General features: G+C 69.4%; 55 protein-coding genes and 1 pseudogene (2 of these 56 running past the window's edge). 25 read left to right on the top strand and 31 right to left on the bottom strand.

The annotated features are described in order from the left end of the window. Positions 1-545, top strand: partial view of a sensor histidine kinase gene (locus AC52GN_RS15175; RefSeq protein ID WP_496527624.1) — the end only. 1,780 nt of this gene lie to the left of the window's left edge; 545 of the gene's 2,325 nt are visible here — the last part of the coding sequence; the start codon falls outside the window, past its left edge; it ends in the stop codon at positions 543-545. A gap of 54 nt (positions 546-599) precedes the next feature. Next, entirely contained in the window at positions 600-1,454 is an 855-nt protein-coding gene (locus AC52GN_RS15170) for an HAD family hydrolase (RefSeq protein ID WP_003166504.1), read from the top strand. Between the two features lie 15 nt (positions 1,455-1,469). Here AC52GN_RS15170 and AC52GN_RS15165 read toward each other — a convergent pair whose 3' ends face one another. The 8 genes from AC52GN_RS15165 to AC52GN_RS15130 all read right to left on the bottom strand — a co-directional run bounded on the left by AC52GN_RS15165 (position 1,470) and on the right by AC52GN_RS15130 (position 7,454). Next, on the bottom strand, positions 1,470-2,261 hold the full coding sequence (locus tag AC52GN_RS15165) for a kinase (RefSeq protein WP_496527623.1): 792 nt from the start codon (positions 2,259-2,261) through the stop codon (positions 1,470-1,472). A 1-nt stretch (position 2,262) separates the two neighbouring features. After that, positions 2,263-2,583: a 2Fe-2S iron-sulfur cluster-binding protein gene (locus tag AC52GN_RS15160; protein WP_496527622.1), complete on the bottom strand. Its 321-nt coding sequence runs from the start codon at positions 2,581-2,583 to the stop codon at positions 2,263-2,265. A 115-nt stretch (positions 2,584-2,698) separates the two neighbouring features. Continuing rightward, entirely contained in the window at positions 2,699-3,496 is a 798-nt protein-coding gene (locus AC52GN_RS15155; protein ID WP_346519322.1) for a succinate dehydrogenase iron-sulfur subunit, read from the bottom strand. 12 nt (positions 3,497-3,508) lie between these two features. Next, positions 3,509-5,293, bottom strand: coding sequence for a succinate dehydrogenase flavoprotein subunit (gene sdhA, locus AC52GN_RS15150; protein ID WP_338577429.1), 1,785 nt, complete (start codon positions 5,291-5,293; stop codon positions 3,509-3,511). A 7-nt stretch (positions 5,294-5,300) separates the two neighbouring features. Further along, positions 5,301-5,696 (bottom strand): succinate dehydrogenase, hydrophobic membrane anchor protein, encoded by a 396-nt coding sequence (locus AC52GN_RS15145; RefSeq protein ID WP_291780615.1) that lies wholly within the window; start codon positions 5,694-5,696, stop codon positions 5,301-5,303. Beyond that, positions 5,693-6,154, bottom strand: coding sequence for a succinate dehydrogenase, cytochrome b556 subunit (gene sdhC, locus AC52GN_RS15140; RefSeq protein WP_409450055.1), 462 nt, complete (start codon positions 6,152-6,154; stop codon positions 5,693-5,695). The genes AC52GN_RS15145 and sdhC overlap by 4 nt, the downstream gene beginning before the upstream one ends. Positions 6,155-6,282: 128 nt before the next feature. Further along, on the bottom strand, positions 6,283-6,696 hold the full coding sequence (locus tag AC52GN_RS15135) for an HIT domain-containing protein (RefSeq protein WP_496527621.1): 414 nt from the start codon (positions 6,694-6,696) through the stop codon (positions 6,283-6,285). Further along, positions 6,693-7,454, bottom strand: a complete 762-nt coding sequence (locus AC52GN_RS15130) for an EcsC family protein (RefSeq protein ID WP_496527620.1) — start codon at positions 7,452-7,454, stop codon at positions 6,693-6,695. Before AC52GN_RS15130 ends, AC52GN_RS15135 begins: the two co-directional genes overlap by 4 nt. 127 nt (positions 7,455-7,581) lie before the next feature. Here AC52GN_RS15130 and mdh point away from each other — a divergent pair, with 127 nt between their 5' ends. After that, complete coding sequence (gene mdh / locus AC52GN_RS15125) at positions 7,582-8,544, top strand: malate dehydrogenase (RefSeq protein WP_496527619.1); 963 nt, start codon at positions 7,582-7,584, stop codon at positions 8,542-8,544. Between the two features lie 154 nt (positions 8,545-8,698). Here mdh and zapE read toward each other — a convergent pair whose 3' ends face one another. After that, entirely contained in the window at positions 8,699-9,811 is a 1,113-nt protein-coding gene (zapE, locus tag AC52GN_RS15120; RefSeq protein ID WP_496527618.1) for a cell division protein ZapE, read from the bottom strand. Between the two features lie 149 nt (positions 9,812-9,960). Here zapE and AC52GN_RS15115 point away from each other — a divergent pair, with 149 nt between their 5' ends. From AC52GN_RS15115 to AC52GN_RS15105, 3 genes are all read left to right on the top strand, one after another. After that, positions 9,961-11,007 (top strand): aspartate-semialdehyde dehydrogenase, encoded by a 1,047-nt coding sequence (locus AC52GN_RS15115; protein ID WP_496527617.1) that lies wholly within the window; start codon positions 9,961-9,963, stop codon positions 11,005-11,007. 107 nt (positions 11,008-11,114) lie between these two features. Further along, a complete protein-coding gene (gene rarD, locus AC52GN_RS15110) occupies positions 11,115-12,116 on the top strand; it encodes an EamA family transporter RarD (protein WP_346485300.1) in 1,002 nt (333 codons plus the stop codon). A gap of 122 nt (positions 12,117-12,238) precedes the next feature. Next, a complete protein-coding gene (locus tag AC52GN_RS15105; RefSeq protein ID WP_496527616.1) occupies positions 12,239-12,730 on the top strand; it encodes a DUF4440 domain-containing protein in 492 nt (163 codons plus the stop codon). A 192-nt stretch (positions 12,731-12,922) separates the two neighbouring features. Here the strand turns inward: AC52GN_RS15105 and AC52GN_RS15100 are convergent, their stop codons facing one another. The 3 genes from AC52GN_RS15100 to AC52GN_RS15090 form a co-directional block, all read right to left on the bottom strand. Continuing rightward, the gene (locus tag AC52GN_RS15100; protein ID WP_496527615.1) at positions 12,923-14,068 is read right to left on the bottom strand and encodes a serine hydrolase domain-containing protein; all 1,146 of its coding nucleotides are present in this window, start codon (positions 14,066-14,068) and stop codon (positions 12,923-12,925) included. A 45-nt stretch (positions 14,069-14,113) separates the two neighbouring features. Then, positions 14,114-15,754: a M28 family metallopeptidase gene (locus AC52GN_RS15095; RefSeq protein WP_496527614.1), complete on the bottom strand. Its 1,641-nt coding sequence runs from the start codon at positions 15,752-15,754 to the stop codon at positions 14,114-14,116. A gap of 73 nt (positions 15,755-15,827) precedes the next feature. After that, on the bottom strand, positions 15,828-17,042 hold the full coding sequence (locus tag AC52GN_RS15090; RefSeq protein ID WP_496527613.1) for a BaiN/RdsA family NAD(P)/FAD-dependent oxidoreductase: 1,215 nt from the start codon (positions 17,040-17,042) through the stop codon (positions 15,828-15,830). 47 nt (positions 17,043-17,089) lie between these two features. Here AC52GN_RS15090 and greA point away from each other — a divergent pair, with 47 nt between their 5' ends. Next, positions 17,090-17,572: a transcription elongation factor GreA gene (gene greA, locus AC52GN_RS15085; RefSeq protein ID WP_427790292.1), complete on the top strand. Its 483-nt coding sequence runs from the start codon at positions 17,090-17,092 to the stop codon at positions 17,570-17,572. Positions 17,573-17,596: 24 nt separating this feature from the next. On the opposite strand, the gene AC52GN_RS15080 is transcribed toward greA, so the two are convergent. Beyond that, entirely contained in the window at positions 17,597-19,237 is a 1,641-nt protein-coding gene (locus AC52GN_RS15080; protein ID WP_496527612.1) for a leucyl aminopeptidase family protein, read from the bottom strand. 390 nt (positions 19,238-19,627) lie between these two features. Between AC52GN_RS15080 and AC52GN_RS15075 the strand changes: the two genes are divergently transcribed. After that, positions 19,628-20,572, top strand: coding sequence for a LysR substrate-binding domain-containing protein (locus AC52GN_RS15075; protein ID WP_496527611.1), 945 nt, complete (start codon positions 19,628-19,630; stop codon positions 20,570-20,572). Between the two features lie 244 nt (positions 20,573-20,816). Here the strand turns inward: AC52GN_RS15075 and groL are convergent, their stop codons facing one another. Together groL and groES are read right to left on the bottom strand one after the other, a co-directional pair. Further along, positions 20,817-22,463 (bottom strand): chaperonin GroEL, encoded by a 1,647-nt coding sequence (groL, locus tag AC52GN_RS15070; protein WP_291780652.1) that lies wholly within the window; start codon positions 22,461-22,463, stop codon positions 20,817-20,819. Positions 22,464-22,521: 58 nt separating this feature from the next. Then, positions 22,522-22,809, bottom strand: a complete 288-nt coding sequence (gene groES / locus AC52GN_RS15065; protein WP_003166488.1) for a co-chaperone GroES — start codon at positions 22,807-22,809, stop codon at positions 22,522-22,524. 238 nt (positions 22,810-23,047) lie between these two features. Here groES and AC52GN_RS15060 point away from each other — a divergent pair, with 238 nt between their 5' ends. After that, the gene (locus AC52GN_RS15060; protein WP_291780661.1) at positions 23,048-23,515 is read left to right on the top strand and encodes a YMGG-like glycine zipper-containing protein; all 468 of its coding nucleotides are present in this window, start codon (positions 23,048-23,050) and stop codon (positions 23,513-23,515) included. Positions 23,516-23,573: 58 nt separating this feature from the next. Here the strand turns inward: AC52GN_RS15060 and AC52GN_RS15055 are convergent, their stop codons facing one another. Together AC52GN_RS15055 and pgi are read right to left on the bottom strand one after the other, a co-directional pair. Next, on the bottom strand, positions 23,574-23,966 hold the full coding sequence (locus AC52GN_RS15055) for a DUF4260 domain-containing protein (RefSeq protein ID WP_496527610.1): 393 nt from the start codon (positions 23,964-23,966) through the stop codon (positions 23,574-23,576). Further along, entirely contained in the window at positions 23,963-25,573 is a 1,611-nt protein-coding gene (pgi, locus tag AC52GN_RS15050; RefSeq protein WP_496527609.1) for a glucose-6-phosphate isomerase, read from the bottom strand. Before pgi ends, AC52GN_RS15055 begins: the two co-directional genes overlap by 4 nt. 147 nt (positions 25,574-25,720) lie before the next feature. Here pgi and AC52GN_RS15045 point away from each other — a divergent pair, with 147 nt between their 5' ends. Beyond that, positions 25,721-26,197, top strand: coding sequence for a hypothetical protein (locus AC52GN_RS15045; protein ID WP_338577403.1), 477 nt, complete (start codon positions 25,721-25,723; stop codon positions 26,195-26,197). A gap of 92 nt (positions 26,198-26,289) precedes the next feature. Here AC52GN_RS15045 and AC52GN_RS15040 read toward each other — a convergent pair whose 3' ends face one another. The 4 genes from AC52GN_RS15040 to AC52GN_RS15025 all read right to left on the bottom strand — a co-directional run bounded on the left by AC52GN_RS15040 (position 26,290) and on the right by AC52GN_RS15025 (position 30,246). Beyond that, a complete protein-coding gene (locus tag AC52GN_RS15040; protein WP_496527608.1) occupies positions 26,290-26,964 on the bottom strand; it encodes a thioredoxin family protein in 675 nt (224 codons plus the stop codon). 23 nt (positions 26,965-26,987) lie between these two features. Then, positions 26,988-29,204 carry a protein-disulfide reductase DsbD family protein gene (locus AC52GN_RS15035; protein WP_496527607.1) on the bottom strand — a complete coding sequence of 739 codons (2,217 nt, stop codon included), beginning with the start codon at positions 29,202-29,204 and terminating at the stop codon, positions 26,988-26,990. Between the two features lie 105 nt (positions 29,205-29,309). Then, on the bottom strand, positions 29,310-29,765 hold the full coding sequence (locus tag AC52GN_RS15030; protein ID WP_343830061.1) for an OmpA family protein: 456 nt from the start codon (positions 29,763-29,765) through the stop codon (positions 29,310-29,312). Positions 29,766-29,892: 127 nt separating this feature from the next. Next, positions 29,893-30,246, bottom strand: a complete 354-nt coding sequence (locus AC52GN_RS15025) for a YMGG-like glycine zipper-containing protein (RefSeq protein WP_338577398.1) — start codon at positions 30,244-30,246, stop codon at positions 29,893-29,895. 155 nt (positions 30,247-30,401) lie between these two features. On the opposite strand from AC52GN_RS15025, the gene AC52GN_RS15020 reads away from it, so the two are divergent. Further along, on the top strand, positions 30,402-31,376 hold the full coding sequence (locus tag AC52GN_RS15020; protein WP_496527606.1) for a diacylglycerol/lipid kinase family protein: 975 nt from the start codon (positions 30,402-30,404) through the stop codon (positions 31,374-31,376). Next, complete coding sequence (locus tag AC52GN_RS15015) at positions 31,376-32,164, top strand: metallophosphoesterase family protein (RefSeq protein ID WP_496527605.1); 789 nt, start codon at positions 31,376-31,378, stop codon at positions 32,162-32,164. Before AC52GN_RS15020 ends, AC52GN_RS15015 begins: the two co-directional genes overlap by 1 nt. Before the next feature lie 69 nt (positions 32,165-32,233). On the opposite strand, the gene AC52GN_RS15010 is transcribed toward AC52GN_RS15015, so the two are convergent. The 3 genes from AC52GN_RS15010 to AC52GN_RS15000 form a co-directional block, all read right to left on the bottom strand. After that, a complete protein-coding gene (locus tag AC52GN_RS15010) occupies positions 32,234-32,413 on the bottom strand; it encodes a DUF1328 domain-containing protein (RefSeq protein WP_003166483.1) in 180 nt (59 codons plus the stop codon). Positions 32,414-32,515: 102 nt separating this feature from the next. Continuing rightward, the gene (locus AC52GN_RS15005) at positions 32,516-32,914 is read right to left on the bottom strand and encodes a hypothetical protein (protein ID WP_291780686.1); all 399 of its coding nucleotides are present in this window, start codon (positions 32,912-32,914) and stop codon (positions 32,516-32,518) included. After that, on the bottom strand, positions 32,914-33,258 hold the full coding sequence (locus AC52GN_RS15000; RefSeq protein WP_291780689.1) for a glycine zipper domain-containing protein: 345 nt from the start codon (positions 33,256-33,258) through the stop codon (positions 32,914-32,916). The genes AC52GN_RS15005 and AC52GN_RS15000 overlap by 1 nt, the downstream gene beginning before the upstream one ends. A gap of 158 nt (positions 33,259-33,416) precedes the next feature. Between AC52GN_RS15000 and AC52GN_RS14995 the strand changes: the two genes are divergently transcribed. The 9 genes and pseudogenes from AC52GN_RS14995 to AC52GN_RS14955 all read left to right on the top strand — a co-directional run bounded on the left by AC52GN_RS14995 (position 33,417) and on the right by AC52GN_RS14955 (position 45,476). Then, entirely contained in the window at positions 33,417-34,070 is a 654-nt protein-coding gene (locus tag AC52GN_RS14995) for a fumarylacetoacetate hydrolase family protein (RefSeq protein ID WP_496527604.1), read from the top strand. Beyond that, on the top strand, positions 34,067-34,699 hold the full coding sequence (gene maiA / locus AC52GN_RS14990) for a maleylacetoacetate isomerase (RefSeq protein WP_496527603.1): 633 nt from the start codon (positions 34,067-34,069) through the stop codon (positions 34,697-34,699). Before AC52GN_RS14995 ends, maiA begins: the two co-directional genes overlap by 4 nt. A 106-nt stretch (positions 34,700-34,805) precedes the next feature. Then, positions 34,806-35,669, top strand: a pseudogene (locus tag AC52GN_RS14985) (aldo/keto reductase); the annotation flags it as partial. Between the two features lie 95 nt (positions 35,670-35,764). Beyond that, entirely contained in the window at positions 35,765-38,458 is a 2,694-nt protein-coding gene (mutS, locus tag AC52GN_RS14980; RefSeq protein ID WP_496527602.1) for a DNA mismatch repair protein MutS, read from the top strand. Between the two features lie 161 nt (positions 38,459-38,619). Continuing rightward, positions 38,620-41,310 (top strand): [protein-PII] uridylyltransferase, encoded by a 2,691-nt coding sequence (gene glnD, locus AC52GN_RS14975; protein ID WP_496527601.1) that lies wholly within the window; start codon positions 38,620-38,622, stop codon positions 41,308-41,310. A gap of 29 nt (positions 41,311-41,339) precedes the next feature. Continuing rightward, the gene (gene murJ / locus AC52GN_RS14970; protein ID WP_496527600.1) at positions 41,340-43,037 is read left to right on the top strand and encodes a murein biosynthesis integral membrane protein MurJ; all 1,698 of its coding nucleotides are present in this window, start codon (positions 41,340-41,342) and stop codon (positions 43,035-43,037) included. A 173-nt stretch (positions 43,038-43,210) separates the two neighbouring features. Then, positions 43,211-44,248: a tryptophan--tRNA ligase gene (gene trpS / locus AC52GN_RS14965; RefSeq protein ID WP_496527599.1), complete on the top strand. Its 1,038-nt coding sequence runs from the start codon at positions 43,211-43,213 to the stop codon at positions 44,246-44,248. Positions 44,249-44,253: 5 nt separating this feature from the next. After that, a complete protein-coding gene (locus AC52GN_RS14960; protein WP_496527598.1) occupies positions 44,254-44,979 on the top strand; it encodes a GNAT family N-acetyltransferase in 726 nt (241 codons plus the stop codon). A gap of 32 nt (positions 44,980-45,011) precedes the next feature. Continuing rightward, on the top strand, positions 45,012-45,476 hold the full coding sequence (locus tag AC52GN_RS14955; protein ID WP_496527597.1) for an OsmC family protein: 465 nt from the start codon (positions 45,012-45,014) through the stop codon (positions 45,474-45,476). Positions 45,477-45,481: 5 nt separating this feature from the next. On the opposite strand, the gene AC52GN_RS14950 is transcribed toward AC52GN_RS14955, so the two are convergent. Genes AC52GN_RS14950 through AC52GN_RS14940 form a run of 3 tightly spaced genes read right to left on the bottom strand, consistent with a single transcriptional unit; the run spans position 45,482 to position 47,669 of the window. Beyond that, complete coding sequence (locus tag AC52GN_RS14950; RefSeq protein WP_496527596.1) at positions 45,482-46,405, bottom strand: NAD(P)/FAD-dependent oxidoreductase; 924 nt, start codon at positions 46,403-46,405, stop codon at positions 45,482-45,484. Continuing rightward, positions 46,374-46,862 (bottom strand): Rrf2 family transcriptional regulator, encoded by a 489-nt coding sequence (locus AC52GN_RS14945; protein ID WP_496527595.1) that lies wholly within the window; start codon positions 46,860-46,862, stop codon positions 46,374-46,376. Before AC52GN_RS14945 ends, AC52GN_RS14950 begins: the two co-directional genes overlap by 32 nt. A 57-nt stretch (positions 46,863-46,919) precedes the next feature. After that, positions 46,920-47,669, bottom strand: coding sequence for a dienelactone hydrolase family protein (locus AC52GN_RS14940; RefSeq protein ID WP_496527594.1), 750 nt, complete (start codon positions 47,667-47,669; stop codon positions 46,920-46,922). A 110-nt stretch (positions 47,670-47,779) separates the two neighbouring features. Here AC52GN_RS14940 and AC52GN_RS14935 point away from each other — a divergent pair, with 110 nt between their 5' ends. Further along, a complete protein-coding gene (locus AC52GN_RS14935; RefSeq protein ID WP_496527593.1) occupies positions 47,780-48,385 on the top strand; it encodes a PadR family transcriptional regulator in 606 nt (201 codons plus the stop codon). After that, positions 48,382-49,197 (top strand): siderophore-interacting protein, encoded by an 816-nt coding sequence (locus AC52GN_RS14930; RefSeq protein ID WP_496527592.1) that lies wholly within the window; start codon positions 48,382-48,384, stop codon positions 49,195-49,197. Before AC52GN_RS14935 ends, AC52GN_RS14930 begins: the two co-directional genes overlap by 4 nt. Before the next feature lie 112 nt (positions 49,198-49,309). Here AC52GN_RS14930 and purH read toward each other — a convergent pair whose 3' ends face one another. The 4 genes from purH to rpe form a co-directional block, all read right to left on the bottom strand. Beyond that, a complete protein-coding gene (gene purH / locus AC52GN_RS14925; protein WP_496527591.1) occupies positions 49,310-50,914 on the bottom strand; it encodes a bifunctional phosphoribosylaminoimidazolecarboxamide formyltransferase/IMP cyclohydrolase in 1,605 nt (534 codons plus the stop codon). Between the two features lie 84 nt (positions 50,915-50,998). Continuing rightward, positions 50,999-51,391: a hypothetical protein gene (locus tag AC52GN_RS14920; RefSeq protein WP_312220978.1), complete on the bottom strand. Its 393-nt coding sequence runs from the start codon at positions 51,389-51,391 to the stop codon at positions 50,999-51,001. A gap of 3 nt (positions 51,392-51,394) precedes the next feature. Continuing rightward, positions 51,395-53,209 carry a heparinase II/III family protein gene (locus tag AC52GN_RS14915; protein WP_346485262.1) on the bottom strand — a complete coding sequence of 605 codons (1,815 nt, stop codon included), beginning with the start codon at positions 53,207-53,209 and terminating at the stop codon, positions 51,395-51,397. Beyond that, on the bottom strand, positions 53,206-53,886 hold the full coding sequence (gene rpe / locus AC52GN_RS14910; protein WP_291780743.1) for a ribulose-phosphate 3-epimerase: 681 nt from the start codon (positions 53,884-53,886) through the stop codon (positions 53,206-53,208). Before rpe ends, AC52GN_RS14915 begins: the two co-directional genes overlap by 4 nt. Before the next feature lie 210 nt (positions 53,887-54,096). Between rpe and AC52GN_RS14905 the strand changes: the two genes are divergently transcribed. Both AC52GN_RS14905 and AC52GN_RS14900 read left to right on the top strand, forming a co-directional pair. Beyond that, complete coding sequence (locus AC52GN_RS14905) at positions 54,097-54,516, top strand: DUF2141 domain-containing protein (RefSeq protein WP_496527590.1); 420 nt, start codon at positions 54,097-54,099, stop codon at positions 54,514-54,516. A gap of 25 nt (positions 54,517-54,541) precedes the next feature. Continuing rightward, a protein-coding gene (locus tag AC52GN_RS14900; RefSeq protein ID WP_496527589.1) for a carotenoid oxygenase family protein crosses the window boundary here: on the top strand, positions 54,542-54,758 show its start. 1,259 nt of this gene lie beyond the right edge of the window; 217 of the gene's 1,476 nt are visible here — the first part of the coding sequence; the start codon lies at positions 54,542-54,544; its stop codon lies off the right edge, out of view.

The raw sequence follows: 54,758 nt of genomic DNA, 5'->3' as shown, positions 1-54,758 counted from the left end.
TGGCCCGCTCCATCGACGACGTGCTGGACATGGCCCAGATCGACGCTGGCGAGATGGAGCTGACCCTGGGCGACGTGCGGGTCTGCGACTTGTTGGAGGAGGCGGCGGAAAAGATCCGCGCCAAGGTCGAGGGCCGTGGGGCGACGCTGCACCTGGCCTGTCCGACGGGGCTGAAGCCGATCCGCGCCGACGCCCGCCGCATCGCCCAGGCGGTTGATCATCTGCTCGAGAACGCCTGCCGCGCCGTCTCCGAAGGCGGCGCCGTCAGCCTGACCGCCGAGGCCGGGCCGGGCGAGGTGCGCATCCGCGTCGAGGACACCGGCCGCGGCATCCCCTATCACCTGCAGGCCCACGTCTTCGATCGCTTCGTGCGGCGCGAGCGCGGCGGGCCGGGCGTGGCCCTGGCGCTGGTCAAGGCCCTGGTCGAGCTGCACGGCGGCTGGGCCGAGGTTCAGTCGGAGCCGGGCAAGGGCGCGGCCTTCATCCTGCACCTGCCGGTCGAAGCCACGGCGCCGACCGCCGCGCCGGAATTGCTGCTGGGCTGATCTGAACCGCCCAGTCGTGCTAGAGGGCGTGTCCAAGCCTTCCAGGACGTCCTCATGGCCGACACGACCCGCCCCCTGCTCAAGACCGCCGTCATCTATGATTTCGACGGCACCCTGGCCCGGGGAAACATGCAGGAGGTCAGCTTCATCCCCTCGATCGGGATGACGCCGGCCCAGTTCTGGAACGAGACCGTCCGTCCCCGGACCATCGCCTCGGACGGGGACGGCATCCTGATGTACATGCAGATGATGCTGTTGGCGGCGCGCGAACAGGGCGCCCCGGTGACGCGCCAGACGCTGCGCGACCACGGCCGCGACGTGGCCCTGTTCGAGGGTCTGCGCGACCGCTCCTGGTTCGACCGGATGAACGCCTTCGGCGCCCAGTTCGGGCTGGAGATCGAACACTACATCATCTCGGCGGGCCTGACCGAGATGATCGAGGGCTGCCCCATCGCCGAGGCCTTCACCCACGTCTTCGCCTCGAAATACGCCTATGACGAGGACGACGTGGCGGTCTGGCCCGCCGTGGGCGTCAACTACACGACCAAGACCCAGTATCTGTTCCGCATCAACAAGGGGGTGCACAACCACTGGGAGGACGAGCGCATCAACCGCTTCATCCCGGACGAGGAGCGGCCCATCCCGTTCGACCGGATGATCTTCCTGGGCGACGGCGACACCGATGTGCCGACCATGAAGATGATGCACACCAAGGGCGGCTTCTCCATCGCCGTCTACGACCCCGACAGCACCCCGCGCGACCATGACAAGATCCACCGCCTGATCTCGGAGGACCGGGTCAACTTCGTCGCGGCGGGCGACTATCGCGAAGGCTCGCCCGTCGACCTGATCGTCAAGGGCCTGATCGGCCGCATCGCCGTCAACTACGGCCGGATGCCGGCGGACTGACCGCTTCCTTCTCCCTCAAGGGGAGAAAGGGCGACGCTGACGGTCCAGCGTTATGGTGATGTCCGCGCGAACCCCGCCCGCCAGCATATGGCGGGTGATGCGCTCGAAATGCTGGATGAAGACGGCCAGTTCGACGCGTCTGGCGGGCGGCAGTTCGGCGGGCGGCAGGCCCATCAGCCCCGCCTCCTGCTCGCAGCGCCAGTCCAGCACGGCGTCGAAGGACGGCGCCTTGAGGAACAGCATCGCGTCGAAGCGGGCGAAGACTTCGGCGTAGGGCCCGGCCAGGGCGGCGTTGACGGCGCGCCGCCATCTCCCTTCGCTGTCCTGCTTGGCTTCCAGAGTGTTGATCGGTGCGGCGAGTTCGGCCTCGGCCTGCGGCGTCGCGCCCAGGCACCAGCCGTCGACCAGCACCGCCGAGGGGCGGCCCGCAAACACAGGCCAGTCCGTTCTGGGCGCGCGATCATCGGCCAGTTTGTCGAAGGCGGGAAGCGGCGTACGGCTGTCGGTTTCAGCGGCGCTCAGGGAAGCTAAGGTGCGCTCCAGCAGCCCGAGGTCATGCGTTACCGGCGGGCCGCGCACGGCGAACAGGGGGTGGACGTCGCGGGCGAGGGCCTGGCGCTCGGCCTTTGTCAGATAGACGTCGTCCAGCGACAGATGCGCGGCGCCTAGCCGTTCGGCCGCGGTGCTGGCCAGGGTGGTCTTGCCCGAGCCTTGCGCGCCGGCGATCCCGATCAGGGGAATGTGGTCTGGCTGGGCGTGACGCGCGGCCAGAGACCCGACCGCGTCCAGCAGCCGGGCGTCGATCATCTCAGTGCTGGCTTTCCGGCAGGCGCACGATCAGGCCGTCCAGATCGTCGCTGACGCGGATCTGGCAGGACAGGCGGCTGTTCGGTTCGACGTTCTCGGCGAAGTCCAGCATGGACTCCTCCATGGCCGAGGCGCGGCCCGTCTCGGCGGCGAAGGTCTCGTCGACATAGACATGGCAGGTGGCGCAGGCGCAGGCGCCGCCGCAATCGGCGTCGATGCCCGGCACATTGTTGCGGATCGCGCCTTCCATGACGGACAGGCCTTTCTTGACCTCGACCGTGTGCTCGGTTCCGTCGTGTTCAATGTAGGTGATCTTGGGCATGGAAGCGGTCTTAACTCTGGATGCAGGCTTGGCAAGCCTTGCTACGCGGCGGCCAAGGAAAACCCCCGGAACCAGGCGGTTCCGGGGGCCCTTCTTTTCGTCCTGATCGGCTGGATCAGGCGGCCGTCTTCTTGCGCGACGGCGAAACCATCAGCTTCTTGGTCTCGGCGATCGCCTTGGCCGGGTTCAGCCCCTTGGGGCAGACCTGGGCGCAGTTCATGATCGTGTGGCAGCGATACAGTTTGAACGGGTCTTCCAGATCGTCGAGGCGCTTCTGGGTGGCGTCGTCGCGGCTGTCGGCGATCCAGCGATAGGACTGCAGCAGGGCTGCCGGGCCGAGGTATTCTTCCTGGTTCCACCAGTAGCTCGGGCACGAGGTCGAGCAGCAGGCGCACAGGATGCACTCGTACAGGCCGTCCAGCTTTTCGCGGTCTTCCGGCGACTGCAGGCGCTCCTTCTCCGGGTCCGGCAGGTCGGACTGGAGGTAGGGCTGGATGGAGTCGTACTGGGCGTAGAACAGCGACAGGTCCGTCACCAGATCCTTGACCACCGGCTGGTGGGGCAGGGGGGCGATGGTGATGTTGTGCGACGAGCACTCGGCCCAGCCCTTGGTGCAGGCCAGGGCGTTGCGGCCGTCGATGTTCATCGAGCACGAGCCGCAGATGCCTTCGCGGCACGAGCGACGGAACGACAGGGTCGGGTCGATCTCGTTCTTGATGTGAAGCAGGGCGTCCAGAAGCATCGGGCCGTGATCGTCGGTCGAGACCTCATAGACGTCCCAGCGCGGATCGGCGTCCACTTCGGGATCATAGCGATAGACCTTGTAGGTCTTGACGTTCTTCGCGCCGGCCGGAGCCTTGTGCACCTTGCCGGTGGTCGGCTTGGAGCCGCGCGGGAGGTTGAGCTGAACCATCTGCAATCCTCCTTAGTACACCCGAGCCCGGGGCTCGATGTAGGAGACCTCGTCGGTCATCGTGTATTTGTGCACCGGGCGGTAATCGATCTGGACGCCTTCGCCCGGACGCTTCCACGCCAGGGTGTGCTTCATCCAGTTCTCGTCGTCGCGGTCGGGGAAGTCCTCGCGGGCGTGGGCGCCGCGCGATTCCGTGCGGTTCAACGCGCCTTCGATGGTCACCAGGGCCTGCGAGATCAGGTTGTCGTATTCCAGCGTCTCGACCAGGTCGGTGTTCCAGATCAGGCCGCGATCCGTGGTCTTGATGTCGGCGCCGGCGGCCTCGATCGAGCGCAGCTTCTGCACGCCCTCTTCAAGGGTCTTGCCGGTGCGGAACACGGCGGCGTCGGCCTGCATGGCGCGCTGCATGTCCAGACGCAGGTGCGCCGTGGGCGTCGAACCCGAGGCGTTGCGGAAGCGGTCCAGGCGGGCGATGTGTTCGTCGGTCTGGGCCTTGGAAGCCGACGGGACGGCCGAGTTCTTGTCCACGACCTCGCCGCAGCGCAGGCCGACGGCGCGGCCGAACACCACCAGGTCGGTCAGGGAGTTGGAGCCCAGACGGTTGGCGCCGTGCACCGAGACGCAGCCCGCCTCGCCCACGGCCATCAGGCCCGGCACCACGCTGTCGGGGTTGCCGTCGCGCAGCGTCAGCACCTCGCCGTGATAGTTCGTCGGGATGCCGCCCATGTTGTAGTGGACGGTCGGAATGACCGGGATCGGCTCCTTGGTCACATCGACGCCGGCGAAGATCTTGGCGCTTTCCGAGATGCCCGGCAGGCGCGCGTGCAGCACGGCCGGATCGAGGTGATCCAGGTGCAGGAAGATGTGGTCCTTGTTCGGACCCACGCCGCGGCCTTCGCGGATTTCGATGGTCATGGAGCGGCTGACCATGTCGCGCGGGGCCAGATCCTTCACGGTCGGCGCATAGCGCTCCATGAAGCGCTCGCCTTCGGAGTTGGTCAGGTAGCCGCCTTCACCGCGGGCGCCCTCGGTGATCAGGCAGCCGGCGCCGTAGATGCCGGTCGGGTGGAACTGCACGAACTCCATGTCCTGCAGCGGCAGGCCGGCGCGCAGCACCATGGCGTTGCCGTCGCCGGTGCAGGTGTGGGCCGAGGTGGCCGAGAAGTAGGCGCGGCCGTAACCGCCGGTGGCCAGCACCACCATCTTGGCGCGGAACTGGTGCAGTTGGCCGGTGTCGAGCTGAAGCGCGGTGACGCCGGTACAGGCGCCGTCCTGCATGATCAGGTCCAGCGCGAAATACTCGACGAAGAACTTCACCTCGCGACGGACCGACTGGCCGTACAGGGTGTGCAGGATGGCGTGGCCGGTGCGGTCGGCGGCGGCGCAGGTGCGCTGCACCGGGCCTTCGCCGAAGTTGCGGGTCATGCCGCCGAAGGCGCGCTGGTAGATCTTGCCTTCGTCGGTGCGGCTGAAGGGCACGCCCCAGTGTTCCAGCTCATAGACGGCCTGCGGCGCGTTGCGGACCAGGTATTCGATGGCGTCCTGGTCGCCCAGCCAGTCCGACCCCTTGACGGTGTCGTACATGTGCCACTGCCAGGAGTCCTCGCCCATGTTGCCGAGCGAGGCGGAGATGCCGCCTTGCGCCGCCACGGTGTGGGAGCGGGTCGGGAAGACCTTGGTGACGCAGGCGACCTTCAGGCCCTGCTGGGCGGCGCCGAGGGCGGCGCGCAGGCCCGAACCGCCGGCGCCGACGACGACGACGTCGTATTCGTGATCGATAAGCTCGTATGCAGCCATGGCGGGGTCAGACTCCGGCCGGCAGCGGGGCCGAGCCCAGCGCCAGACGCACGATGAAGAAGACGCTGGCGGCCGCCAGCACGAGGAAGACCAGGTTCGAGACCAGAACCAGTCCAGAGCGGGAAGAGGCGGGGACGTAGTCCTCGATGATCACCTTCCAGGCCAGGCTGGCGAACAGGCAGAAGACCACCGCCGTCACGGCCAGAAGGCCGGCGTTCAGCGTGCTGCCGAACCAGGCGATGACCGCGCCGTAGTCGGCGCCGGCCAGGGTGAAACCCGACGACAGGACCCACAGGCCCAGCGGCATCAGGGCCAGAAGGGCCAGCTTCTCGAGTTTCCATTCCCCGGCGCCGTGACGCTCGGAGATTTTCACATTGTTCTTGAACTTCGGCGCGGCGCTCACAGCGAAACCTTTCCAGCAGCGAACAGCACGACCCAGAACAGGACGGCCAGGACGATCGGGCCCCAGACGGCGATCTGCGCCAGCAGATTGGCCGACTTGATGGTCAGCCCACGACCGGTGTCGTTGATCAGGTGGCGCGCGCCGTTCAGCAGGAAGGAGAACAGCACCCAGGTCAGGCCGAACCAGATGAACAGGCCGAACGGCGAGCCCGAGAAGGCGGCGACCGAGGCGAAGGCGTCCGGGCCGGAAGCCGTGGCGGCGACCCAGCCCAGCAGCAGGATCGCGCCCACGCTGGCCGCGCCGATGGTGACGCGGAACAGGATCGACGCGACCATGGTCATGTGCCAGCGCCAGATATCGGTGAAGGGCGACATCGGTGCGACGTGCCCGTTGGGGTGACGGACGTAGCGGCCCGTCCGGTCGCCAGTTTCGCCCGCAGCCGTGGGAGTGTTCGACATGCGAATGATTCTCAAAAAACCCGAGGAATTTCAGGGCCGGATTGCAGTGCAACAGGCTTTAGTGACGCAGACGGGGGGTGTCAACGAAGGGGGCCGATTCCGACGAAAGTCGGCCCTCCGTCCTAGAGTCAAAAGGCCGCGATGTGCGCCAGGGCGGGATCGCGTGTTTCCGGCGCGCACGGAACCGCCCCCGGGCGTCCCCAGACCGGATCGGGCCACAGGGGGTCGTCGCGCCGACGGCCGACGACATGGACGTGAAGCTGGGCCGTGACATTGCCCAGGGCGGCGACGTTCAGCTTGTCGACTGATGCCCCGCGCAGGGCGCCCAGTTCGCGCACCAGGGCGCCGGCGCGGACGATCTCATCGCTCAGAAGGGCGCGCTGCTCGGGCGACAGGTCTTCCAGTTCGACCGCGTCGGGGACGCGCGGCAGCAGGATCAGCCAGGGAAAGCGGCCGTCGTCCTGGAAACGCACCTGGCACAGGGGCCAGTCGACGGCGAAGACGGAGGCGGCCTCGAAGGCGGGGTCGGCGGTGAAGCTCATGCGGCGTCCTGATCGGCGAGAAGGCGCAGGCGATAGGCGTTCATCGCCGTCTCGGCCAGACGCTGGGTCAGGCGCCAGTTGACCACGGCCCCGATCGGCGCGCCGACCAGGGGCAGCAGCTGGGCCAGCTTGGCCACGTCGATGTAGTCGCGATACTCCAGCTGGAACTTGCGCCAGTCGAAGGCCTTCAGGGCGTCGGGATCGTCCGGTGCGCGCATGGCGGCCTCCAGCGCAGCCAGGGCCTCGGGGCGATGCCGGGCGCTGGAGAAGGCCAGCTGGAAGATGCGCAGGACGATCACCCGCTCCTTCAGGTCGCGGCCGGAATAGCCGTACAGGGCGGCGATCTCGAACAGCATCTTGACCTTGATCGCCATCAGAGCCGGAAAGTCCGCCGCCGCCATCAGGAAGCCTCCGGCGCCCGCCACCCCGCCCTCGACGCTGGCGGTGGTGCGATACAGCTCGACGCGCGTGCGAACCCTGGCCTCGCGCTCCTGCAGGGCGCCTTCTGTCATGGGGCGGGCGGTGGTCCACTCCGATCCGGCCAGCAGGCCGCGCGTCATCTGCTGCACGGCGCCGGTCACGATCTCGTGCACGCGCTCGGGAATGACGCGGTTGATGCGGTCCTGGGTCGCGCGGGTGGTCTTGTCCCACAGGCCAGGCCGTTTCAGCTGGCGATCGCGCCAGGCCAGGGCCTCGGCCAGGGCGCGCGCCTCATAGGCGGCGTCCGTCATCGGTGGAGCGTCCGTGGGTTTGGCCATGGCCGCAGCCTCGCAGGCCCCGACGAAAGGCGCAACGCGGAACGCTTGCCGCGATCCGCCGACAGGTCTAGACCGCCGTTCCAGCGACTACCGTTTCGCACACGCAATATCGACTGGAGAGACCTGAATGGCTCGCGCGAAGATCGCCCTCATCGGCGCCGGAATGATCGGCGGAACCCTGGCCCACGTGGCCGCGCGCGAAGCGCTGGGCGACGTCATCCTGTTCGACATCGCCGAAGGCACCCCCCAGGGCAAGGCTCTGGACATCGCCGAAGCCTCGGCCGTCTTCGGTCAGGACGTGGCCCTGAAGGGCGCCAACGACTACGCCGACATCGCGGGCGCCGACGTCTGCATCGTCACCGCCGGCGTGCCGCGCAAGCCGGGCATGAGCCGCGACGACCTGATCGGCATCAACCTCAAGGTCATGAAGGCCGTCGGCGAGGGCATCAAGCAGCACGCCCCCAACGCCTTCGTCATCTGCATCACCAACCCGCTCGACGCCATGGTCTGGGCCCTGCAGAAGTTCTCAGGGCTCCCCAAGGAGAAGGTCATCGGCATGGCCGGCGTGCTGGACTCGGCGCGCTTCGCCTATTTCCTGGCTGAAAAGACCGGCGTCTCGGTGCAGGACATCCACGCCTGGACCCTGGGCGGTCACGGCGACGACATGGTGCCGATGGTGCGCCACTCGACGGTCGGCGGCCTGCCGCTGCCGGACGCCGTCGCCGCGGGCTTCCTGAGCCAGGCCGATCTGGACGCCATCGTCGAGCGCACCCGCAAGGGCGGCGGCGAGATCGTGGCCCTGCTGAAGACCGGCTCGGCCTTCTACGCCCCGGCCGAGAGCGCGATTACGATGGCCAAGTCCTACCTGCTGGATCAGAAGCGCGTCCTGCCGTGCGCCGTGTGGCTGTCGGGCGAATACGGCCTGTCGGACCTCTACGTCGGCGTCCCGGCCATGATCGGCGCGAACGGCGTCGAGAAGGTCATTGAGTTCACCACCAACGACGACGAAAGGGCGATGTTCGCCAAGTCGGTCGCCTCGGTCCAGGGCCTGATCCAGGCCTGTAAGGACATTGAGCCTTCCTTGGCTTGAGGGCGCTGACGCGAGCCGCGCGGCAGCTCGCTGCTTGAGCGCTTAGGCGTCTAAATTGGAAAGGGCTGCATCTTCGGATGCGGCCCTTTTTCATGCGCCATTCCTAGCAACCGCTCATCCCGGCGGATGGGGGGATGAGCGGGCAGGGGGAGGCTCAGGCCGCCTCGGCTTCCTCACGCTGCTCCAGCCAGGCCTCGCTCTGCATCTCGTTGAAGCGCGACACGGTCCGCTCGAACTCGAAGGCGCCGACGCCCTCGGTGTAGAGCGCCTCGGGCGCGGCCTCAGCCAGGACGACCAGGCGGGTCTTCGCCTCGTAAAGCGCGTCGACCAGCGTCACAAGGCGGCGCGCCTCGTGGTGGTTGGCCGGGCTGAGCAGGGGCACGTCGGCCAGGAACAGGGTGTGGAAGCGCCGCGCGACGGCGAGATAGTCCTGCGGTCCCAGCGGACGGCCGCACAGCTCGTTGAAGGTCGCGCGCGCCATGGCGCCGACCGTGCGCTCCAGCTTCACCTCGCGGCCCAGCACCGGCAGGGCGATGGGCTCCTCCGGCTCGCCGCCCTTGAGGTCGGCCCACAGGGTCTCGAACCCCTGCCGCGCCTCGGCGTCCAGGGGCGAAAACCAGACCTTGGCTCCGCTCATGCGGTCCAGGCGGAAGTCGCGGGCGCCCGCCGTCTCGACCACGTCGCAACGCTGACGGATGATGTCGATGAAGGGCAGGAAGAGCTGGCGGTTGATGCCGTTTTTGTAGAGGTCTTCGGGCGCGCGGTTCGAGGTGACGGCCAGCACCACCTTCTTTTCGAACAGGGCCTCGAACAGCCGACCCAGGATCATGGCGTCGGCGATGTCCGTCACCTGCAGCTCGTCGAAGCACAGCAGACGCGCCTCAGAGGCGATCAGGGCGGCGATCGGCGGGATGGGATCGTCCCCCTTGGCGGTCCCGAACACGGCCTTGCGGCTGCGCGGGGTTCCGTCGCGCCACTGTTTCACCAGGTCGTGGATGCGCGCCATGAAGGCGTGGAAGTGGGCGCGGACCTTCCTCTGCTCGGGCGTCGAGGAATAGAAGAGGTCCATCAGCATGGACTTGCCGCGTCCGGGCGGGCCCCAGATGTAGATGCCCCTGACCTCAGGCAGGGCGCCGAACAGCCCCTTCTTCGACAGGTCGGTCTCCAGCCGCTCAAGCGCGCCGATCAGGGCGGCCTGGGCCGGTTCGGGCGTGATCACGCCCTCTTCCACGCGGATGTCGTAGGCTTTGCGGATGCGGGAGGTCATGGCCAGCAGATAGCTCCCCGATGGGGCCGGGGGAAGGCGTTCGCGGATTCCGGCGCCGAATTGGAGGATTCTGGTTGCTTCGCGGCTGCGAAGGACCCAAATGCAGAAGCGTTTCTCCCAAACGCCCCCGAACAAAGGATGATTTCATCATGGGCTATCGCGTCGCCGTCGTAGGCGCCACAGGCAATGTCGGCCGGGAAATCCTGGCCATCCTCGATGAAGTGAACTTCCCCGTCGAGAAAATGCACGCGATCGCCTCTCGAAAATCCAAAGGCGTCGAGGTCTCCTTCGGCGACAGCACCATCAAGTGCGAGGACATCGAGCAGTTCGACTTCTCGAGCGTCGACCTGGTGCTGATGAGCGCCGGCGGCGGGGTGTCGCGCGAATGGTCCGAGAAGATCGGCAAGGCCGGTCCCATCGTCATCGACAACTCCTCGGCCTTCCGCATGGACCCGGACGTGCCGCTGATCGTGCCGGAAGTGAACCCGGACGCCGCCAAGCTGGCGACCAGGAAGAACATCGTCGCCAACCCCAACTGCTCGACCGCCCAGCTGGTGGTGGCGCTGAAGCCGCTGCATGACGCGGCCAAGATCAAGCGCGTCGTCGTCTCGACCTACCAGTCCGTCTCGGGCGCCGGGAAGGAAGGCATGGACGAGCTGTGGAACCAGACCAAGGCCATCTACGGCCTGGGCGACGCCACGCCGAAGAAATTCCCCAAGCAGATCGCCTTCAACGTCATCCCCTACATCGGCGCCTTCAACGAGGACGGCTACACCGATGAAGAAGCCAAGATGTGGGACGAGACGCACAAGATGATCGACCCGTCGATCAAGCTGACCGTCACCTGCGTGCGCGTGCCGGTCTTCGTCGGCCACTCCGAAGCCGTGACGGTGGAGTTCGACCGTCCGATCGCCCCGGACGAAGCCCGCGAGATCCTGCGCGAGGCGCCGGGGATCCTGGTCGTCGATAAGCAGGAACACGACGGCTACATCACCCCGGTCGACGCCGCGGGCGAACATGCCGTCTATGTCAGCCGCATCCGCAAGGACCCGACGGTCGAGCACGGCCTGTCCTTCTGGGTGGTGTCGGACAACCTGCGCAAGGGCGCGGCCCTGAACGCCGTTCAGATCGCCCAGCTGCTGGACGAGACCGGCGTCATCTCGCCCAAGAGCGGCTATCGCACTTTGACTGTGTAAGCAGAGGTCCCTCACGCCTCGCGCGCGGCGCGAGGCTGCTTGAGGGGCGTCATATGTGTTGAACCCCCGCCGTGTCGGCGATGCGGCGGGGGTCGAAAGGTACCAGAGTGAGCGCCTCCCCTGCTCCCGCCTCCGAAGCCCGCGCCGCCCTGGCGGCGGGCGTGTTCTGCTACCTGATCTGGGGGTTCGTGCCCCTGGTGTTCCAGCAGATGGGCCATCAGGGGGCGGACGCCTGGGAGATCATGGGGCACCGGGCCGTCTGGGGCCTGGTCTGGGCCGCGCTGCTGGTCATGCTGTCGCGCCAGTGGACGCAGGTCATGGCCGTGCTGCGCCAGCCCAAGGTGCTGGGCTGGCTGGCCCTGTCCGCGGTGTTGATCGCGGGGAACTGGACCACCTACATCATCGCCGTGAACGACGGGCGGACCCTCGACGCCTCGCTCGGCTACTACCTCAATCCGCTGCTTAACATGGCGGCGGGGGCGTGGCTGTTCCGTGAGAAGATCGACTGGGCCGGAAAGATCGCCATGGCGCTGGCGGCGGTCGGAGTGCTGCTGCAGACCATAGCCCTCGGACACGCGCCCTGGGTCTCGATCATCCTGGCCCTGACCTTTGCGGCCTACGGCATCATCAGGAAGCGCGTCTCGGTCGACGCTCAGACGGGGCTGTTCCTGGAGTGTCTGCTGTTGGCCCTGCCGGGTCTGATCTGGCTGATCCACATCGAAAGCGCGGGCGCGGGCCATTTCACCGCCTCGCCCTCGGCGACGCTGTGGCTGTTGTTCGCCGGACCGGCCACGGTCATTCCCCTGGCCCTGTTCGCCTGGGCGGCGCGGCGGATGCCGCTGTCCAGCATGGGCTTTCTGCAGTTCCTGGCGCCGACCATCGTCTTCATCATCGGCGCCTTGCAAGGCGAGGCTCTGGGGCCGCTGCGCATCGCCTCCTTCGTCTTCATCTGGGTCGCCGTGGCCGTCTTCGCCGTCGGCGCCGTGCTCAAGGTGCGTCGCGCGGCGCATACGGCCGAGACCATCGTCGCGCCCGAACCAGGCCTGCTGGACGATCCCGCCGAGGATCGAATGGACGCCATCGGCGAGAAACCTTCGACTTCGCGTTGAGGTCGAAGGCCGTCCCGTCCTAAAGAGAAGGCGATGATGATCCGCTCCCGCCTGCTCTCCGCCCTCGCCGTATCCGCCTTGATCGCGGGGGGACTTCGGCCTGCGCTCAAAGCAGCAGCGTCATGGGCGGCGGCGATGAAGTGATCCGCACCGCGCGCGTGGGCGCCTCGCGAGACGCCGCCCCGGCTCCCGTCGAGGGCGCGCCGGCGCCCGTCGCCGCGCCGCCGACCACGGCCGAAACCTTTGATGCGGTCAGCGACGCCCTGGACGCCGCCGCCGCGGCCTGGACCTCGGGTCAGGTGGACGCGGTCATGGCCACCTATGTCCACGACGAGCCGTTGCTGGTCTTCCTGGGCGACACGCCCCTGAAGGGACCGGACAGCGTGCGCGCGGCCCTGGACGCCCGCGCCGCCGAGCCCGGCGGCCTGGGGGCGCTGTCCTATGAATGGTTCGAAACCTTGCAGTTCGACGTCAATACGGCGGTGGTCTCGGGCCGGGCGGTGATGACGCGCGACGGCAAGACCCATCGCGGCCTGTTCACCCGCATCCTGCGTCGCACGGTCGACGGCTGGCTGATCGTCCACGACCAGCTGGCCTGGGGACCGGAGGCCTAGAGGCCTCTTCTTCCTTCTCCCGATGGGAGAAGGTGGCCCGAAGGGCCGGATGAGGGTTCTCGTTTGACGTCGGCGTGAGCCGTGGCGCGACGGCTCACGCCGACTGAAGGGTAAGCCCCTCACCCTTTCGCCTGACCCAATCGCCTTCGGCTCTTGGAGGCTCAAGCCCTCTCCCGCCGGGAGAGGGACAGTTCAGAGCGCGCCGTAAAGCGCCTCGACTAGGCGTAGAGCGCGCGGATCGCCAAGGAGGTGCGGCGACTGACGCGTCATGACATAGGCGGCGGACACGCCTATCGCCTGATCGGCGAACGCCATCGATCCGCCCCAGCCGGTATGGCCCACCGTTGTCGGATTGGGACCGAAGATGTTCAGGCCTTCGTTGCGCATGAACCCAGCCGCCCAGTTCATATGAAACGGCACGACCTTATCTAGCCCATGAATGCGCTCGCGCGTGGCTTGAGCCAGGGTCTCTTCCGACAGCACCGCCAGGTGGTCCAGAGCGCCGCCGGTAGCGACGATGGACATCATCCGCGCCAGATCCTTGGCCGTGGCGTGCAGATTGGCCGACGGAATCTCCGCCATCCGCCATTCAGCCGAGCCGCGCCCGCCGGGGGCCGAGCCGCGATCCAGGAAGGCGGCCTTCTTGATCGCGTCAATGGGGCCGAGGTCCGGCGCGGCGGCGGGTTTGCGCAGTTGGGCGACACGGCCGTGTTCGGCTTCGGGCAGGCCGATCCACAGGTCCAGATCGAACGGCTGGGCGAAGTCCTCGCGCAGGGCCGTTCCCATCGTCCGCCCGTCGACGATGCGGAACAGTTCCCCCGCCAGATAGCCGATGGTGATGGGGTGATAGCCGGACGCCGTGCCCGGCGCCCACATCGGCATCTGCGCCGCCAGCTTGTCCAGCACCGCCTGCCGGTTGAACCAGATGGCCGGTTCGGCGCCGCCGTCAAAGCCGGGCAGGCCGGACTGGTGGCTCATCAACTGGCCGACGGTCAGTTGATCCTTGCCCGCGGCGCCGAAGGCGGGCCAGTGGTCGCAGACCCGGTCCTCATAGGACAACAGTCCCTTGTCCACGCAGCGCGCGATCATCAGGGCCATCACCGCCTTGCCGGTCGAGAAGACCGGGACCAGCGTGTCCTCGGCGAACGGCTTGGTCCCCGCCAGATCGGCCGAGCCGGCCCACAGGTCCGCGACCACCTCGCCGTCGATGGTCACGCTGAAACGCGCGGCCAGTTCGTTCAGCCCCTCGGGCGCGTCGGTGAAGTTGGCGGCGAAGGCGTCCTTCACCGCATTGAAACGCGGCGGGCAGACGCCGTGGAGGTCGGGGAGGCTGGTCATGGATGCGGTCTAGCGCCTTGGCGGCTTCACGTCACTTGCAGCCGATTACTGGCGCGCCGACGCCGAGGCGTTGCGCGCGCCTTCGAACTCGTCGCCCGGCTTCCATGCGGGCCAGTCGCGCGAATTGGCCAGGTCGCGGCCGACTTCATACAGCAGCTGAACGTCGGCGGCGGCGGCGTCCATTGTCCACTCCGGCGTCCATTCGTCTGTCGGCTGATGATAGCGGTTGGCGACATAGTCCCGGCTGGCTTCGTTGTGGCCGGTGAAGCCCGCGGCGGCGAACAGGGCGGGCACGCCCTTCCTCGCCAGCGGGAAGTGGTCCGAGCGATAGAAGGCCCCCGCGTGCGGCGCCGGGTCGGGGATCAGGCGACGTCCCTCGCGTTCGGCCAGCACCGCCAGCCGGTCGTCCAGATCGTTCTTGCCCGCGCCGATGACGACGATGTTGGGGTCGATCTCGGTCCCCGGCAGCAGACTGTCCATATTGATGTTGGCGACCGTCGTTTCCAGCGGCCAGACCGGGTTGGCGGCATAGTATTCGGCGCCCAGCAGGCCGGTTTCTTCGGCCGCCCAGCTGATGAAGACGGTCGAGCGTTCGGGGCGCGGCCCCTCTGCGAACAGGCGGGCGATCTCCATGACGCCGGCGACGCCCGTCGCATTGTCGACGGCGCCGTTATAGATGTCGTCGCCGTTCTTGGGCGTGGCGCGGCCATAGGCGTCCCAGTGGGCGCCGAACATCACCGTCTCGTTCGGGTATTTGGTTCCGGGCAGGCGGCCGATGACGTTGCGCGTCTCGACCCGGTCGGCCTTCTGGCCGAAGTCGATGGACATGGTCACGCCGTCCAGCGCCACGGGGCGGAAGTCGGGGGTCCGCGCCTGATCCTTCAGGGCGGCGAAGTCCAGCCCGGCGTCTTGGAACAGCTGTTCGGCGATCGCGCCCTGAATCCAGCCCTGCGCCGCTACGCGCTCCTTGTCCGGATCGGCGCGGACGATGTCGAACTTGGGCGCGGTCGAGGAATTCTCCAGCGTCGACCATGGATAGCCCGCGCCCGGAGTGTCGTGGATGACCAGAACGCCCGCGGCGCCATGCGCAGCCGCCACCTGGAACTTATAGGTCCAGCGGCCGTAGAAGGTCATGGCCTGGCCGTCGAACTTGCCCGCGACGGGGTGGCCTTCGGGCGCGGCGAAGTCGGGGTCGTTGACCAGCACCAGCATGATCTTGCCGGTCAGATCGACGCCCTTGTAGTCGTCCCACCCACGCTCGGGCGCGTCGACGCCATAGCCGACGAAGACCAGAGGCGCGTCGGTCAGGCTGATGCGCTCCACCGGCCGATCGGACGAGACGATGACGTCCTTGGCCCGCTGAAGCTCGGTCGTGCGGCCGTTGGCGGAAACGCTGATGGCGGCGGGGCCGTCCTGGCTGGTGCGGCTGACCTGGGCGACCTGCACCCACGATCCGTTGGGGCCGCCGGGTTCGAGACCGAGCGCCTGGAACTGCTGCGACAACCACGCGATGGTGCGGTCTTCGCCGGGCGTGACCGGGGCGCGGCCTTCAAACTCATCAGACGCCAGCACGCGGGTCGCTTCATTCAGCCGGGCCGGATCGACGCGGCCGGTTTGAGCGAGCGCGGAGGTCGAACACATCAGGACGGCGATCAGGCCGACGGCGGCGGAACGGGCGAGGGTCATGGGCAAGCTCGGCGTTTGGACGATTTGCGCCACGCTGCCCCCTGAGGCCGCCGCTGTCGACCCCCGAATGGCCTCAGCGCGCCGCCAGCCAGGCGCGTGCGCCCTCAGCCGCGACGACGCCCGAGGCGAAGGCGGCTTGGAGCAGATAGCCGCCGGTCGGCGCCTCCCAGTCCAGCATCTCGCCCGCGGCAAAGACGCCGGGCCGCGCCCTCAGCATCAGCCGTTCGTCGACGGCGTCCAGCGCCACGCCCCCGGCCGAGGAGATGGCGCGGCTCAGGCCCTGCACGCCAGTCAGGGTCAGGGCGACGCCCTTGATCCGGGCGGCCAGCTCGGCGGGTTCTGCGGACAGGGAGCCGCCTTCGCGCAACAGGGCGATGGCGGCGGCGTCCAGCCGGGCGGTCTTGCGCAACCCGTTCGACAGGCTGTCCTTGCCGCGTGGTTTCGACAGGCGCTGGGTCAGGGCCTCGACGCTCAGATCGGGCCGCAGGTCGAGCGTCAGCGTGGTCGATCCGTTGCGCTCCACCGCTTCGCGCAGACCGGCGGACAGGGCGTAGACGCCGCCGCCCTCGATCCCATAGGCGGCGATCATGGCTTCGCCGCGCACGGTGCGGTCGCCGTGCGTCAGGGAGACCCCTTTCAGCGGCGTTCCGGCGAAACGGTCGCGGAAGATCGGCGACCACGCGACATCAAAGCCGACATTAGCGGGACGGAAGGCGGCCACTTCGGCGCCCGCCTCTTTTAGCGCCGGAACCCATGCGGCATCCGAGCCCAGCTTGGCCCAGCTGGCGCCGCCGAGGGCCAGGACCACGGCGTCGGGCCGCTCTGTCCGCTCACCATCAGGGGTCTCGAACGTCAGGGCGCCGTCCCGCCAGCCGGTCCAGCACGAGCGGGTGCGGACCTCGACGCCCAGCCCTTCCAGCCGCGCCAGCCAGGCGCGCAGCAGGGGCGAGGCCTTCATCGCCTTCGGAAACACCCGGCCGGATGAACCGACGAAGGTCGGCTGGCCCAGCCCCTCGACCCATTCGATCAGATCGGCGGGCGAAAAGGCCTCCAGCCACCCCTTGATGCGCGCCTGAGCGGCGGCGTCATAGCGGTTCAGGAACGGCTCGAGCGGCTCCGAATGGGTCAGGTTCAGCCCGCCGCGTCCGGCCATCAGGAATTTGCGCGCGACCGAAGGCATCTGCTCATGCACGACGACGCGCCGGCCCGCCTGGGCCAGGGATTCGGCGGCCATCAGACCGGCGGGACCGGCGCCGATCACGGCGACTGTGGAAGGGGAGAGCGTCATCGACGCCTTCCTAGCCGGAATGGCCGTCACGGCCTATGCTGGCGGACATGAGCGTCGCCTTTACACGGGAAGAAGATCTGGAAGCTACGGCGGCGGACCTGCCGGACCGGCCGATCTCGCCCCATCCCAACCTCGTCACGCCGCAGGGCCTGGCCCAGATCGAGGCCGAGCTGGCGGCCGCGCGCGCGGCTTATACGGCGGCTCAGGCGGCGGGCTCCATCGAGGCCGACCGCACCGCCATGGCGCGGGCGACGCGCGACCTGCGCTACTGGTCGGCGCGTCGGGGCACGGCCCAGCTGGTCGAGGCGCCGCCGGACGGCAAGGTGCGCTTCGGCGACACGGTGACGATCGAGCGCGAGGACGGCCGCACCCAGACCTGGCGCATCGTCGGCGAGGACGAGGCCGACCCGACCCAGGGCAGCGTCAGCCACGTCTCGCCCCTGGCTCGCGCCCTGATGGGCAAGCGCGAGGGGGATGAGGCGACGGTCGCGGGCCAGTCGGTCGAGATCGTCGCCATCAAGGAAGGCTGAGAAGCGTGAAGGCTGGGGGCGGCTTCAGTAGCCGCCCGCGCCCTTCTCCTTCGCCACCGGCTGGAAGTCGCGCACGAAGCGCTCCAGCAGGCGCACGCTGTAGCCCGCCGAACCGGCCGGCTTGACGTCGTTGGCGGCGCCGAAGGCCATGTTGGCGATGTCCAGGTGCGCCCAGGGCGTCTCCGGCCGCGCGAAATAGCCGATGAAGTGAGCGCCGGTGCCCGCGCCGGCGCCGCCTTCGCCCGAGTTCTTGATGTCGGCGATGGTCGAAGAGGTCGCCCGCACATAGTTGGGATGCAACGGCAGACGCCAGAGGGTTTCGCCGGTGGCGTCTCCAGCGGCCTTCAACTGATCGGACAGGGCGTCGTGGCGGCTGAACAGGCCCGCATAGTCGCCGCCCAACGCGCCGCCGACCGCGCCGGTCAGGGTCGCCACGTCGACGATGGCGGCCGGGTTCAGCGTCGTGTCGGCCCAGACCACGGCGTCGGCCAGAACCAGACGGCCTTCGGCGTCGGTCGAGATGATCTCGATGGTCTTGCCGTTCATGGCGGTCAGGACGTCGGCCGGGCGGATGCCGCCGCCGTCGGGCATGTTCTCGGCCAGGGCGGCGACGGCGACCACGTCCACCGGGGCGCCGCCCTTGGCCAGGGCCAGGACCGCGCCGACGACGCTGGCGGCGCCGGACATGTCCATCTTCATATTGCCCATGCCCGAGCCGGGCTTCAGCGAGAGGCCGCCCGAATCGAAGGTGATGCCCTTGCCCAGCAGGGCGATCGGACCGTCGGTCGCAGCGCCCTCGCCGCGATAGCGCACGGCCAGCAGGCGCGGCGGGCGGCTGGAGCCCTGGCCGACGCCCAGCAGGGCGCCCATGCCCAGGCGCTGCATGGCGGGCACGTCCAGTTCGGTGATCTCGACCCCCGGCACGCCGGCGAAGGCGGCGCGGGCGCGCTCGACGAAGCTTTCGGGATAGACGACGTTGGCCGGCTCGTTGGACACGTCGCGGGTCCAGGCCATGGCTTCGACCAGGGCCGCGCCGCGACGATAGTGCGCCTGGGCGTTCGCGGCGTCATCGGCCACAACGGTCAGGGTGCCGGGCGCCGCGCGGTCGCGACCGGTGGTGACATACAGGTCCGAGCGGTAGTGGCCGATGCCCAGCCCCGTCGCCAGTTCAGAGGCCATATCCGCCGACAGGCCCGAGGTCAGGGCGGTCAGGACGCCCGGCTGGCTGTTCAGCGCGCGGCCCGCGACGATTCCGGCGGTCTGGACGTCTGCGGCCTTGGGCGCTTCGCCCAGACCGACGATCAGGATGCGGTCCCAGCCGCCGACGCCGTGCAGGCTCAGGGTCTGGCGCGCCTTGTAATCGAAGCGCGCGGCGCTCAGGGCTGCGGCGATCGCCTGACGCGTTCCGGCGTCCAGAGCCGATCCGCGCGCGGCCAGATCAGCTTCCGAGCCCAGCGGCAGGACGAGGGAGCCCGATGGCGAAGCGGCGGCGGCGAAGGTCACGGCGCGCGCCTGTGCGGGCGCAGCGCGCGCGGGCCAGTCGGCGCGCTCGGCGGTCGACGCCGCGCGGCGCGCTTGGGCCTCAGCCGGAACGGCGACGCTCAGACCGGCGGCGGCGATCAGCGCGGCTGCGGCGAAGGACGGAATACGGGTGGTGCGGCGCATCGATCAGGGCCCCCTCTGTGACGATGAAGGCGCCTTTATGGGCGGTCGTATCGCGCCGGGGCAACTGTTCCGCCGGCTGAAGGGAACCGGGCGCGACGCCTTGTCGCGCTTGTCGCGCGCTTGGGGTCGCGCCCGGCGGAACGGCGGCCGTCAGCAGGCCGCCCGACGCGGGGGCGCCGAGCAGGGTCGGGCCCTGAGGCGGACTTCGCCGGTCTCTCGGCGTGAAAGGCGGCGCGCGTCGAGCAGGGCGCCGATCCAGCCCCACGCGGGTTCCTTATGAGTGCGGTAGATGTGGTCCATGACTTCGTCCTCCTTTCTGAGAGGGTCAGGATGGCGCATGGTGCGCCGGGTCACAAACGAGACGATGACGCCGATTCATAAGGCTGACTTATGTCTGATCCTCTTTCCCGTATTCCGGTCGACGCTCTTCGCGTGTTCGAGGCGACGGCGCGCCTGCTCAGCTTCACCCGCGCGGCCGAGGCTCTCGGCATGAGCCAGGCGGCGGTCAGCTGGCGCATCCGCGACCTGGAGCAACGACTCGAGCGGCCCCTGTTCACGCGCGGCACGCGGCAGGTGGCCCTGACGCCCGAGGGCGAGCGACTGGCTACGGCCGCGACCGAGGCGATGACCTTGCTGAGGCGGGCGGTGGCCGAGGTGGTTGAGGCGGACCAGGGCGTATTGGCCGTCACGACGCTGCAGACCATGGCGACCCAATGGCTGGCGACGCGGCTGGGCGCGTTCCAGTTGGCCAATCCCGACCTGGCCGTGCGGGTCGACACCAGTTCCATACTGTCCAATCTGGGCGCGGACGGGCTGGACGTGGCCTTGCGCTTCGGCTCGGGCCGGTGGCCGGGACTGGAAAGCCGCTTTCTGATGCCGGCCGTCTTCACGCCGGTCTGCACTCCGGTCCTGCGCGACCGGCTGGGGCTGAAATCGCCTGCCGATCTGAAGCGGGCCCATCTGATCGGAGAGCCCCGCGAATGGGCCGCATGGTTCGCCGCCGCCGCCGTGGCGCCCGCTGACGCCGGAGCGCCGCCCAGGCTGACCGCCGACAATCAGGCGATGGAGGTGGCGGCGGCTCTGGGCGATCAGGGCGTGGCCCTGGGCTCGCCCATCCTTTACGGCCGCGAGCTGGAGCGCGGCCTGCTGGTCCGGCCGTTCCATCAGACCGTCGCCCTGGCCGAGGGCTATTGGCTCTGTTACCCGTCGGGCCGACGCCTGGTCCCCAAGATCGCCCGCTTCCGTGACTGGATTCTGGACACGGCTCGCGCCGACCCGGCGGTGGTCGAAGGCGCGCGGCTGGCGGGACGCGAGGTGGGTGAAGGAGGCGCGTAACCCCTTCTCCCCTTGTGGGAGAAGGTGGCAGGCGAAGCCTGACGGATGAGGGGCCTTGCGACGCGACCTCTGAAGCCATCCCATGATCAGACGCCGCGACCATACTCGAGAAAGCGGCGCTCACACCCCTCATCCGAGCGCCTCCGGCGCCCACCTTCTCCCACAAGGGGAAAAGGAAAGAAGAAAGGGCGGGACCTTTCGATCCCGCCCCTCCGTTGTCTGAGCTTTGAGTTGCCGGACTTCCTTAGAAGTCCATGCCGCCCATACCGCCCATGCCGCCCATGTCGGGGGCGCCGCCGGCCGAGGCCTTCTTCGGCGCATCGGCGATGGCGGCTTCGGTCGTGATCATGATGCCCGCGACCGAACCGGCCGAGGCCAGAGCCGAGCGGACGACCTTGGCCGGGTCGATGACGCCCATTTCCACCAGGTCGCCATACTGTTCCGTCTGGGCGTTGAAGCCGAACTCGGCCTTGGCCGATTCCAGCACCTTGCCGACCACGATCGAGCCTTCGACGCCCGAGTTTTCCGAGATCTGACGGATCGGAGCCTGCAGGGCGCGGCGGACGATGTTGACGCCGGCGTTCTGATCGGCGTTGTCGCCCTTCAGACCGTCCAGCACCTTGGAGGCCTTCAGCAGGGCCACGCCGCCGCCCGGGACGATGCCTTCATCGGCAGCGGCGCGGGTCGCGTTCAGGGCGTCGTCGACGCGGTCCTTCTTTTCCTTCACTTCGACTTCGGTCGAGCCGCCGACGCGCAGGACGGCGACGCCGCCGGCCAGCTTGGCCAGACGTTCCTGCAGCTTCTCACGGTCGTAGTCCGAGGTGGTGTCCTCGATCTGGCGCTTGATCTGGCCCACGCGGGCCTCGATGCCGTCCTTCTCGCCCGAACCTTCGACGATGGTGGTGTCGTCCTTGGTGATCTGGACCTTCTTGGCCTTGCCGAGCATGTCGAGCGTGACCGTTTCCAGCTTGATGCCGAGGTCTTCCGAGATGACCTGGCCGCCCGTCAGGATGGCGATGTCTTCCAGCATGGCCTTGCGGCGATCGCCGAAGCCCGGAGCCTTGACGGCGGCGACGCGCAGGCCGCCGCGCAGCTTGTTGACGACCAGGGTCGCCAGGGCTTCGCCTTCGATGTCCTCGGCGATGATCAGCAGGGGACGGCCCGACTGAACCACGGCTTCCAGCACCGGCAGCATCGGCTGCAGCGAGGTCAGCTTCTTCTCGTGGAGCAGGATGAGCGGCTCTTCGAGGGAGACCTCCATCTTGTCCGGGTTGGTGATGAAGTAGGGCGACAGATAGCCGCGGTCAAACTGCATGCCTTCGACGATGTCGACGGTGGTTTCGGCGGTCTTGGCTTCTTCGACGGTGATGACGCCTTCGTTGCCGACCTTGGCCATGGCCTGGGCGATCAGGTCGCCGATTTCAGCGTCGCCGTTGGCCGAGATGGTGCCGACCTGGGCGATTTCCGAGTTGTTGGAGACCGGCTTGGAGTTCGATTTGATCTCTTCCAGCACCGCTTCGACAGCCTTGTCGATGCCGCGCTTCAGGTCCATCGGGTTCATGCCGGCGGCCACGGCCTTCAGGCCTTCCTGAACGATGGCCTGAGCCAGGACGGTGGCGGTGGTGGTGCCGTCGCCCGCCTTGTCGTTCGCCTTGGAAGCGACTTCGCGGATCATCTGGGCGCCCATGTTCTCGAAGGCGTCTTCCAGCTCGATTTCCTTGGCCACCGAGACGCCGTCCTTGGTCGAGCGCGGGGCGCCGAAGGACTTCTGGATCACGACGTTGCGGCCCTTCGGACCCAGGGTCACCTTGACGGCGTCAGCCAGGACGTTGACGCCCTTCAGCATCTTGTCGCGAGCGTCGGTGTTGAACTTTACGATTTTAGCGGCCATGCGGGCTGCTCCTATCTATAAGATTTTACGTTAGAATTCCGGAAACCCAGGACGCGTCTTACGACAGCACGCCCAGGACGTCGGATTCCTTCATGATGATCAGGTCTTCACCGTCGATCTTCACTTCGCTGCCCGACCACTTGCCGAACAGGACGCGGTCGCCGGCCTTCAGTTCCAGGGCGACGAACTTGCCGTCTTCGTCACGGACGCCGGGGCCCACGGCGACGACTTCGCCTTCCTGGGGCTTTTCCTTGGCCGTATCGGGGATGATGATCCCGCCCTTGGTCTTGGATTCTTCTTCAACGCGCTTGACCAGCACGCGGTCGCCGAGCGGACGAAACGCCATCTGAGTAACTCCCGTTAGGATGTTGGTTCCAGCCCTCGGAGCCCACGACTTTGGCAGTCGCCCTCCCCGAGTGCTAACGACCGGGGAGTTAGGCAGGGGGCGGGGGGCGTCAAGGGCGAGGCGGACTGAAATTCGGCGCCTTGATGAAGCGAAAATGAACGGGCGCCCCCGGGGTCGTTCAGACAGGCTTCGCTAAAGAGGGGACAACGGATCAACCGGCTTTCGAAAGGAGCCCGCCATGAAGACCCTGTTCAAGATCGGCGCCGGCGCTATCGCCCCTGCTCTGGTTGTGACGATGCTGGCCACGACTCCGGCCGCGGCCCAGAACTATCGCGACCGCGATCGCGACAATACCGGCCGTGACGCCGTCCTTGGCGCTGTCGTCGGCGGCGTGGCCGGCGCCCTGATCGGCCAGGGCGACGGACGTTATGTCGCGGGCGGCGCCCTGGCGGGTGCGGCCCTCGGCGCGGCCTCGTCCTCGAGCAACGACGACTGCAGCTATTACCGCGGCGGTCGCTGCTACCGGAACCAGGGCCACTGGGAGCGCGAACACGGCATCAACAGCCGCGACGGCTATTACAACGGCCGTTACGAGCGCAACAACGGCCGCTATTACCGCGACGGTCGTTACTGGCGGAACCACGGCGAGTGGCGCAGCTATCAGAACCGCCGCGACCGCGACTACCGCTATGACCGCCGCTGGTAGGCGAACGGCGAGATGAAGAAAGGCCCGGTTTCGCGACCGGGCCTTTTTCATGGAGGATTCAGTCGAATTGAGCTTTGCGCGCCTTGCCGATCAAGCCCAGGTGAGTGACCTCGAAGGCTTGCGGAGACTTCAGGCCATAGCCGAGCGCACGATCGAAGCCGATATGCGCCAGCCAGATCAGGCTGAGCGGGATCGCCGACGGCGCGGAGATCAGCAGGCCCGCGCCGGCCAGCAGCAGCGGACCGATCAGGCTGTGCGCCAGATTATAGCTCCAGGCCCCGACGCGCGGCCCGGCCAGATAGCCGGCGAAGGATAGGTCCGGCGCCAGGAAGAGAATGGCGAACAACCCCCAACCTCCGCCCTCCTGGCCGAAACGCCCATAGGCCAGGGCGGAGAGGGCGAGCAGGGCCAGACCCTCGAGCCTCTGCCAGGCGGGGGCGACGACGGTCACGCCGTCAATCGTCGCAGCAGGTCGGCTGTCGAAGGGTCGAGGCCCGAGGACGGCGCGCCGGCTTCGACGTCCTTCAGCACGGCCTTGGCCAGGGCCTTGCCGAGCTCCACCCCCCATTGATCGAAACTGTTGATGTCCCACAGGACGCCTTCGACGAAAGTCTTGTGCTCATAAAGGGCGATCAGGGCGCCGAGGGAGCGGGGCGTCAGCGCTTCCATCAGGATGGCCGTCGACGGGCGGTCGCCGGGGAAGGTCTTATGCGGCGCCAGACGGTCGGCCTCGGCCTCGGATGCGCCCGAGGCGAGCAGTTCGGCGCGAGCCTGGCCCTCGGTCTTGCCCTGCATCAGGGCCTGGGCCTGGGCCAGGGCGTTGGCCCAAAGCGGCGTCGCGGTCGCGTCCTCGCAGGTACGGCCGACGATGACGAAGTCGAGGGGAACGACCTGCGGTCCCTGATGCAACTGCTGGAAGAAGGCGTGTTGGCCGTTGGAGCCGGGTTCGCCGAAAACGACGGGACAGGTTTGGCGACCGACGGGCGAGCCGTCGCGGCGCACCCGCTTGCCGTTCGACTCCATCTCCAACTGCTGCAGGAAGGCGGGCAGGCGACGCAGGGCGTGGGCGTAGGGCGCGACGCTGCGCGCCGGGCGGTTCAGGCCGTCCACATTGTAGATGTCGGCCAGAGCCATGAGCACCGGCCCGTTCCTCTCCAGCGGCGCCTCGAGGAAATGCCGGTCCAGTGCGGCGGCGCCGTCGAGGAATTCCTGGAACGCCTCCCAGCCCAGGCCGATGACGCAGGACAGGCTGACCGCCGACCACAGGGAATAGCGGCCGCCGACCCAGTCCCTGAAGGCGAAGGTGCGGCCGCATCCGAAGGCCGTCGCCTTGTCCGGCGCGGCGGTCACGCCGATGAAGTGTCTGGCCATCCCCTCGGCGGGCAGGGCGGCGGCCAGCCACGCCTTGGCGGCCTCGGCGTTGGTCAGGGTTTCCTGGGTGGTGAAGGTCTTGGAGACGACGACGACCAGGGTCGTCTCGGGCTCCAGTCCGATCAGGGCCTCGGCCATGTCGCGCGGATCGATGTTGGCGACGAAGCGCAGGTCGATGGCCGGATCAAGCGGGCGCAGGGCGTCCCAGATCAGTCGAGGACCCAGATCAGAGCCGCCGATGCCGATATGGAGCACCGTCCGGATGGCGCGCCCGGTCGCGCCTGTCTCATTTCCGGACCGCACCGCTTCGGCATAGGTCTTCATTTCGGCGCGAACGGCCTCGACCTCGGCCGAGACCGGCTCGCCCAGGGCGTGGAAGTCCGCGCCGTTCGCCGCGCGTAGGGCCGGGTGCAGCACTGCACGGCCCTCGGTCAGATTGACGGCCTCGCCGTTGAACAAGGCTGCGCGGCGGCCCTCCACGTCGCAGGCGCGCGCTAGAGCCAGGGCCGCGTCCAGGCCGGCGCGGGCCCAGCTCTGCTTCGACAGGTCGATATGCAGGCCGGCCGCCTCCAGCGTCAGCCGCGTCAGACGATCCGGGTCGGCGGCGAACTGATCCTGGATGCGGGCGCCGGCGTCCCGGCGGGCGGCGGCTTCGAGTTCGGCCCAGGCGGCGGCGTGCGGCATCATCGTCTCCCCATGGCGGTTCGGTGCGGTTGGCCCGACGCTTGCAGGCTCTGGTGTACGGCTCAGGCCGAGAAGAGTTCAATCCAGGATCGGGTCAACAAGGGTTTCCTTCGGAAGCGCCGCGGCCCGCTCCCTTGTGAAAGGCACGCCATGTCCTGCGGAATAGCCCTCGCTGTCGCCCTGATGCTGGCCGATCCCGCCGTCGCCGAAGCGGCGGCCCTGCCGCCGGTAGCGCCCGCCGCGCCGGTCTCGGTGGCCCAGGAGCCCCTGTTCGCCGATCTGGTCGCCCGGTCGGGCGCCCTGAAGTCGATCGTCGACGGCTGGATGGCCTCGGGCGAGGCGGACCGGGCCGGCTTCTTCACCGGCGCGGCCTATGCGGCGTTCAAGACCCAGGCGACGGATCTGGCCCAGCGCGACATGCAGGGGCATCTGATCCTCAAGGAACGCGGCACGGATAACGACCTGAAGTGCATCCTGCGCGGCATTTCGGAAGACATCCCGGTCAAGGTCGCGGCGGTGGAGACGGCGCCCGATGCGGCTGCGCGCAAGCTGGCGCTCGACGAGCTGTCCTATCTGCTGAACGACAACGTCGAGGTCATCACCTCGCCCCCTCAGCCCGCGGCGTAGCCGCCGGCTGAGGCTTGATGCTGTTCTTGGGCCTGCCGCGCTTTGCGCGACTTGGGGCCCGATTAGGGGAGGTTGGTTTCCGCGAGGAATTCTCAGCCCTCCACGGTCTCGGGGTATTTGATGGCGCAGCCGTAGGGCGCGGCGTAGGCGGTCTGGACCGCGCGGCCGGCCTTGGCGTCGGCCAGGGCGGCGCGAACGAAGTTGTTGGCCCCGTCCAGATCTTCCACCTTGTTGGTCGGCCGATCGTCGATGCCGCCGACGTAGATCAGCCGCCCTTCGGGATCGATGATCCGCATGTCGGGCGTGGTCTTGGCGTCGTAGCGCTTGCCCACCTCGCCGGTCGGATCCAGCAACAGATGGGTGAAGGCGGCCTGGTGCTTGGCCTTCCAGGCTTGCGCTTCCTCCCCCTCGACGAAGCCCTGGGTTCCCGGCGACGAGGAGATGATGGTCAGCCAGACCACGCCGTCGGCGGTCGCCTCGCGCTGCAGGGCCTGCATGGCGCCGGTGTAGTGCTTCTTCACGAAGGGACAGCCTTCGTTGGTCCACTCCAGCACGACCGTCTTGCCGCGGAAGTCGGCCAGCGATCGCTGATGGCCCTCGGCGTCGACCAGGGTGAAGGCGGGGGCCGTTTCGCCGGGGGCTGGCGCTTCGATCGCCTCGGGGGCGACAGCGGCGGTCTCGGACCGCTCCGGCGATGCGGCGGGTTGCTGCTGGCAGGCGGCGAGCAGCAGAAGAGAGGCGGAGGCGGCGGTCAGCAGGCGGAACATGGCGGTCTCCTTGGGATGAAAAGTCAGCGGTCGGCGGCGTCCTTCAGGGCGTCGACGACGACGCCTTCGGTCAGCAACTGCGGCAGGATGCGCGGCTCGGCCCGGCCCGGCGCATAGACGAGGTAGAGGGGCACGCCCGAACGGCCGTGGCGTTGCAGCTCTGCGGTGATGGCGTCGTCGCGGCGCGTCCAGTCGCCGACCAGATAGACGGCGTTCGCCTGTTCCAGCGCCTCAGTCGTGCGGGTCGAGGACAGGGCGGCGCCCTCGTTGAGCTTGCAGGTCACGCACCAGTCGGCGGTGAAGTTGACCAGGACGGGCCGTCCCTCGGCCAGGGCGGCCTTCACCGCCTGTTCGGACCAGGGCTGGGAGGGCAGGCGGGTCGAGGCGCTGTCGCCGTCCGACGCGGCAGGCGCGGCCTTTCCGGCCAGGACGCCGAAGCCCAGGGCCGCGATCAGGGCCAGGACGGCGGCGATCCCTGCAGCCCGACCCTTGCCCGGCGCGGCGGCCTGGAAGCGGCCGTAGAGCCATAGCGCCAGGGCCAGCATCAGTCCGGCGCCGAACAGTAGAGCCAGGGCGTCGGCGGTCTGGCGGCCATAGACCCAGGCCAGCCATAGGGCGGCGCCGTACATGGGGAAGGCCAGCAGATTGCGCAGCGTCTCCATCCACGGGCCGGGCTTGGGCAGGCGGGCCAGCAGGCGCGGATTGAGGCTGATCAGCACATAGGGCAGGGCCAGGCCCAGCCCCAGCATCAGGAAGACCGCCAGGGCCATGGGCCAGGGCATGAACAGGGCCGCGCCGAGCGCAAAGGCCATGAAGGGGGCGGTGCACGGCGCGGCGACGACCACGGCCAGCACGCCGGTGAAGAAGGCGCCCGCCGCGCCGGGCAGGCGCGCCAGCGGGCCGTGTCCGGCGCCCTGCAGGCCTGCGCCGACGTGGAAGACGCCCGACAGATTCAGCGCCACCGCCAGCATCAGCAGGGCCAGGGCGGCCACAACGCCCGGCGACTGCAGCTGGAAGCCCCATCCCAGGGCCTGACCGCCCGCCCGCAGGGCCAGCAGCGCCCCGGCCAGGACGAGGAAGGTCGTCAGCACCCCGGCCGCGAAGGCCAGGCCGTCGCGACGGGCTTCGACCGGTTCATGGGCGGCGCGGCTGAGCGAGGCGGCCTTCATCGCCAGTATGGGGAAGACGCAGGGCATCAGATTCAGGATCAACCCGCCCAGCAGGGCGAACAACGCCGCCTTGCCGAAGTCGGCGAACCCGGTCGGCGCGGTCGCTGCGGCCTGAACGCTCTCGCCGTCGCCGATGCCGCCCTCGTCCGCGACGCCGGCCAGGGCCGCCCCGGGTTCGGCCGTGATCTCCCAGGCGCCCAGATCGGTCGACAGGACGCCGCCGATCGGCCCGTTCAGCCCGTTGGTCGTCAGGCCGCGCCCGGCGGGGACGCTGACGGTCAGGCCTTGTGGGCCGCGTTCGCCGGACTGGGCGGCCGCGTGGTCGATCACCCCGCCTTCGAACGGATAGAAATAGGCCCATTTCGGCGCGGCGCCGGTCAGCGGGCCGCCGACGGCCGTCAGGGTCAGCCTGCCGTCGATCAGGGCGGCGCGGGCCTCGATCCCGGCGGGGCGCGGCGCGTCGGCGACGACGTCCTGGATCGCCTGGCCGAAGCGGGCGTCCAGCGGCGCGGCGCCGTCGCGCACCGGCAGATCGAGCGCCAGGTCGAGGTCTTCGGGCACGCACATCTCGTCGCTGCAGACGTAGAAATGGGCGGTGACGCGCAGAGGCAGGCTCCGGCCGGGCTGGGCGTCGGCGGGAATCTCGATCGGCACGGGCAGGAAGACCGTGCCCGAATAGCCGTAGTTCATCAGGCTCTGCAGCCGCTGGCGCTCGGGCAGGGGCCACAGGATGTCGCCTGGCTTCAGGCCGGTCGGCAGGGCCCAGGTCAGGGTCGTCGGGCCGCCGGAATCGCCCTGGTTGCGCCAATAGGTGTGCCAGCCGGGCTCAATCTTCTGGCGGATGGCGACGACAGCCGTCGAGCCTGGGGTCGCCCAGGCTCCCATGGGGACGAGTTCGGCCTCGATCCTTTCGGTGCGCTGGGGACCAGGCGCGACGGCCTCTCCTCTGGCGGGCGCGGCGCCGGCGGCCAGGGCCTCGCGCAGGGCGGCCTCGGACGGGGACGGGGACGCGGACGCCGTCGCCGGCAGGGCGAGGACGAACCAGGTCAGGAGAAGAAGCAGGATGCGCAAGGGCGACGCCGGAAGCAGAACCAGGGGAAAGGCGCGACCTTAGACCCTCAGGCCCCGCCTAGCCACGCCCCGCGACGGCGGGCCGCAGCCGGCTGTCTGGCGGGGTCAGCGCGGGGCGGCGACCTCGATCAGCACCTCGGTGCGGCGACGCAGAGGGTCGTTGACGCCGCCGACGAGCGCGCCCTCGGCCCCGGCCGCTTCGATGTCGAACGCCGGGGCGGGCAGGCCGGCGCCCGCCAGCGCTTCGGCGACGGCGCGGGCCCGTTGTTCGGAAATGGTCAGGTTGGCGGCGGCCGTGCCGCTGCGGGCGTCGGCCAGGCCGGTGACCTTGACGTGCTTGATCTGGCAGCCCTGAAGCTGGGTCGCGGTCATGCCGATGGCCTGGCGGGCGGCGTCGGTCAGGGTCGCGCGGTCCGGCGTGAAATAGACTTCGAACCGCTTGTCGGCGCAGGCGGCCGGGTCGCTGACCAGGTCGCTGCGCTTCTTGTAGCCGCCGGTGGCGGCGCACCCGGCCACGGTCAGGCCGACGGTCAGCAGAACGACAGCGGAAATGAGCTTCATGTCAGGCCCCTCGCGCGCGCCGTTGCGGCTCGCGCGCCCTCCAGCAAAAAGGGCGACCCGCGCCATGCGGATCGCCCTTTCAGACTGTCCCGAAAACGCTTCGGGCGCCAGAGGCTAGACGCCGGGATCAGTAACGGCGTTGGCCGTTCTCCCAGTAGCACTCGGTCTGGCGGTTATCGTAGCAGTAGTAGTAGCGCCCCTGGTTGTCGCGGTAGCGCTGCTGGTTGTTGCGGTCCTGGTTCGAGCCGCGGATGGCGCCGGCCGCACCACCTGCCAGGGCGCCGATGGCCGCGCCCGTGGCTGCGTTGCCGCCGCCGACGTTGTTGCCGATGATGGCGCCGGCCACGGCGCCCAGGCCCGCGCCGACGGCGCCTTGACGGACGGTTTCGTTCGAGCCGTAGCCGCCGCCGTAGTACGGGTCGCTGGCGCAGGCGGTCACCAGAAGTCCGGCGCCGGCGATGGCGATGATCGCCTTGTTCATGGTTCTGTCCTTCATCCCTTAGGGGGCACCCCTGAAGCTTCGATAACGCAGCCCGAAGAGGGCGGTTCCGAGGCAAAACGTTCGAAGCTTCACTTTAAATCCCAGCGCGTGGTCGCGAGCGCGGAACTGGCCGACCGCGCAGACGTTCGCCGCCCATGACAGCCGACACGCAGAACGACGCTCCGAATTTCCTGAGCCTCCTGGACCCCGCCGCCGCCGCTCAGGATGAGGCGCCGCGACCGTTGACGGAGGCGGTCCGACTGGAACGGGTCATCATCCTGGTCAATCCGCTGTCGGGCGGCGTTGGGGCGCAGGCGGCCGACGAGGCCGCCGCCCTTCTGGCCGTCTATCCGCTTCAGGCCGAAGTGGTCGTGCTGGAGGGGGCGCGGATCCCGGACCAGATCGGCGAGGCGCTGGAGGCGCGCCCGGACGTCCTGTTCATCCTGGCGGGCGACGGGACGGCGCGATCGGTGGCCGCCCGCGCCGGGTCCGACGGGCCGCTGATCGCACCCCTGCCCGGCGGCACCATGAACATGCTGCCCAAGGCGCTTTACGGCACGGGGGATTGGAAGAAGGCTCTGCGCCTCGCGCTGGAGGAGGGCGCCCCCCTGGCCGTGGCCGGCGGCGAGGTCGAGGGCGAGGCCTTCTACTGCGCGGCCATCCTGGGCTCGCCCGCCCTGTGGGCCCCGGCGCGCGAGGCCATCCGCGAAGGCAAGCTGAAGATGGCCTGGACCTACGCCCGCCGCGCGCTGAAGAAGGCCTTTTCCGGCCGGGTGCGCTATGCGCTGGACGGTAGCGAGCGGGAGAAGGCTGAGGCCCTGGTGCTGATCAGCCCGTTGATCTCCAAGGCGATGGACAAGTGCGACGGGCTGGAGGCGGCGGCCATGAACACCGCCGACGCGGCTCAGGCCTTCCGCCTGGCCGCGCACGCCCTGTTCGACGACTGGCGCCAGGATCCGACCGTCACCACCCGAGGCGCCCGCAGGATCGAGGTGGAGGCCCGGTCGCGCATTCCCGCCGTGATCGACGGCGAGCCGATGCTGCTGGGCCGCGAGGCGGCGGTGCGGTTTCTGCCGCGCGCCTTCATGGCCCTGGCGCCCAAGCCTCCAGCCGGCGAGGACAGCGTCTAGTGGGTCTGGTCCTCCAGTTTTCGGACGTTCATTTCGGATGCGAGCATGAACATGCGGTGGCCGCCGCAGCCGACTACGCCCACGCCGCCGGGGCCGACCTGATCCTGATCACCGGCGACATCACCCAGAGAGGCTATCCGCGCGAGTTCGCGGCGGCCGGCGACTGGATCCGCGCCCTTCCCGAGCCGGTCTTCGTCACCGTGGGCAATCACGACGTGCCCTATTGGGACGTGATGGCGCGGCTGTTCTGGCCGTGGCGGGCCTTCGAACAGGCGACCGGCCATCCGGCCCATGATCACGAGTTCCGCCACGACGCCCTGATGGTGCGGGGCGTCACGACGGCGCGCGGCTGGCAGGCCCGTCCCAACTGGTCCAAGGGCGTCATCGACCTGGATCAGACGCGCCGCGCGGCGGAGGCTCTGCGTCAGGCGCCCGACGGCGCGCTTCGCATACTGGCCTGCCACCATCCCCTGGTCGAGATGATCGGCGCGCCCATGACGGGCGAGGTCAAGCGCGGAGCGCGCGCGGCGCGCATCTTCGCCGAGGCGGGCGTCGACCTGGTCGTCACCGGTCATGTCCATGTGCCCTTCGCCCTGCCGATCGGGGTCGGGGACGAATGCTCCTATGCCGTCGGCTGCGGAACCCTGTCGCATCGCGAGCGGGGGGCGCCGCCCAGCTTCAACCGCATCGAATGGGACGCCGAGACGGTGACGGTGTCGGCCGTGGCCTGGGACGGACGTCGGTTCGCCGATCACCAGACCTGGCGGCTGCCGCGTCGCCGCGCCTGAGGGTTTCAGATCATGAAAAAGGGCCGCGACGGCTTGGTCACGGCCCTGATTTCAATGCGTCCGGCTCGGCTAGATGCGCGGCCCGCCGCGCCCTCTCAGGCCGCCCACCAGCAGGGAGACGACGAATAGGATGACGGCGATGATGGCGATGAATTTGGCGATCTCAAACGACATGCCCGAGATGCCGCCGAAGCCGAGAACGGCCGCGACCAAGGCTATGATAAAGAAAATGATGGCCCAGCGAAGCATAGGCGATACCCTCCGTAAGGTGTTGACAGGAGCGGGCTTTCGACCCCTCCCGTCGACAACGCCGCTTGCCTGAACCAACGCGTCGGAGACTTGGCCGTTCCTTTAGCGCCGACGGCGTCCTCTGCTTTTTTCAGTAAAGGCGGCCGCGACCATGGTGGCCAGGGCCGGATTGCGCAGGAAGATGAAACCGCCGGCCAGGGCCGCTGCGGCGCCCAGGATCGGACGCTGCTGGAACAGGTGCAGGGCGCGGGCGCCCAGGCCTTCCGGCTCCTCGTCTTCCTCATCCTCATCGTCGCCGCGCGCGCGGCGCACGAAGACCAGGGCGACGACGGCCGCGATCAGGGCGAACAACAGGGCGGTCAGGGCGGCCGCGATCACGGGCGGCACGACCAGCAGCAGCAGATAATAGACCGTCGCCCCCAGGGCGACCATGGCCACGAAGGCCGCGCCGGCGGCGACGAAGGTCGCCACCGCGCGGTTGATGAGCCCCCGCCCGAGCATCAGCGCCGACGCCCGGCCAGCAGCAGACCGAGGACGACGCCGACGCCGAGCGCAATGGCGGTCGACTGGATCGGGCGTTCCTGCACCCGCTCGACGACATAGCGCTGCGCCTCGTCGAATTTCTCGGCGGCGTCATCGTAATATTCACGGCCGCGCACCTTGGCGGTGTCGTAATAGCCGCGCGCCTTCTCGCGCAGTTCGTCGCCCTGTTCGCGCAGGCGGGCTTCGGCCTCGGAGGCCTTTTCCTTCAGACGCTGGGTTTCCTCGCGGGCGCCGGCCTTGAGGTCCTCCTTCAGGGTCTTGAGGTCGTTCTTGATGTCTTCACGAGCCTTGGACGTGGCCATGATGCGCGCTCCGCTCCTTGTGTAAGCTTGACGATTAAATAGAGAAGCCCTGTCCGAAACGCCACACCGACGATCAAGGTTCCTGCAATGCAGCATGGGGCGCGGTGCGGCGAAAATCCGATCTGGCGCGCCGTTCACGGCGCTTCTAGAACAGCGTCATGACCCAATGGCTGTTCCCGCCCGCCCAGACGCCGTCCCTGCCGATCGAGGGCGAGTCTCGCCGTCTGCCTGTGCGCCGCATCCTGTGCGTGGGCCAGAATTACGCCGCCCATGCCCGGGAGATGGGCGCCGATCCCGACAAGCCCGCGCCCTTCTTCTTCTCCAAGCCAGCCGACGCCCTGGTCGTCGACGGGAGCGACCCGGCCTATCCCTCGGCGACGCAGAACCTGCATTACGAGGTCGAACTGGTCGTCGCCCTGGGCGCAGACGCCAGGCCGGTCGGCTGGGCCGTCGGCGTCGATCTGACGCGGCGCGATCTTCAGGCCGAGGCGAAGGCCAAGGGCCGGCCGTGGGAGGCCGGCAAGGCGTTTGACCAGTCCGCGCCCTGCGGCGCACTCAGCCTGAACCCGCCCGCTCCGGACGCGGCCATCGAACTGAGGGTCAACGGGGACGTCCACCAGTCGGGCCGCTTGTCGGACATGATCTGGGACGTCGACGGCGTCCTGTCCAAGGCGGCGGAGCTGTGGGCGCTCCAGCCCGGCGACCTGATCTTCACCGGCACGCCCGAGGGCGTCGGCCCGCTCAATCCCGGCGATCGGGTCGAGGCGGTCATCGCAAGCCTGCCGCCGCTCAGCTTCACGGTGCGCTCATGATCCTACACGGCTACTGGCGCTCGGGCGCCGGCTATCGCACCCGCATCGCCCTCAATCTGAAGGGGGTCGAATATCGGCAGGCGGCGCTGGACCTGCGCACGGGCGCACAGAAATCCGAAGCCTACCTCCGGCTCAATCCCCAGGGCCTGGTCCCGGCGCTGGAGACGGATGACGGCCTGGTGCTGACCCAGAGTCCGGCCATTTTGGAGTGGCTGGAGGAGACCCATCCCGAGCCGCCCCTGCTGCCGCGCGACGCGGCGGGCCGCGCCCAGGTGCGGGCCATGGCGGCGCTGATCGGCTGCGACATCCATCCGCTCAACAATCTGCGGGTGCTGAAGGCCGTGCGCGGGCTGGGCGCCGATCAGGCGGGCGTGGACGTCTGGGCCGGTCAGTGGATCATCGACGGCTTCACCGCGCTGGAGGCTCTGGTCGTACGTCACGGCGAGGGCTGGTGCTTCGGCGCGACGCCGACCCTGGCGGACTGTTACCTGATGCCGCAGCTCTATTCGGCGCGGCGGTTCAACGTCGATCTGGCGGCTTTCCCGCGCCTGCTGGAGATCGAGGCGCGGGCCGAGGCCCATCCCGCCTTCATCGCCGCCGTGCCGGAAAACCAGCCGGATGCGGATTAAGCTTCTTCGTTCACCAACGACCTTGATTTCGGTCAATCTCCCTTAAGCTTTGACGGCGAAAGTGGCGGCGTGAGATCTCGCCGTTCCGCCCTCTCCGGCCGACAAACTCGCCATCGCCCTGGTGGTCGAGCCTGATCGGTCCCGCCCGCTGCCGCCCGGCCAGCGGGAGGAGGCGACGCGTCACCTGCTGCAGACTGCGGGCGACGCCGGGGTCGGTCTGGTCGCCACCCGGCCCGAGGGCGACGTCGAGCGGATGCTGGGTCAGGCCTGGCCCTTCCCTTCGCCCTTCCGCGTCACCGTCCGCACCGTGCCGCTGGCCGATGGTCTGGACCGGGTTGAGGCGCGCGCCCGCCGCTCGCTGGAGCGCATGGGCCTGCCGCGCGGCGACGCCGTCCTGGTGCAGAACGCCGCCGATCTGGCGGGCGCCGAGGGCCGCGCCCTGTGGGATCGCCTGCAGGCGCTGAAGGATCGCGGGATTTTCCGCAAGGTTGGCTTCATCGCCACGGTAGAGGACGGCCCCGGCCTGCTGGCCCGCCGGTTCCAGCCGGACGTGGTGCAGCTGACCTGCAACATCCTGGATCAGCGCGCGGCGCGTGCGGGCGTCATCGCCGATCTGGCGAGCGAGGGCGTCGAGGTGCATCTGGCCTCGGTCTTCGCCCAGGGGCTGCTGTTCGCCAACCGCGACAGCCTGCCGCCCGAACTGGCGGCTCACGGCATGGCCCTGTCGCGCACGCGTCGCCGTCTGGCCGAGGCGCGCGTCGATCCGATGCAGGCGGCCCTGGCCTACGCCCTGACCCTGCCGGGCGTCGCTTCGGTCATCGCCAGCGTGGCTTCGTCGGCCGAACTGCGCGCCATCATCGCCGCCTCCCACGCCCCGCGCCCCGATATCGACTGGGACGCCCTGGCGCTGGACGAGACGCCCGCCGCCCTGGCCTCGCGCCCGCGTCTGCGGCTGGTCAGCGCGGCCTGATCCACAAAGCTGTCCACAGGTCGCCTTTCGCCTGTGCATGAGGAACGCCGCCCGCGCTTGAGGCCGCCGTCCCGATCCGCCACCCTGCGGGCCAGATGAACGCGCCGCTTTCCCACCCGCCCAAAACCGACCTCAAGCCGGACGCCGGAACCACGCCGGTCATGGCCCAGTATCTGTCGGTCAAGGCCGGCCAGCCGGACGCCATGCTGTTCTTTCGCATGGGCGACTTCTACGAGCTGTTCTTCGAGGACGCCCAGAAGGCGGCTGCCGCGCTAGGCATCGCCCTGACCAAACGCGGCAAGCATCAGGGTGAGGACATTCCCATGGCCGGGGTGCCGGTCCACGCCATGGACGGCTATCTGGCGCGGCTGATCCGCCAGGGCTTCAAGGTCGCCGTCTGCGAACAGCTGGAAGACCCGGCAGAGGCCAAGAAGCGCGGCTCCAAGGCCGTGGTTCACCGCGACATCGTGCGGGTGGTGACGCCCGGCACCCTGACCGAGGACACGCTGCTGGACGCGCGCGGCGCCAACCGTCTGGCGGCCGTGGCGATCCGTAAAGGAAGGGCCGCCGTGGCGGTGGTCGAACTGTCGGCGGGGGTGGTGGATTCGGTGGCCTGCGACCTCAGCGATCTGGGCGCAGCGCTGGCGGCGTTCAGGCCGTCCGAAGTGCTGGTCCCCGACCGCCTGTTCTCCGACGAGACGATGAAGGGCGCGCTGGACGGCTCGGGCGGCGTGGTTCAGGCCATGCCTCAGGCCCTGGCCGAGCCGGTCGGGGCCAAGGACCGGGTCCAGCGGCTTTACGGGGTCTCGGCGCTGGACGGTTTCGGCGCCTTTGAGGAGGCCGAGATTTCCGCTCTGGGCCTGATCGCCGCCTATCTGGAGACGACGCAGGCGGGCAAGATCCCCGCCCTGACGCCGCCGCGCCGTTCGGGCGAGAGCGGCTTTCTGGCCATCGACCCGGCGACGCGTCTGAGCCTCGAAATCGACCGCACCCAGCGGGGCGAGCGCGACGGCAGCCTGTTGCACGCCATTGACCGCACCGTGACCTCGGGCGGGGCGCGGGCGCTGGCCGAACGCGTCTCGCGACCCTTACGCGATCCGGCGGCGATCAACGCCGGTCTGGATGCGGTGGAGTGGCTGCTGGAGCGGCGTGATCTGCGGCGCGACCTGCGCGAATCCTTGCGCGCCTCGGCCGATGTGGCGCGGGCGACCTCGCGCCTGGCCCTGGGGCGCGGCGGGCCGCGCGACCTGGCGGCGATCCGCTCGGGCTTGAAGACGGCAGAGGGTCTGAGCGCCCTGTTCGCCACCTCGGCCAATGATCCGCTGGCCGGGCCGCCCGCGCGGGTGAGCGCCTGTCTGGACCAGCTGGCGCTTGAGGGCGACCTGTCGCACCTGCTGGCCGAGCTGACCGACGGCCTGATGGACGAGCCGCCGCACCTGGCGCGCGACGGCGGCTATGTGAACGCTGGCCACCGGCCCGAACTGGACGCCGCCCGCACCCTGCGCGACGACAGCCGCAAGGTCATCGCCGAACTGGAGGCCAGGGCCGTCGCCGACAGCGGCGTCGCCTTCAAGGTGCGCCACAACGCCGTCCTCGGCTACTTCCTCGAAACGAGCGCCAAGGCGGCCGAACCCCTGCTGCGGGCGGGACCGGACAGCCCCTTCATCCACCGCCAGACCCTGGCCAATCAGGTGCGCTTCACCACTGTCGAACTGTCGGAGCTGGACGCCAAGATCAGCCAGGCCGGGCACCGCGCTCTCGCCATCGAGGCCGAGACCTTCGAGGGCTGGCGCCGCGAGGTGGCGCGTCTGGCCGGACCGCTTCAGGGCGTGGCCGAGGCGCTGGCCGAACTGGACGCCCACGCCGCCCTGGCCGAATGGGCCGAAGAGGTCGGGGCCGTGCGCCCCAGCGTTGATGACAGCCTCTGTTTCGCCGTCGAGGCGGGCCGCCATCCGGTGGTCGAGGCGGCGGTGAAGGCGCAAGGCCTGCCCTACACCCCCAACAACTGCCAACTGGCGGGCGACGGCGTCGGGGCCTCGCGCCTGTCCATCGTCACCGGCCCGAACATGGCGGGTAAGTCGACCTTCCTTCGCCAGAACGCGCTTCTGGTGGTGCTGGCCCAGGCCGGGGCCTTCGTCCCGGCGCGGTCGATGCGGCTGGGCGTCGTCGACCGCCTGTTCAGTCGCGTCGGCGCGGGCGACGATCTGGCGCGCGGCCGATCCACCTTCATGATGGAGATGGTCGAGACGGCCGCCATCCTGACGCAGGCGACCGGGCGCAGCTTCGTCGTTCTGGACGAGATCGGGCGCGGCACCGCCACCTATGACGGTCTGGCCATCGCCTGGGCCACGGCCGAGGCCCTGCACGAAACCAACCGCGCCCGGACCCTGTTCGCCACCCATTATCATGAGCTGGCCCAGCTCGAGGAACGGCTCGACCACGTCTGCAACCTGTCGATGAAGGCGCGCGAGTGGAACGGCGAACTGGTCTTCCTGCACGAGGCGGCGCCCGGTGCTGCGGACCGATCCTACGGCGTGCAGGTGGCGCGTCTGGCCGGAGTGCCGACGGCGGTCGTCGGCCGCGCCCGCGAAGTGCTGGAGCGGCTGGAGAATGAGAAGACGGCGACTGCGCGTCTGGACGACCTGCCGCTGTTCGCGGCGGCCGAACCGCCCCCGCCGCCGATGAAGTCCATGCTGGACGGAGCCGTCGCCGCCATCGATCCCGACGACCTGACCCCGCGCGAGGCGCTGGAGGCGCTGTATAGGTTGAAAAATCTGGCGAAGACCTAAACCCCCGCTCATCCCGGCGGACGCCGGGATCCAGTCCTTTGGCCCCAAAAAATGCGTGTTTGGAGGCGGAGCGCCTTTTCAGGCGCTGAGCCTGAAGCTCTTACTGGATCCCGGCGTCCGCCGGGATGAGCGGGAGTGAGGGAGCGTGCTATGTTCCTTCCGTGACCGTCCCGCCTCCGCTCCCGTCCGCCGTTCTCGACGCCGCTTCGGCGCCGGACCCGCGCGCCGCCGTCACCGCCGCCTTGCGCGAAAGTTTCGACGCCGATCGCGCCCGCGCCGCACGCCGGGCCGAGAGCGCCACCGACGGGGCCGAGGCCGCGCGTCTCTACGCCGAGGCCGCGGACGCCCTGCTGACCACCCTGTGGCGGTTCGCGACCGAACAGGTGCATCCGGCTCTGGACGAGCGGCTGACCCTGCTGGCCGTCGGCGGCTATGGGCGCGGGGTGCTGGCGCCGTTTTCGGACCTCGACCTGTTGTTCCTGCGGCCGGGACAGGCGATCAGCCCGCGCGCACAGGCGGTGGTCGAGTTCGTCCACTATGTCCTGTGGGATCTGGGGCTGAAGGTCGGTTCGGCCTTTCGCTCCATCGGCGAGACGCTGGCGTTGGCGCGCGACGACATGACCGTGCGCACCACCCTGCTGGAGGCGCGGGTCCTGGCGGGGGACGTCGGGCTCGGCGAGGGCCTGCTGAAGCGGTTCCGCAGCGCGGTCAGCCGCGCTGATCCGCGCCCTTTCATCGCCGCCAAGATGGCTGAGCGCGACGTGCGGCTGCAGAAGACCGGCGCGGTCCGCTACCGCGTCGAGCCCAACATCAAGGACGGCAAGGGCGGGCTTCGCGACCTCAACACCCTGTTCTGGATCGCTCGCTCCCTGGCGCCGGACAGCGACCGGGGACAGGCGGCGCTCGAGGGCCTGCTGACCGCGCGCGAGATGCGCAGCTTCCGCGAGGCGATCGGCTTCCTGTGGCGGGTCCGTATCCTGCTGCACCTCAGCGCCGGTCGGGCCGAGGAGAAGCTGACCTTTGACTTCCAGCCCGAGATCGCCCGGCGCATGGGCTGGCGCGGGCGCGGCGATGAACTGGCGGTCGAGCGTTTCATGCGTCGCTATTTCCAGGTGGCGCGCGAGGTCGGCGCCCTGACCCGCGCCGTCTCGGCCCAACTGGAGGCCCGCCAGCAGAAGAAGGCCGAAGGGCTGGCGCGCGGCCTGTCGCGGTTGATCCGGCGCCGCCGGGTCAAGCTGGCCTTCGACGGTCTGGCGGTGGAGGAGGGACGGCTGACCGTCACGGGGGCCAATGTCTTCGCCCGCGATCCGGTGCGGCTGCTGCTGCTGTTCGTCGAGGCGGATCGGCTGGACCTGGACCTGCACCCCGACGCCTTCGCCGCCGTGATCCGTTCGCTGACGCTGGTGACGCCCGCCCTGCGCCGCGATCCGCGCGCGGCCGAGGCCTTCCTGACGGTGCTGGCGCATGGCCAACGGCCCTATCGCGTCCTGTCGATCATGAATGAGACGGGCTTTCTCGGCCGTTTCCTGCCTGAGTGGGGGCGGATCGTCGGCCAGACCCAGTTCAACATGTATCACGCCTATACGGTGGACGAGCACACCCTGCAGGCGGTCGGGATCATCAACGACATCGCGCGCGGCAAGCTGGAGGGGGACCATCCGGCCTCGACGGGCGTCATCCACCGCATCGCCGACATCGAAGCCCTGATGCTGGCCATGCTGCTGCACGACGTGGGCAAGGGCGGCGACCGGGGCCAGTTGGAGGACGGCGCCATCGCCGCGCGCCGGGCCTGCGAGCGGCTGGGCGTCGACCCGCGCCGGATCGAGCTGGTCGTCTGGCTGGTGCGCCATCACCTGCTGATGAGCGATTACGCCCAGAAGCGCGATGTGTCCGACCCCTCGACCGTGCGCGCCTTCGCCGAGGCCGTGGGCGACCCGGAGCGCTTAAGGATGCTGATGGTGCTGACCGTGGCCGACATCCGCGCCGTGGGGCCGGGCGTGTGGAACGGCTGGAAGGGGCAGCTGATGCGCGCCCTGTTCGAGGCGACCGAGGCACTGTTCCGGGGCGACGCCGTGACGCGCGAAGACCCCCTGGCCGATCACCCGGCGCTGGTCGAACGGGCGCGGCGCGAAGGGGCGGCGGTCGAGGCCCTGCCCGCCGAGGGGCCGCTGGAATCGACCGCCCGCGTGGCCGTGGCGGCGCGCGACCGGCCGGGCCTGTTCGCTGACCTGGCCGCTACCCTGTCGATGGCGGGGGCCGACGTGGTGGGCGCGCGGTTGGCCACGGCCGTGGACGGCATGGCGCTGGACGTGTTCGAGATTCAGGACGGGGCGGGCGAACCCTATGGCGGACGCGAGCCGCGCCGACTGGCCATTCTGGTCAAGGCGATGGAGCGGGCGGTGCTGAAGGGCGCCCGGACCTCGGCTCTGGAGGCGCCGCGCGTCAGCGCCCGCCGCGCCGTGTTCGAGGTGCGGCCCGTGGTGCGGATCGACGCCGATACGGGGACCAGCGCCGTGGTGATCGAGGTGTCGGGCGCCGACCGGCCGGGCCTGCTGGCCGATCTGGCGCGGACGATTTCGGCGCATGGCTACTCCACCCGCTCGGCCCACGTCGCCAGCTTCGGCGAGCGGGCGGTGGACGGCTTCTACATCACCGACGCCGACGGCCGGAAACCCAAGAGCAAGTCGAAGCTGGAGGCGCTGAAGGCTGATCTGCTGGAGGTGCTGGACCGTGCGCCTCAGGGGCCGGCGGGGCGGCGCATCATCCCTGTGCGCGCCAGCGTGCGCGACGTGTCGGATCTGGAAGGCGCTCTGGGCGGCTCGCCCGTATCCAGCGGCTCGCAGGCGCGCTAAGGCGTTTCGGACCGAGCGCAGGAACAGCCGTGAACGACAAGACCGATCCCATCGAACCGGCCGCGCCGATCCCGGCCGCAAACGCCACGGTCGAGCCGGTGGTCCAGCCGCCCGCCTCCGCCGCGACGGCCAAGCCCAAGGCCGGCGGCGTGGCCCGGTCCTCGGCCGTCTTCAGCGCCATGACCCTGCTCAGCCGGCTGGCCGGGTTCGCGCGCGACCTGGTCATCACGGCGGCGCTGGGCGCCTCGGCGGGACCGGCGGCCGACGCCTATTATACGGCGCTGAACTTCCCCAATCTGTTCCGGCGCATCTTCGCCGAAGGGGCCTTCGCCGCCGCCTTCGTGCCCGCCTACGCCAAGACGCTGAAGAGCGAAGGCGAGGCGGCGGCCGACAAGGTTGCGACCGACGCCCTGGCCGCCGTGGCCGCCGTCACCGTGGCCCTGACCGTGGTCGCCCAGCTGGCCATGCCGTGGCTGATGACCGTCATCAACATCGGCTTTCTGGACGATCCGGCGCGCTTCAAGCTGGCGGTGATCCTGACCCAGATCACCATGCCCTATCTGCCCTGCATGGCGATCGCCTCCCTGCTCAGCGGCGTCTTGAACGCGAGGGGGCGCTTCATCGTCTCCGGCGCCTATCCGATCCTGTTGAACCTGATCATGCTGGCCGCCGTCATCCCGGTGAAGGGCGACCAGATCGAGGCCGCCTACGCCGCCTCCTGGGCCGTGCTGGTCGCGGGTGTGGCCCAGGCGGGCCTGTGCTGGTGGGCGGCGCGCAAGGCGGGGGCGAACATCCGCCTCAGCCTGCCGAGGATGACCCCGGCGGTGAAGGCCATCATCATCACCGCCATCCCGGCCGCCATCGGCAACAGCGCGACCCAGATCAACGTTTTCATCTCCGGCAACCTGTCCAGCTTCGTCGACGGCGGCCGCACCTGGCTGGCGACGGCGGACCGGCTGTACCAGCTGCCGCTCGGCCTGGTCGGGGTGGCCATCGGCATCGCCCTTCTGCCCAAGCTGTCCTCGGCGGTGGCGTCCGAGGACAAGGGCCAGCAACAGGCCTCGATGGACGAGGCGCTGATCCTGTCCATGGCCCTGACCCTGCCGGCGGCGGCGGCTCTGATGGCCATGCCCTACTTCCTGATCGACGCCCTGTTCACGCGCGGCGCCTTCCTGCAGGTGGACGCCGTCAACACGGCCCAGGCCCTGCTGCATTTCGGCTGGGGCGTGCCCGCCTTCGTCCTGATCCGCATCCTGGCGCCCGCCTTCTTTGCGCGGGGCGATACGCGGCGGCCCATGGTGTTCGCCCTGATCTCGGTGGCGGTGAACGCCGTCCTGGCCATCGGCCTGTTCAGCGCCGGCATGGGGGTGTCGGGCATTGCGGCGGCGGTCAGCGCCTCGGCCTGGACCAATGTGCTGCTACTGGGCGCGACCCTGTGGCGGCGCGATCACTATCGGCCGAGCCCGCGCGCGGTCTGGCGCCTTGGCCGCATCGCCCTGGCCAGCGCGGGCCTGGCAATGGTGGTCGGCGTCGCGTCGTGGGCGCGGCCGATGCTGCAGGCGCCGGTCGCGGACCTTCTGGCCTTGGCGGGTTCGACCCACGGCGCCAAGGAGATCACCCTGTTGCTGGTCGTGGCCTCGGGCGGTCTGGCCTATGTCGTCCTGGCCTTCCTGACCCGGGCCGTGACCGTGGCCGAGGTCAAGGGCCTGGTCCGGCGGGCGCGGTGAGCTTGCCCTTCGCGCTGCGAACCGATAAGCGCGAAGGCATGGCGCTTTCGGGACGATTTCTCGCTCACGGACGATGGCGCGGCTGATCCGCCGCCCCGCGCTTCCGCACGTCACCCTTTCGCACGCGAAAACGTGCGCCGACATTCGCCTTTCGATTTCCGAGATCCGCTATCATGACTGACCAGACTCCGGCTCAATACACCGGTCCGCGCCGCATCCTGTCCGGCATCCAGGCCTCCGGCGCCCTGCACCTGGGCAACTACCTGGGCGCGCTGAAGCGCTTCACCGAACTGCAGGGGACGGGCGCGCCCCTGTTCGTCTTCGTCGCCGACATGCACGCCATCACCGTCTGGCAGGAGCCGGAGAAACTGGCCGCCCAGACGCGCGAGATCGCGGCGGCCTATCTGGCCTCGGGCCTCGACCCGGCCAAGGCGGTCATCTTCCCGCAGTCAGCGGTGCCGGCCCACGCCGAACTGGCCTGGATCTTCAACTGCGTCGGCCGCCTGGGCTGGTTGGACCGGATGACCCAGTTCAAGGAGAAGTCGGGCAAGCACAAGGAACGCTCCAGCGTGGGTCTGTATACCTATCCGGTGCTGCAGGCGGCGGACATCCTGCTCTACAAGGCGACCGAGGTGCCGGTCGGCGAGGACCAGAAGCAGCACCTGGAGCTGACCCGCGACATCGCCCAGAAGTTCAACAACGACTTCGGTACGCCGGGCTACTTCCCCCTGCCCGAGCCTCTGATCCAGGGCCCGGCGACACGGGTCATGTCCCTGCGCGACGGCGCGGCCAAGATGTCCAAGTCCGATCCGTCGGACCTGTCGCGCATCAATCTGACCGACGACGCCGACGCCATCGCCAACAAGATCAAGAAGGCCAAGACCGATCCCGAGCCGTTGCCGGAGACGGTCGAGGGTCTGGAAGGCCGCGCAGAGGCCAAGAACCTGGTCGCCATCTACGCCGCCCTGGCCGACACCACGCGCGAGGCGGTGCTGGCCGAGTTCGCGGGTCAGGGTTTCGGCGCCTTCAAGCCGAAGCTAGCTGAACTGGCCGTGTCCTCGATGGCGAACGTCACCGCCGAGATGCGTCGCCTGATGAACGACCCGGCCGAGATCGACCGCGCCCTGGCCTCTGGCGCCGAAAAGGCCCGCGAAGTCGCCGAGCCGACTATCGCCGAGGTCAAGAAGATCGTCGGCTTCTGGCAGGGCTGAGCCGAATGGCGCACCCGCTGGATCGTCCGATCTGGAACGCCCTGACGTCTGCGCGTCAGGCGTCCCTGGCCGTAGGGACGGGCGGGGCGTTGCGGCTGGCGCCGGGTTACGGTGTCTTCGTCGCCAGCGTCGATCAGGCGCCGGAAAGCCTGGCGGCCGTCGCGGCGCTGGAGCAGCCCGAGGGGCTGCTGGCCACGGTCGAGGCGGAGCGCACGCCCATCCCGCCGGGCCTGACGGTGCTGAAGGAGGCGGTGCTGACGCAGATGGTTCTGGTCGATCTGGCTCCGGCCAAGGCGCGCGACATCGCTATAGAGCCCCTGACCGAAGCCGACGCCCCGGCCATGCTGGCGCTGGCGACCCTGACCGAGCCGGGGCCCTTCTTCGACAAGACGCACCGACTGGGCGACTTCTTCGGGGTCAAGCAGGACGGGCGGCTGTTGGCCATGGCGGGTGAACGGCTGAAGCCGGACGGCTTCACCGAGGTCTCGGGCGTCTGCGCCCATCCCGACGCGCGCGGGCGGGGTTACGCCGGGGCGCTGATGCGGGCGGTGATCGCGCGCATCCTGGCGCGCGGCGAGACGGCCTTCCTGCATTCCTATGCGGACAACGCCGGAGCCATCGCCCTGTATCATTCGCTGGGCTTCACCATCCGGGCGCAGATGCAGATGCGGATGCTCACCCAAGGCGATCTGGTCAAGGGCGATCTGGCGGAACCCGCTGAGGGCACCTAGCTTAGCTTCGACCCTTTGTTTCGGAGCCTGTCATGAGCCAGCACGTCGCCGTCGTCGAATGGAACCGGGGCGATCAGCCCTTCAGCGACAACAAATACGGTCGCGGCCATGACTGGCGCTTCGACGGCGGCGCGGTGGTGCGGGGATCGTCTGCGCCCTCGCCCATGATCCCGCCGCCCCTGTCGGAAGAGGCGGCGGTGGACCCGGAAGAGGCCCTGGTCGCCGCCCTGTCCAGCTGCCACATGCTGTTCTTCCTGGCCTACGCCCGCAAGGACGGCTTCGTGGTCGATTCCTATCGCGACGAGGCCGAAGGAACCCTGGGCAAGGACGAGCGCGGCAAGATGTCGATCACCGCGGTGGTGCTGCGCCCGGCCGTGACCTGGTCGGGCGACAAGCAGCCGGATGCGGCGACCATCGCCGATCTGCATCACCGCGCCCATGACGTCTGCTACATCGCCAACTCGGTTCGCGCCGAGGTGAAGATCGAGCCGCGCTGAAATCCTCAGGCCGTCTCCTCTTCGATCAGGGAGCGGAAGGCGGCGTGGGCGGCGATCATGCCGTCCGTCGTCGCCAGGGTGATGTTGCCCGCCGGCCGCGCCAGGTCGCCGGCGGCGAAGACCCCCGGTTGGCTGGTCTGTTGCTGAGTGTCGACCTTGACGATGCGGCCCATGGGGGTGTCGGTCATCTCGCAGCCCAGGCGTTCGGCGAAGCCGCCGGACTGCCGCACATGGGCGCCGACGAAGACAGCCTTCAGCGGGATGAAGCGCCCGTCCGTCAGCCGCGCCCCGGTCAGGGTCGGCGCCTCGCCTTCCAGACGTTCGATGGGCGTCGGCTCGATGGTTACGCCGCGCAGCGCCAGCACGCGCGCCTCGTCTTCGCTCAGGCGCGCAGGGTCGATGAACAGCACGGCCTGGCCCCATTCGGCGACAACGCTGGCGTACTGGACCGCATGGTCGCCGCGCCCCAGGACGCCGATCGGCCCGCCGCCGACCTCATAGCCGTGGCACCAGGGACAGTGCAGGGCGGTTCGGCCCCAACGCTCCTTCACGCCGGGCAGGTCGGGCAGGACGTCCTCGACCCCATGGGCCAGGATCAGGCGACGGCCCATGGTCCGGCTGCCGTCGGCGAACGCGACCGAGAAGCCGCCGTCGATGCGCGCTGCGTCCACCGCCTCGGCCATGCGGAAGGCGGCGGTGGGATAGGCCGCGACCTGGGCACGGGCGGCGGCGGCGATCTCTGCACCCGGACGCCCGTCGTTGCTCAGCACGCCGTGCGCGCGAGCGGCGAAGCGGTTCCGGGGGCGGCCGTCGTCGATGACCAGGACGCGGCGGCGCGCCCGCACCAGCTGCAGGGCGGCGGACAGGCCCGCGTAGGAACCGCCGATGACGACGGCGTCATGGGGCATCGGATTTTCGCTGGTGCGCATGGAGCAGGTCTCTCTTGGGATGGGCGGCCAGCCGGCGCGAGAAGTCCGCCGCAAGATCGGCCAGGGTGATGGAGTCCAGCCGCGCGGCCAGCAGGGCGCGGGCGGCGGCGTAGGTGTCGGACAGGGCGTCGTTGACGGCGGCCTCGATCAGGCAGCCCTCCGCCTCGACCGGGGGTGTTTCGGGCAGCAGGCCGGGCTCGCCCAGGGCGGCGTGGACCTGGCCCAGGGTGACGGTCTCCAGCGGGCGCGCCAGCTGCCAGCCGCCGCCGTGGCCCTTCTCGGACACGACCAGCCCCTGTTCGCGCAGGCCCGCCATGGTGCGGCGGACCACGACCGGATTGGTCGACAGACAGGTCGCCAGCATGTCCGAGGTCATTGGTCGGCCGCAGCGCTGTTCATGCTCGGCCATGTGCAGCAGGGCGTGCAGGATGTTGGAGAGGCGGGAGTCTCTTTTCATGTAACTTCAATTGTTACGTGATGGCCCGCGCGTCAAGGCGCGGTCCAGAGATTATTTTCAGGCGTGGGGCGCGCTGTCCTTCAGGAAGGCGCTGAAGCGGCGCAGCGCCTCTTCGGTCAGTTCGGGATGGTGGCGCATGGGGCCGTTGTTGGTCGGCTCGTCAAAGGCGTGGGTGCCGTCGGCTACCCAGCTTTCGACCTCTGAGCCGCAGTCGCGGATCATGGCGTTGACCCGCTCGGCGTTGCGCACGGTGGTCAGGTGATCGCGTTTGGCCGTCAGCGCCAGGACGCGCGGGCAATGGCGCCAGGGCTTCATTCGATTGAAGGCCCAGGGGCCGATGTAGGGATAGGCCAGCCAGACGGCCTTGACGCCGGACAGATCGACGGTTGTGGGATCGGCCACGCCCATACGGCCCGGCTCGGGCGTCTCGCTCATCATCTCCATGATGGCCCAGCCGCCGTGGCTCCACCCGCCCAGCGCCAGCTGCGAGGCGTCGACCTCAGGGCGTTGCGAGACGCCATGGATGGCCGCCAGCACGTCGCCCGCGCGCTCATAGCCGCGAAAGGCCAGGCCGGTGCAGACGGCGATCAGGGTGAAGTTTCGGCCCCATCCGCGCGGCGCATAGGAATCGACGATGAAGGCGCGCCAGCCCGCCGCCTTCGCCGCCTCGGCGTAGCGCGGCAGATGGGCCCGCAGACCGCCGCAGCCGTGGAACAGAAGGACCGCCGGACGGGCCTTGTCGTCGTCCGGTCCGACGACGTGAACATGGGGTTCCAGCTGGGCCCAGCGGGCGGCGACGGTGTCCATCGGCGCAGCTTAATCCGTCTCTCCGCCGAAGAAAGAGGTCTTGCGCTTTCGATATATCGATATATCTGTTTGCGAGTTCGATATATCTAAGTGAGAGAGAAGAGACGCAGATGAGAGGATTCAAGGGAATCGGAATGCGCGGCTGCGGCATGGGCCACGGCTTTGCGCGCGGGCACGGCGGCCCTTTTCGGTCGATGCGGCCGGAAGGGCGACGCATGGGCGAGGGTCGGATGCGCGGCGAAGGCCACGGCCGTCGCGGCGGCGGCCGCATGTTCGAGCACGGCGCCCTGCGCTGGGTGCTGCTGTCGCTGATCGCGGACAAGCCCAGTCACGGTTATGAACTGATCAAGGCCATCGAGGCCCGGATGGGCGGAACCTATACGCCCAGCCCCGGCGTCATCTACCCCAGCCTGACCCTGCTGGAGGACATGGGCGCCCTGAGCGTCGTCGCCGAGGGCGGCAAGAAGCGTTACGCCGTCACCGATGAAGGCCGTCGCCTGCTTGGCGAGAACGCCGAGGCCCTGGCTCACGCCGAGCGCAAGATGAAAGTCTTGCGCGGCCGCGCCGATCGTCCGGCCCGCATCGCCCAGGCCATCGAGGCCTTCCGCGCGGCGACCCATGAGCGTCTGAGCCAGGAACCGCCGCTCAGCGAGGATCAGGTCGAGACCATCGCCGACCTGATCGAGGCCGCAGCCGAAAAGGTGAGACAGGCATGAACGACGCCCTGCTGAGACAACCGCGCCGCGTGCGGCACGAGCTGAAGTTCCGCCGTGCCCACGTTGAGGCGGTCGAACAACTGACCCCCGTGCTGAAGCGGATCGTGCTGACGGGCGAGGAGTTGGACGGCTTCTTCAGTCCCGGTTTCGACGACCATGTGAAAGTCTTCCCCACACCGCGCGGCGTGCCGTTGGTTTTGCCCACGCTGGGGCCGGACGGACCGGTGTTTCCCGATCCCCGGCCGGTGGCGCGCGATTATACGCCACGCGCCTTTGACGCCGCCAACCGACGGCTGACCATCGATTTCGCGGTCGGCCATGGCGGTCCGGCGACGGCCTGGGCAGAAGATGCGCGACCGGGCGACGAACTGGGTCTGGGCGGGCCGCGCGGCTCTTTCCTGATCCCGACCAGCTTCGCCGAGCATCTTCTGGTCGGCGACGAGGCGGCCATCCCCGCCATCGCGCGCCGTCTGGAGGAATTGCCCGCGACCGCGCGCGCCATCGCCTGCATCGAGGTAAACGACGCGTCGGGCGAGTTGGACCTGCCCAGTCCGGCGAACGTCGAGATCGTCTGGGTGCATCGCAACGGCGGCCCGCGCGGCCGCGCCGAGGCCCTGACGGCGGCGGCGGTCGCGGCGGCGAAACGGATCGACCCGGCTGACGCCTATGTCTGGGTCGCCTGCGAATCCTCGGTCGCCCGCTCGATGCGCGCGGCCCTCCTGGCCGCCCGGCCGTTCAACCCGAAATGGATGAAGGTCGCCGGCTACTGGCGCCTGGGCCGGGCCGGCTCGCACGAGGTGATCGAGGACTGAGGCCCGACCGGGCCTTGGCCAAAAGAAAGGGCGCTGCCGATGACCGGCAGCGCCCTCTTCTTTGCGCTCAAGCAGCGAGCCGCCGCGCGGCTCGCGTTAGCGCTCTTCATGCCTAGTGCCGGAACACGCGCACGCCCGTGAAGGCCATGGCGATGCCGCGTTCGTCGGCGGCGGCGATGACCTCCTCGTCGCGGATCGAGCCGCCCGGCTGGATCACCGCCGTGGCCCCGGCGGCGACGGCTTCCAGCAGGCCGTCGGCGAAGGGGAAGAAGGCTTCGGAGGCGCAGGCTGAACCCTCGGCGAGCGAATGGGCCAGACCCTTGGCCTCGCCGGCTTCCTTGGCGCGGATGGCGGCGATGCGAGCGCTGTCGCGACGGTTCATCTGACCCGCGCCGATGCCCGCCGTCTGGCCGTCCTTGGCGTAGACGATGGCGTTCGACTTGACGTGCTTGGCCACGGTGAAGGCGAACAGCATGTCCTGGATCTCGGTCGGCGTCGGCTGACGGCGCGTGACGATCTTCAGGTCCGACGGCTTGATCAGCGAGCGGTCGCGCGACTGCACCAGGAAGCCGCCGGCCACCGAGCGGAAGACTTCGCCCGGACCGTGCGGGTCGGGCAGCCCGTCCGTGATCAGCAGGCGCAGGTTCTTCTTGGCGGCGAAGACGGCCTTGGCTTCGTCGTCGGCGCCCGGCGCGATGACGACCTCGGTGAAGATGCCGGTGATGGCGCGGGCGTCGTCGCCGTTCAGCGGGCGGTTGACGGCGATGACGCCGCCGAAGGCCGACACGGCGTCGCATTCCAGCGCGCGGGCGTAGGCTTCCGACAGGTCCTTGCCGACGGCCACGCCGCAGGGGTTGGCGTGCTTGACGATGACGCAGGCCGGGGCCTCGAACTCGGCGACCAGTTCATAGGCGGCGTCGGCGTCGGCGATGTTGTTGTAGCCCAGTTCCTTGCCCTGGATCTGGGCAGCGTAGGCCACGCCCGGACGACGTTCGCCGGTGCGGTAGAAGGCGCCGGTCTGGTGCGGATTCTCGCCGTAGCGCAGGGTCTGGGCCAGCGAACCGGCGATCGACTTGCGGGCCGGAGCGGCGTCGTTCAGCTGAGCGGCGAACCAGCCGGAAACGGCGGCGTCATAGGCGGCGGTGCGGGCGAAGGCGCGGGCGGCCAGTTGCTTGCGCAGGGCCAGGGTGGTCGAGCCGTCGGCCTTCAGCGCTTCGACGATCAGGCCGATGCTGATCGAGTCCACGGCGACGGCGACGTGGCCGTGGTTCTTGCTGCCCGAGCGGATCATGGCCGGGCCGCCGATGTCGATGTTCTCGATGGCCGCTTCAAAGCCGCCGCCCTCCTCGACCGTCTTCTCGAACGGATAGAGGTCGATCCAGACGATATCGATGGCGCCGATATTGTGCTCTGTCATGGCGGCGGCGTGGGTCGGGGCGTTGCGCACGCCGAGCAGGCCGCCGTGGACGACGGGGTGCAGGGTCTTGACCCGGCCGTCCATCATTTCCGGGAAGCCGGTCAGATCGGCCACGTCCTTGACCGGCAGGCCGAAGCCCGCGATCGCCGCCTTGGTGCCGCCGGTGGAGACCAGCTCGACGCCCAGCCCCGCCAGGGTGCGCGCGGCGTCTTCCAGCCCCGCCTTGTCCGACAGGGAGATCAGGGCGCGGACGGGTTTGATCGCGTCCGGGGCGGGCGGAAAGTCGGGAGCGGCGGGCATGGGCGGCGTCCGTTTACGGCTGGGGCGGGGAGATGGCGGGGCCTCTAGCATCAACGGGGCGCGGCGTCAGCCCTTGGGCCGTGTTCAGGGCTGATCCGAGCTCTGGGGCAGGGCCATGAAGTCGCCTTTCCGCGCGGCTCGCCAATCCGCTTCGTCTGGCCAGCCGCCGCGCGGCCCTCTCCAGCGCGTCGCCAGCCGCTCGTCCGGTTTCAGCGGAACGCCGGCCAACACGGCGTCGCATTGCACCGACATGATGCGACCGATCAGGCGTACGGCCAGTTCGTCATCGCCGAAACGGGTCAGCCACGGTTCCGCAAAGGTCTGGGACGGTTGGAACCAACCCGACGACTGTTGCACGGCCTCTTCATTGACGAGCAGGCGCTCCTGGCCCCATCCGGACCAGGCGAAGGCGTTGTCGACGCAGACCGTGCTGTTGCCGATCCGATAGAGCCAGCGTTGTCCGATCAGGGTCGCCACAGGTCAGCTCGGATCGCCGCTCGCGCCGGCGGGGCTCAGCTTCCAGCGGACCTTGGTCTCGGCGTCGGTGCGGGCCGAGCCGCGCACGACGATCTGCAAGGAACGGCGGGTCAGGCCTTCGTCGATGTGGACGGCGGGCTCGATGGCCACGTCGGGGCCGTCGCTGCGGAACCACCAGCCGCGCCCGGACGGGCCGCGCAGCAGGATGGAGCGGCGGTCGCGGGCCAGCGAGGCCTGAACGCCCGGCTCGAGCTGGAAGCGCAGGGCGTAGGGGGCGGCGATGGCGCGGGTCGCTTCGGGACGGCCTTCGGGCGGATGCAGCCGCTCTTCGGCGCGCAGCTCGTCAAGACGCTGGTCGATGTAGAGACGACGCTGGTGCATCAGGCCGTACAGCGGCATCCAGCCGTCGTGCTCGACCTCCAGCCAGACGGCGCCGTCGCCTTCCTGGTGCTGGCGCGTGACATGAAGGGCGGGGCCGACGAGACGCGGGCCCAGTAACTCGCCCTTCCAGCCCGACAGGGGTTCGCCCAGCGGCTGTTCGCCCAGGGTCAGGGTGGAGGCGCCGGGCGTCAGGCGCAGGGCCTGGCGGTCCAGGGCGCGCGGGGTCCATCCGGCCGAGGTGAACAGGCGGTCGCGGCCGCAGACGACCTCCAGGGCGGCGGGCTGGCCGCAGGCGGCGGCCGACCAGGCGTTGCGGGCCGGGGCCTCGACATCGATCATGACGGTCAGCAGCGGGCTGGAGACGCGCAACAGGCCGCCGACGAGGCCGCCGGCCGGGGCGGCGGGCGCATCGTCATGGGCGCGGGCGGCGGCGATGCGTTCCGGCGTCGAGGGGCCGCCGCCCTGGAAGACGGCCAGGCGGCGGTCGGGCAGGGTCTGGACGCGCAGGGCCAGGGTCAGGCGCGAGATGGCCTCGGCCACCGGCTCGGGCGTCACCTCCGACAGCTGGGCCAGGGCGTCGTCCAGCGTCAGCAGGTCGAGCAGCAGCTCCAGCCCCATCTCCGGCGCGCGCGTGGCGTGGGCGCCGTCAGGGGCGACGGTGGCGGCCAGGGCGCCGGGCAGGCGTTTCAGCGCCTTGTTGCGGATGGCGGCGCCGGCCTTGCCGGTCAGAGCGCAGCCGGCGACGGCGGCGGCGGTCAGGCGCTCGGCGCGGCCCATGATCCCGCCGGGCGGGCGCAGCAGCTGGCGCGCCTGGTGGGCCAGGATGTCCGTCAGTTGCAGGCGCTCGACCTCGGTCGCCACGCCCGCCAGCCGCCGTCCGGCGCAGGCCAGATGATAGACGCGGCGGGCCAGGATGTCGGGATCCCAGGAGAAGGGCGACCAGCGGCTGAACACCTCGCGCCAGGCCAGGGTCATGGCCAGGGCCTCGCGCGCGCCGCGATCGCCCTGGGCCATCATGGCGGGCAGCCAGGCGAAGCCGTGCAGTTCGACCGCGAAGGCGCGGCTGGGGGTGGGGCTGTTCCACAGCTCCAGCGGGGTCTCGGCGTCCAGGCTGAGGCCGGCCAGCGTCAGCTTGCCCGACAGCAGGGGGCGCGGCGCCTCTTCGGGCAGGGGGCGGAAGTCACGCGGACTGACGGCGAAGCCCTCGGCCGTGGGGCCGCCCAGGGTCAGGCCGTAGCCGGGCAGGCCGTAAAGCTCGATCCACGCCTGGCGCGCGGCCAGTCCCTTGGCGACCGAGGCCCAAAGGCGCGGGTCGGGCCGGGCGCCCGAGGCGGCGCGCACGGGGGTCCGCAGGGGCGCGCCCTTCAGACCGGGGATGTGCCCCTCGGCCAGGGGGACGTCGCTATCGCGCGGGGCGAAGGGGCCGAGGGGACTCACGCGGCGGCGGCCTTCAGGGCCTGGATGTTGGCGGCGTAGGCGTCCGGTCCGCCCTTGAAGACGAAGGAGCCCGCGACCAGGGCGTCGGCTCCGGCGGCGACGCAGGCTCCGGCGTTGGCGGCGACCACGCCGCCGTCGACCTGAAGATGGGCCTTGGACCCGGCGCGGTCGAGGATGGCGCGGGCGCGCTCGATCTTCCTCAGCGAGGTCTCGATGAATTTCTGACCGCCGAAGCCGGGATTGACCGACATGATCAGCACCAGGTCCACCATCTCCACGGTCTCCTCCAGCACGCTCAGCGGCGTGCCCGGGTTGAAGACGAGGCCGGCCTTTGCGCCCAGCTGACGAATCTGGCCCAGCGTGCGGTGGACGTGCGGGCCGCTTTCGGGGTGGACGCTCATGATGTCGGCGCCCGCCGCGCGATAGGCCTCCAGCCAGTTGTCGACCGGAGCGACCATCAGGTGCACGTCGAACGGCAGGCTGGTGTGCGGGCGCAGGGCCTTCACCACGTCCGGGCCGATGGTCAGGTTGGGCACGAAATGGCCGTCCATGACGTCGACGTGAATCCAGTCGGCGCCGGCCGTCTCCAGCGCGCGGATCTCCTCGCCCAGCTTGGAGAAGTCGCTGGCCAGGATGGAGGGGCAGATCAGCGGGGCGGTCGCGGTCGTCTGGGTCATGACTGTGCGACTTACGGCCCTCGGCGGCGAGGGGCAAGCCGGGCCGCTGACGCAGTTGCCGAGGGAGGCGTCCATTCGCGCTTCGCGAACGGTCGGCGGTGGTCGTTGGCGAAGGCGCGGCGGTCGAGGGCGCAAGGCCGCTGGCGAGGCGCAGCCGGTCGACGCAAGGACGGCGGCGAACCGCTCCACCGTCCCCGAAAGGACCTCGTCATGATCCGCCTGCTCGCCGTCGCCGCCGTCCTCGCCTTCGCCGTTCCGGCTGCCGCTCAGCCTTCGGGCCATCGCTTGACCTTCACCTTCGAGACCGGGGCGGAGAAGGGGGCGGTCATGGTCGCCCTCTATGCCGATGAGGCGGCCTATGAAACCGGGGCGCCCAGCCGCGTGGCCCGGGTTGACGTGGCGGCGGGCGACCGCGCCGCCGTGTTCGAGAACCTGCCCGCCGGCGCCTACGGGATGAAGGCGTTCCACGACGTCAACGCCAACGGAAAGATGGACGTGAATCCCTTCGGCATGCCGACCGAGCCCTTCGCCTTCTCCAACAATGCGGTCGGCCACATGGGCCCGGCCAGGTGGGAGCGCGCCCGTTTCGATGTCTCGGGCGCCACGGCCCAGACCATCCGCATCCGCTAGGTCCAGAACGCCAGGAGACGTTGTCATGATCCCGACTCGTCGCACCCTGTTCATGGGCGCCGCCGCCCTTTCCGGCGCCCTGGCCGCCGCCCGTGTGCTGACGCCCGACGTGGCGCGCGCGGCCCAGGCCCTGGCCGTCGCCTCCGACTGGTCCCTGGCCACCGCCGACGTCGAGGGCGATATCGCGCCGCGCGCCCTGCGCCTGGCGCACGGCCGGGCGCCCGAGGGGTTGTCAGGCAGCC

This window comes from Brevundimonas sp. SS2672, assembly GCF_059579685.1.
This window is presented reverse-complemented; position numbering and strand designations above follow the sequence as displayed.

Excerpts from the sequence above, each read along its gene's own strand:
- AC52GN_RS14950 (WP_496527596.1), bottom strand. The coding sequence starts at position 46,405 with ATGCGCACCAGCGAAAATCCGATGCCCCATGACGCCGTCGTCATCGGC.
- AC52GN_RS15060 (WP_291780661.1), top strand. The coding sequence starts at position 23,048 with ATGAAGACCCTGTTCAAGATCGGCGCCGGCGCTATCGCCCCTGCTCTG.
- sdhA (WP_338577429.1), bottom strand. The coding sequence starts at position 5,293 with ATGGCTGCATACGAGCTTATCGATCACGAATACGACGTCGTCGTCGTC.
- AC52GN_RS14955 (WP_496527597.1), top strand. The coding sequence starts at position 45,012 with ATGAGCCAGCACGTCGCCGTCGTCGAATGGAACCGGGGCGATCAGCCC.
- AC52GN_RS15165 (WP_496527623.1), bottom strand. The coding sequence starts at position 2,261 with ATGATCGACGCCCGGCTGCTGGACGCGGTCGGGTCTCTGGCCGCGCGT.
- AC52GN_RS15095 (WP_496527614.1), bottom strand. The coding sequence starts at position 15,754 with ATGACCCTCGCCCGTTCCGCCGCCGTCGGCCTGATCGCCGTCCTGATG.
- AC52GN_RS15155 (WP_346519322.1), bottom strand. The coding sequence starts at position 3,496 with ATGGTTCAGCTCAACCTCCCGCGCGGCTCCAAGCCGACCACCGGCAAG.
- purH (WP_496527591.1), bottom strand. The coding sequence starts at position 50,914 with ATGCCCGCCGCTCCCGACTTTCCGCCCGCCCCGGACGCGATCAAACCC.
- mutS (WP_496527602.1), top strand. The coding sequence starts at position 35,765 with ATGAACGCGCCGCTTTCCCACCCGCCCAAAACCGACCTCAAGCCGGAC.
- AC52GN_RS15045 (WP_338577403.1), top strand. The coding sequence starts at position 25,721 with ATGTCCTGCGGAATAGCCCTCGCTGTCGCCCTGATGCTGGCCGATCCC.
- AC52GN_RS15040 (WP_496527608.1), bottom strand. The coding sequence starts at position 26,964 with ATGTTCCGCCTGCTGACCGCCGCCTCCGCCTCTCTTCTGCTGCTCGCC.
- AC52GN_RS15075 (WP_496527611.1), top strand. The coding sequence starts at position 19,628 with ATGTCTGATCCTCTTTCCCGTATTCCGGTCGACGCTCTTCGCGTGTTC.
- AC52GN_RS14960 (WP_496527598.1), top strand. The coding sequence starts at position 44,254 with ATGGCGCACCCGCTGGATCGTCCGATCTGGAACGCCCTGACGTCTGCG.
- pgi (WP_496527609.1), bottom strand. The coding sequence starts at position 25,573 with ATGATGCCGCACGCCGCCGCCTGGGCCGAACTCGAAGCCGCCGCCCGC.
- greA (WP_427790292.1), top strand. The coding sequence starts at position 17,090 with ATGAGCGTCGCCTTTACACGGGAAGAAGATCTGGAAGCTACGGCGGCG.
- groES (WP_003166488.1), bottom strand. The coding sequence starts at position 22,809 with ATGGCGTTTCGTCCGCTCGGCGACCGCGTGCTGGTCAAGCGCGTTGAA.
- AC52GN_RS15020 (WP_496527606.1), top strand. The coding sequence starts at position 30,402 with ATGACAGCCGACACGCAGAACGACGCTCCGAATTTCCTGAGCCTCCTG.
- AC52GN_RS14930 (WP_496527592.1), top strand. The coding sequence starts at position 48,382 with ATGAACGACGCCCTGCTGAGACAACCGCGCCGCGTGCGGCACGAGCTG.
- AC52GN_RS15130 (WP_496527620.1), bottom strand. The coding sequence starts at position 7,454 with ATGGCCAAACCCACGGACGCTCCACCGATGACGGACGCCGCCTATGAG.
- AC52GN_RS15170 (WP_003166504.1), top strand. The coding sequence starts at position 600 with ATGGCCGACACGACCCGCCCCCTGCTCAAGACCGCCGTCATCTATGAT.
- AC52GN_RS14905 (WP_496527590.1), top strand. The coding sequence starts at position 54,097 with ATGATCCGCCTGCTCGCCGTCGCCGCCGTCCTCGCCTTCGCCGTTCCG.
- groL (WP_291780652.1), bottom strand. The coding sequence starts at position 22,463 with ATGGCCGCTAAAATCGTAAAGTTCAACACCGACGCTCGCGACAAGATG.
- AC52GN_RS15010 (WP_003166483.1), bottom strand. The coding sequence starts at position 32,413 with ATGCTTCGCTGGGCCATCATTTTCTTTATCATAGCCTTGGTCGCGGCC.
- AC52GN_RS15000 (WP_291780689.1), bottom strand. The coding sequence starts at position 33,258 with ATGGCCACGTCCAAGGCTCGTGAAGACATCAAGAACGACCTCAAGACC.
- AC52GN_RS14935 (WP_496527593.1), top strand. The coding sequence starts at position 47,780 with ATGAGAGGATTCAAGGGAATCGGAATGCGCGGCTGCGGCATGGGCCAC.
- mdh (WP_496527619.1), top strand. The coding sequence starts at position 7,582 with ATGGCTCGCGCGAAGATCGCCCTCATCGGCGCCGGAATGATCGGCGGA.
- AC52GN_RS15160 (WP_496527622.1), bottom strand. The coding sequence starts at position 2,583 with ATGCCCAAGATCACCTACATTGAACACGACGGAACCGAGCACACGGTC.
- trpS (WP_496527599.1), top strand. The coding sequence starts at position 43,211 with ATGACTGACCAGACTCCGGCTCAATACACCGGTCCGCGCCGCATCCTG.
- zapE (WP_496527618.1), bottom strand. The coding sequence starts at position 9,811 with ATGACCTCCCGCATCCGCAAAGCCTACGACATCCGCGTGGAAGAGGGC.
- maiA (WP_496527603.1), top strand. The coding sequence starts at position 34,067 with ATGATCCTACACGGCTACTGGCGCTCGGGCGCCGGCTATCGCACCCGC.
- AC52GN_RS15080 (WP_496527612.1), bottom strand. The coding sequence starts at position 19,237 with ATGCGCCGCACCACCCGTATTCCGTCCTTCGCCGCAGCCGCGCTGATC.
- AC52GN_RS14995 (WP_496527604.1), top strand. The coding sequence starts at position 33,417 with ATGACCCAATGGCTGTTCCCGCCCGCCCAGACGCCGTCCCTGCCGATC.
- AC52GN_RS15025 (WP_338577398.1), bottom strand. The coding sequence starts at position 30,246 with ATGAACAAGGCGATCATCGCCATCGCCGGCGCCGGACTTCTGGTGACC.
- AC52GN_RS14945 (WP_496527595.1), bottom strand. The coding sequence starts at position 46,862 with ATGAAAAGAGACTCCCGCCTCTCCAACATCCTGCACGCCCTGCTGCAC.
- AC52GN_RS15105 (WP_496527616.1), top strand. The coding sequence starts at position 12,239 with ATGGGCGGCGGCGATGAAGTGATCCGCACCGCGCGCGTGGGCGCCTCG.
- AC52GN_RS15135 (WP_496527621.1), bottom strand. The coding sequence starts at position 6,696 with ATGAGCTTCACCGCCGACCCCGCCTTCGAGGCCGCCTCCGTCTTCGCC.
- rpe (WP_291780743.1), bottom strand. The coding sequence starts at position 53,886 with ATGACCCAGACGACCGCGACCGCCCCGCTGATCTGCCCCTCCATCCTG.
- AC52GN_RS15090 (WP_496527613.1), bottom strand. The coding sequence starts at position 17,042 with ATGACGCTCTCCCCTTCCACAGTCGCCGTGATCGGCGCCGGTCCCGCC.
- AC52GN_RS15030 (WP_343830061.1), bottom strand. The coding sequence starts at position 29,765 with ATGAAGCTCATTTCCGCTGTCGTTCTGCTGACCGTCGGCCTGACCGTG.
- AC52GN_RS14940 (WP_496527594.1), bottom strand. The coding sequence starts at position 47,669 with ATGGACACCGTCGCCGCCCGCTGGGCCCAGCTGGAACCCCATGTTCAC.
- AC52GN_RS15005 (WP_291780686.1), bottom strand. The coding sequence starts at position 32,914 with ATGCTCGGGCGGGGGCTCATCAACCGCGCGGTGGCGACCTTCGTCGCC.
- AC52GN_RS15115 (WP_496527617.1), top strand. The coding sequence starts at position 9,961 with ATGGGCTATCGCGTCGCCGTCGTAGGCGCCACAGGCAATGTCGGCCGG.
- sdhC (WP_409450055.1), bottom strand. The coding sequence starts at position 6,154 with ATGTCGAACACTCCCACGGCTGCGGGCGAAACTGGCGACCGGACGGGC.
- AC52GN_RS15100 (WP_496527615.1), bottom strand. The coding sequence starts at position 14,068 with ATGACCAGCCTCCCCGACCTCCACGGCGTCTGCCCGCCGCGTTTCAAT.